The sequence below is a fragment of the Streptomyces sp. NPDC107454 genome, from assembly GCF_055582885.1.
Map to the genome: position 1 here is coordinate 173334 of NZ_JBVJPA010000009.1, position 57133 is coordinate 230466.

The window sequence follows — 57133 nt, forward strand, 5'->3', positions numbered from 1 at the left end:
CGTCATCACACCGCCGCGGGTCTCCACGCCCAGCGACAACGGGGTCACGTCGAGCAGCAGGACGTCCTTGACCTCGCCCTTGAGCACGCCCGCCTGGATCGCGGCGCCCAGCGCCACGACCTCGTCGGGGTTGACGCTCATGTTCGGGTCCTTGCCGCCGGTCAGCCGGCGGACCAGGTTCTGCACGGCGGGGATGCGCGTCGAACCGCCGACGAGGATGACCTCGTCGACGTCGTTCGCGCTGGCCTTGGCGTCGGTCATCGCCTGCTTGACCGGTTCCATGGTCCGCTCGACCAGGTCGGCGGTGATCTTCTCGAACGTGGACCGCATGATCGTCTCGGTCAGGTGCTTGGGGCCGGAGGCGTCCGCGGTGATGAACGGCAGGCTGACCTGCGTCTGGGTGACCGAGCTCAGCTCCGTCTTGGCCTTCTCCGCGGCTTCGAACAGCCGTTGCAGCGCCTGCGGGTCCTTGCGCAGGTCGATCCCGTTCTCCTTCTGGAAGCCGTCCGCGAGCAGGTCCACGAGGCGGCGGTCGAAGTCGTCGCCGCCGAGGTGGCTGTCGCCCGCCGTCGAGCGCACTTCCACGACCCCGTCACCGACGTCCAGGATGCTCACGTCGAAGGTGCCGCCACCGAGGTCGAAGACGAGCACCGTCTCGTGCTGCTTCTTCTCCATGCCGTACGCCAGTGCCGCCGCCGTCGGCTCGTTGATGATCCGCAGTACTTCGAGCCCCGCGATGCGCCCCGCGTCCTTGGTCGCCTGGCGCTGGGCGTCGTTGAAGTAGGCGGGCACGGTGATGACGGCCTCGGTGACCTTCTCGCCCAGCTGCTTGCCGGCGTCGTCGGCGAGCTTGCGCAGCACCAGCGCGCTGATCTCCTCCGGCGCGTACAGCTTGTCGCGCACCTTGAAGCGCGCGACTCCGCCCTCGCCCTCGACGACGTCGTACGCCACCGCCTTGGCCTCGTCGGATATCTCGTCGAAGTGCCGGCCGATGAACCGCTTGGCCGAGTAGATGGTGCCCTTGGGATTGAGGATCGCCTGGCGCCTGGCGAGCTGACCCACCAGCCGTTCGCCGCTGTCGGTGAAGGCGACGATGGAGGGGGTGGTGCGCGAGCCCTCGGCATTGGGTATGACGGTCGCTTCACCGCCCTCCCATACGGCGATCACCGAGTTGGTGGTGCCCAGGTCGATTCCGACTGCCTTGGCCATGAGGAACTCCTTCGCCTGCCACCCCCGGCGTCCGCCCGTCTCCGGTGGCGGCGGTTGTCTTCAGGTGAGGTCGCGTGTCCGCGGGCGTCAGCGGGCGGACACGGGTCGTGGGTTCCGTCCTTGCCAGGGTGTTACGGGACGAAGGGCGACGCCTGCTCCCGACGGGGCGAAGTTCGGCCCTTCCTGTGCCCCTGGGAGTGCAGGAGGCCACGCGGTACGTGCCGCCCCCATGGGTGCCTGGTGCAAGAAGCGGCGAAAACGGGTGAAAGCTAGTATTGCGGCATGTCTGGCACGGCCGACGACGCGACCGGTGCGGCGCACCGGAGCATCGCACCACGCGGCCTCGGCAGCCGGGCGCCGACCACCGCCCTGACCGGCTGGGGACGCAAGCAGTCGGCGAGCCTGTACGACGTGTTCGTACTGGCCGTGACCATGCTCGACGGCCGCCCGGTGGACGAGATCCTCCAGTTGGCCATGGACGAGGTGCCACGCCTCCTCGACTGCCGGCCCGAGGGCTGCTACATGCTCAGGGACGGCCGCTTCGAGCTCGAGGCCACGCCGAGCACACGGGCCCTTGACGGCCGGGCACCGCGCGATCTGACCGACCCGGTCGAACAGCTGACAGCGCTGGAGGGGGAGGACGGCGCCGTCCACTTCCGGGAGGGCGGCTGGGGCTGGGCAGTGGGCCTGCGCAGCTCCGGCGGGCTGCTCGGCTACCTGCTGGTCAGCGCTGGGAAACCGCCGCCCGACGAGGACCGCTTCCTCGTCTACGCCCTTGCTCAGCCGACCGGCGCCGCGCTCTACAACGCCGAGGCCCGCCGCCGCGACCGCGAGTACGCCCGACAGCTGTTCCGGGCGATCGAGGAGCGGGACGCGGTCAACGAACGACTCACCGCGCTGGTGGCGGAGCTGGAGGAGCAGCGCACCGTGCACGACGTCCTCGCCCGGACCTCCCTCACCGACGAGGGGGAGCACGGCATCGCCGCCGCCGTGTACGAGCTGACCGGTCTCGCCACCCGTGTCGAGGACCGCTTCGGAAACCTCCTCGCCCGCGCGGGGCCGGTCCCGCCCGAGACCGACGCCAAGCCCGATCCGCTCCAGCGCGAGCAACTCATGCACGACGCGATGCGCGAGCTCGGTCCGATCCGTCACGAGGGACGCCTCGTCGGACTGGCCCGCCACCACGGGGAACCCCTCGGCAGTATCGAGCTGATCGACCCCGACGGCACGGCGGGCGAGGCTGACATGTTCGCCCTCGAACACGCGTGCACGGCACTGTCCCTGGAACTGGCCCACCGCCGCAGTCTGGCGGAGGCCGAACTGCGCCTGCGCCGGGAACTTGTGGACGACCTGCTCACCGGCGCCGACGCCGGCGGCGCGTACGCCAGAGCCGAGGCCGTCGGCCACGACCTGCACGGACCGCACCATGTCACGGTCGCACAATGGCGGGGAACGGCCGCCGACGACCGGTTCCTGGGAGCGGTGGGACGTGCCGCGCAGGGACGGGGCCTGCGGTCGCTGCTGGCCCGACGAGGCGACATGGCGGTGCTCGTGGTCCGGGGCGAGCCGCGCGACTCGGGCCTGTACAAGGCCCTCGCCGACGAAGTGGGCTCCCCGCACGGCGCGGTGGGCATCGGCAGCCTGTGCGAGGCGGTGGCGGACATCCCGCGCTCCTTCGACCAAGCCGTCCGCGCGCTTGCGGTACGCCGCCAGTCCCACCCCGCGGACGGCACCACGAGCTGCGAGGAACTCGGCCTCTACCGCATCCTGGCCCGGGACAAGGACGCGGGGGACGTCACCGACTTCGTCCGCGAATGGCTCGGCGCGCTCCTCGACTACGACGACGCCCACGGCACCGACCTGGTGCACACCCTCACCCGGTACTTCGACCACGGCGGCAACTACGACGAGACGGCGCAGTCCCTCGCCGTGCACCGCAGCACACTCCGCTACCGTCTGCAGCGCATCAGGGAGGTCAGCGGCCGTCGGCTCGACGAGGTGGACAGCCGCTTCAACCTCCAGGTCGCCACCCGGATCTGGAAGGTCAGCGGCCCCGCCTTCTGACCGCCCGGGCCGCCCCGCTCGCTCGCCTCACTCGAACCGGGAGGGGTCGCCCGCTCCTCGTCGTACGATCTCGGGCTCGCCCTGCGAGAAATCGATGACCGTCGTCGGCTCGACGCCGCAGTCGCCGGAGTCGAGGACCGCGTCCACCACGTGGTCGAGTTCCTCCTTGATCTCCCAGCCCTGGGTCAGCGGCTTCTCCTCATCGGGGAGGAGCAGGGTGCTCGACAGCAGGGGCTCGCCGAGCTCGGCCAGGAGCGCCCGGGCGACGACATGGTCGGGAATCCGGACACCGACCGTCTTCTTCTTCGGGTGCAGCAGCCTGCGCGGTGCCTCCTTCGTCGCTGGGAGGATGAAGGTGTAACTACCCGGAGTCGAGGCCTTGATCGCACGGAACACCGCGTTGTCCAGGCGTACGAAGTGGGCCAGCTGCGCGAAGTCCTGGCACATCAGGGTGAAGTGGTGCCGGTCGTCCAGCCGGCGGATCGAACGGATCCGGTCGAGTCCGTCCCGGTTGCCCAGCTGAGCCCCGAGGGCGAAGCAGGAGTCGGTCGGATAGGCGACGAGCCCTCCGCCGCGGATGATGTCCGCCACCTGGCTGAGAGTGCGCTGCTGGGGGTTCTCGGGGTGCACGTCGAAGTACTTGGCCATGCGCCGAGCTTAGATCGGCGACGTCCAGGACCTGACGCCCCTGGCCGCCTGTTCATCCAGTAGGACACCGGCACCGCTCCCGGCTCGGCGCGGGCGGCCGGTCCTGAGATCTCGCGCCCCAGGTACCAACCAGGTACCATCCTTGTATGCCATCACTGAACGTGACCTTCACGGAAGAGGAGCTCGAGGGAGTGCGCGCCGCCGCCGCGGCCGACGGCAAGAGCCTCAAGCAGTATCTGCACGACCTCGGTGTCCGGGAGATGCAGCGCAGGCAGTTCGTCGCAGGCGCCACCGCCTGGGCCGACCGGCTGCGCGGCGAGTTCGACGACGCGTTCCCCGACGAGGTGCCGCCCGCCGAGCGCCGGGACGGATCCGCGGCCGCCTGATGCACCTGACCATCGATGTCGCCTGGCTGCTCGACGTCCAGGAGGCCGCCCTCGCCCGCGAGGACATGTCCGTGTCGGACTACTCCGCGCTCGTCGCGGCCGTCGCCCGGCACAAGACCAAGCTGCCCACGCTCGCCGCGGCCGACCCGGACGCGGCCTGGCGCGCCGCCGCGCTGATGCACACCATCGTGCGCCTGGAGCCCCTGCCGCACCGCAACAGCCTCTTCGCCGCGTTCGTCGCCGCCCAGTACATGGACCAGTCGGGCGAGGGCATCGACCCGCCCTACGGAGCCCTGTCCGACCTCGTCCGCAAGATCCACGACACCCGCGTCGGCGTCCCCGCCGTCGCCGACCAGCTGCGCTCCTGGAAGGTCTGAAAGACCGCCCCCGAGTCGTCATCGAAGACAGGCGTGAGAGTGCGGGTCCCGATATCGGGACCCATACTTTTTGAACGGCCGGAATGTCCCTTTCGACCGAAGGGGACAGTCGCCTGAATTCCCGGTTGTTCCGAGCCGGACGCGGCGCTGCCGCCGCTCTAGATGCTCTGCGAGCAAGTACAGGACGACTCGATCGGAAAGACTCATGCGAGCAACTCTGATTTACGGTGCCGGTGACGTGCGGGTGGAGGAGGTTCCCGACCCGAAGATCCAGCGGCCCACGGACGCGGTCGTACGCGTGCTGCGGTCGTGCATCTGCGGCAGCGACCTGTGGCCGTACGGGTCGCGTCCGCCCACCGAGCGCGGCGACCGCATCGGCCACGAGTTCCTGGGTGTCGTCGAGGACATCGGCGCGGAGGTGTCCGGACTGAAGTCCGGAGACCTGGTGGTGGCCCCCTTCGTCTATTCGGACAACACCTGCGACTTCTGCCGCGAAGGCCTGCAGACCTCGTGCCGGCACGGGGGCTTCTGGGCCACGGACGGGGTGGACGGCGGTCAGGGAGAGGCGGTGCGGGTACCGCACGCCCAGGGCACGCTGGTGCAGCTGCCCGTCGGCGAGGACTCCGCCCTGCTGCCGTCGCTGCTGACCCTGTCCGACGTGTTCTGCACCGGCCATCACTGCGCGGTGACGGCGGGTGTCACCCCGCGGACGACCGTGACCGTGGTCGGTGACGGAGCGGTCGGGCTGTCAGCGGTGCTGTCCGCCAAGCGGCTCGGCGCCGAGCGGATCATCCTGATGGGACGCCACAAGGACCGCACCGATCTCGGCCGCGACTTCGGTGCCACCGACATCGTCGCCGAACGCGGTGAGGAGGGCGTCGCGCGCGTGCGCGAGCTGACCGGCGGCGACGGTACGCACACGGTGCTGGAGTGCGTCGGTACGCTGCCCGCCCTTGAGACGGCGCTCGGCGTGGTGCGCGCGGGCGGCACGATCAGCCGGGTGGGCGCCCCGCAGTACGACCAGGCGCCACTGGGCTTCGAGGTGTTCATGAACAACATCACCCTCACCGGCGGTGTGGCTCCGGCCCGCGCCTACATCGAGGAACTCCTCCCCGACGTCCTCGAGGGGAAGATCGAACCCGGGCGCGTCTTCGACCGCACGGTGAGCGTCGACGAGGTACCCGACGGCTATCGCGCGATGGCCGCCCGGGAGGCACTGAAGGTGCTCGTCCAGCCCTGACCACGGCGCCGACCGCTGGTGGGCGCGCCCCACTCCGGCGCCCCCTGACCTGCGCGACTGCCCCATGTGGGCCCGCCGCGAGGGCCGTATCGGGGCCGACGGCGTCGAGAAGGACGTCACTCTGACGGACACCGGCCGCGAGATCAACAGCGAGTTGGACGCCGGACTTCGGCAGCCGTCCGGATGCCGACGACCCCATCACCTTCACCCCCACTGGAGAACCGGTGCTCACCGTCCCCGCATACGCCGCCACTTCGGCGACCGAACCGCTCGCGCCGACCACCGTCGAGCGCCGTGACGTCGGCCCGCACGACGTCCTCATCGACATCAAGTACTGCGGCATCTGCCACTCCGACATCCACAACGTCCGCAGCGAGTGGGGCCCGGCGACCTACCCCCTGGTCCCCGGCCACGAGATCGCCGGCATCGTCACCCAGGTCGGTTCCGAGGTCACCCTGCACGCCGTGGGCGACCGGGTCGGCGTCGGCTGCATGGTCAACTCCTGCCGTGAGTGCGTGCCCTGCCTGCGGGGCGAGGAGCAGTACTGCCTCAAGGGCAACACCCTCACCTACGGCTCGATCGACGCCGACGGCACCCTGACCCAGGGCGGCTACTCCACCCACGTCGTGGTCAACGACGACTTCGTCGTCACCATCCCCGAGGGCCTCGGCCTCGACGAGGCCGCCCCGCTGCTGTGCGCGGGCATCACCACGTACTCCCCGCTGCGCCGCTGGGGCGCGGGACCCGGCAAGAAGGTCGCCGTCATCGGCCTCGGCGGACTCGGTCACATGGCCGTCAAGATCGCACACGCGATGGGCGCCGAGGTCACCGTCCTGTCGCAGTCGCTGAAGAAGGTGGACGACGGCCTGCGGCTGGGCGCCGACCACTACTACGCCACCAGCGACCCGGCCACCTTCGAGCAGCTCGCCGGCACCTTCGACGTCATCCTCAACACGGTCAGCGCCAAGCTCGATCTCGACACCTTCCTCGGCCTGCTCGCCGTGGGCGGCACGATGGTCAACGTCGGCGCTCCCGCGGAGCCGCTGTCGCTGAACGTGTTCTCGCTGATCATGCAGGGCCGCGTGTACGCGGGATCGCTGATCGGCGGCATCCGCGAGACACAGGAGATGCTCGACTTCTGCGCCGTGCACGGCATCGGCGCCGAGGTCGAGATCATCCCCGCCGAGAAGATCAACGAGGCGTACGAGCGTGTCCTGGCCTCGGACGTGCGCTACCGCTTCGTGATCGACACCGCGACCCTGGCCTGACCCGCCGCGGCACCGTCCCCCGAGACCACCCCGTACGAGGCGCGCCCCGAGCCCTCGTACGGGGTGCCGCCGTCCGCGCCGAGGTCACCCGAGGGGCACGTGAAGACGATCTGGCTCTCCCAGTCGTCGAACAGTAGGGAACCCTCTGCGCGTCAGCCTTCTGTTCGCCGCGGCCCGAGTTCCTGTCAGGCGGTGGTTTCGGGGCGGTCGGGCTGCGACCAGTGGGTGTGGAAGGAGCCCTCACGGTCGGTGCGCCGGTAGGTGTGGGCGCCGAAGTAGTCGCGCTGCCCCTGGAGGAGGGCGGCGGGCAGGCGGTCGGCGCGCAGGGTGTCGTAGTGCGCGAGCGCGGCGGAGAACGCGGGGACGGGGATGCCACGCCGGGCGGCGGAGGCGACGATCTCCCGCCAGGGCACCTGGGCGTCGCTGATCTCCTGGGCGAAACCGGCCTCGGCGAGCAGGCTGACGAGGTCGGGGTCGGTGGCGTAGGCGGCGCGGATACGGTCGAGGAAGGAGGCGCGGATGATGCAGCCGCCGCGCCAGATGCGCGCGACCGAGCCGAGGTCGATCTTCCAGCCGTACTCGGCGGCGGCGTCCAGGATCATCTTCCAGCCCTGGTCGTAGGCGATGACCTTCGAGGCGTACAGGGCGTGTTCGACCTGGGCGGTGAAGCGTGCGGCCTCGGTGCGGCTGAGCGGGGGAGTCGTGCCGCCGGGCAGCCCTCGGTAGGCGGCGCGCAGGTCGCTCTGGCCGGAGGCGGCGCGGGCGAAGGTGGCCTGGGCGATGGCCGTGACCGGGGAGGCCAGGTCGAGGGCGGTCTGCACGGTCCAGCGGCCGGTGCCCTTCTGTCCGGCGGCGTCGTCGACGATGTCGACGAACGCGCCACCGGTGTGGGGGTCGGTGTGGGCGAGGACCTCGGCGGTGATCTCGACCAGATAGGAGCCGAGGCGGCCCTCGTTCCAGGTGCGGAAGACGTCGGCGATCTCGGCGGGGCTGTACCCGGCGACCTGGCGCAGCAGGTCGTAGGCCTCGGCGATGAGCTGCATGTCGGCGTATTCGATGCCGTTGTGGACCATCTTGACGAAGTGTCCGGCGCCGTCGGTGCCGATGTGGGTGGCGCAGGGTTCGCCGTCGACCTTGGCGCTGATGCTCTCGAACATCGGGCCGAGGACGGCGTACGACTCCGCCGAGCCGCCGGGCATGATGCTCGGCCCGTTGAGGGCGCCCTCCTCACCGCCGGAGATGCCCGCGCCGACGAAGTGCAGGCCGCGTTCGCGCAGCGCGGCCTCGCGGCGACGGGTGTCGGCGAAGTGGGCGTTGCCGCCGTCGATGATCATGTCGCCGTTCTCGAGGAGCGGGGCGAACTCGTCGATGACGGCGTCGGTGGCGGCGCCCGCCTGCACCATGATCATGAGGCGGCGGGGGCGGGCGAGCGCGGCCACGAACTCCTCGGCCGTCTCGGCCGGGACGAAGGTGCCCTCGTGGCCGAACTCGTCCACCAGCGCGCGGGTGCGGCCGGCGGAGCGGTTGTGGACGGCGACGGTGTAACCGTTCCGGGCGAAGTTACGGGCCAGGTTGCGGCCCATCACTCCGAGGCCGGTGACGCCGATGGAAGCGGATGCGTTCATGAGGCTGCCTGTTCTTCGAATGTCGGCCATGTCAGGGGCGGGGCGACCCCATGACCATGGGTACGGGCCGACGGCCCGGTCTTCTCGATATCGCGGCGGCCAATCTTGATCAGGTTCCCGGAGGACGTCGTCGGGGCGCGGTCGCGCGAGGGCCGCACCGCTCATGCGGGGTGCTTCGCCCAGGCGGCGGCTCGCAGCGTGTTCACCAGCAGCCGGGCGATCGTCTTCGGTCCTCAGGCGAAGACGATCGTGTGGTTGCCGTCGCGGATCACGCGGTCCTGGCTGTGCCACTCCACGGCCCGGGACAGGACGGCTCGCTCGAAGTCCGCGCCGCGGCGCTGGAGGTCGGCGGCGTTCTCGGCGTGCGTCACCCGGACGACGTCCTGCTCGATGATCGGGCCCTCGTCCAGGTCCGACGCCGAAGGCCACGGGCGACTGGCCGCACGCACCGCCCTCGGCCTCGGCCTCGACACGGGCGGCATCACCCGGTCCCCGGGACGGGTGCTCGTCCGCGACTCGGCCTGACCCGGCCTGCCCCGGAGGACCGTGACCTCCGTGGCGTGGGGGAACCCGGCGTCGGTGAGGCGGTGCCCCCTCCGTTCGGCGCCGACTCACCACCTGTGACAGCGGTCGGATGTTTCGGATCATGGCTACGGGTAATGCGGAGGATATGGTGCAAATCGCCTACACGATGGTGACTGAGCAGGCCGACCCCCGCGACCTCGTAGAACGCGTGGTCGAGGGGGAGCGGGCCGGCTTCGACTTCTCCGTCACGTCCGATCACTACTCTCCCTGGCTGGAGTCGCAGGGGCACGCCCCCTACGCGTGGGGCGTGCGCGGCGCCGCCGCCCGGGCGACGGCGCGAACACCACTCATGACGTACGTGACCTGCCCGACGACCCGCTGTCATCCCGCCGTCGTCGCGCAGGAGGCGGCACCCTGCACCTGCTCTCGGTGGGCCGGTTCAGACTCGGGCTCGGCTCGGACGAGAACCTCAACGAGCATGTGGTGGGCGGTCGTTGGCCCTCCCCGCAGATCCGTCTGGAGATGCTCGAGGAAGCCGTGGAGATCATCCGCGAGCTCTTCGGGGGCGGCGACGTGCAGCACCGGGGCACGCACTTCGAGGTGGCGAACGCCCGGCTGTGGGACCTGCCGGACGAACCGCCCCCGATCGGGGTGGCCCTATCCGGCAAGCGGTCCCGTTCCCTGGCCGGCCGGCTCGCGGAGCTCGTCATCGTCACCGAGCCCGAGCCGGAACTCATCGAGGCCTTCGACCGAAGTGGTGGCCGGGGCACACCGCGCGTCGGGCAGCTGCCCGTCCGCTACGACCCGGACCGGGAGGCCGCGACGGCCCGCGCGCACGAACAGTTCCGCTGGGCCCTCGGCGGCCGGCCCGTCAACGCCGAACTGCCGGGCCCCTCGGGCTTCGAGGGCGCCACCCGGTACGTCAGAGGACACCGCGGGAGCCATCCCGTGCGGCGACGACGTCGACACCTTCATGGAGGCGGTCCGGCCCTACGAGGAGGCGGGCTCCACCGAGATCGCCCTGGTGCAGGTGGGCGGCGACCAGCAACTCCCGTTCATCGCCTGGGCCGAGAAGGCACTGCTGCCCGCCCTGCGCGAACTCTGACGACAACGCGACCCGCACGCGGTTCGGCTCCGCTCCGCCGGTGCCGGGCCCGACCAGGAGACGTGAGAGGACACCATGAACAGCACGGCGCACCACACCGACACCGCGCACAACACCTCGTCATCCCCCGACCAGGCCGATCGGTCGGGCTCTTCCCCGGAGCTGGTGCAGGTCGTCCTGGACGCCTGCTCCCTCTCGGACGCGGACACCGTGTTGCGCGTCCTGGGCACACGCTTCGCCGAGGAGAGCGGTGACGACATGCCTCGGCACGACAGCACCGCGCGGTCCGACACCTGGACCGGAGCCTTCCTCGTCGGGCGGGACGCGCGCGACGCCGCGCTTCCGACCGACCTCTCCCTGAACGGTTCCGTCGCCGTGGAGCTCCAAGGCGGTCCCGTGGCGGTCGACCGGCTGCGGCAGACCCTCACGTCCGCCTTCGGCGTCCAGGTGTCCGGGTCCGCCTCCGGCGACCAGGAGATCGATCTACGGCTCCGGCTGACGCACGCGTAGGCCGGCCCGGGGAACGAGTCGCCCATGGGACCCTCAGACCGATTCCGGCGATGTGCACGGTGACGGTGAAGGAAACCAGCGCGAGACAGCAGACGAAGAAGGCGCTCCTGCGCGCCCTCCGTTGCGAGGTTCCGGTCCGACCCGGGTGGAGCCTCCGGTGCGTCGCGCACCCTCCCCGGTGGCGTGGTCGCGCACGCCACCAAGAGGAAGGCGCCCTCGCCGGCATCGATCCCGGGCCACTGGCCTCGCGGGGTGCCCACCACAGCGAGGGAGCCGGCAGGCCGGAACACGGTTCGTCACCGTCGGCGGACCGAACGACACCGTCGCATCCGCCGGAAGGACGGCGCCGACGACCGCGCCCCGGGGCGCTGAACACCCTGCCCGGGGCGCCGACGACCGTATCCGGGACGCTCGGGCCGTCGTCCTCAGTGCTTGGTCCGCTGGCGGATCTGGCCCGCGGCCCTTTCGGTCATCTCCTGGGCCTTTCCGCGCAGCTGTTCGCCGCGGCCCGCCCTCTGCATGGACTTGTCGCCCAGGGCTTTGCCGAGGGTCTCCCTCATCTTGCCCCTGAGCTGCTTCGTTCTGGCATTGCCCTTCATCATCACAGTCGCTTTCCTCGAGGCCGCCGACGAGTGGGGTGCGGCGACATGCCTTTCTTCACCGTGTGGCCAGGAGGGGGACACCGCAAACCGGCATACGCGATTTCACCGTTCAGGTCCGGGCGTCCCCCCCCTCGACGCCCCGGATCCCACCGCCCGACGCGTCCGTTCCGCGCACCGCCCCGTGCGACGGGTCCGGCGGGATCCGGCGGACCTCTTGCACGGCCCGGCTGTTGCTGATGTCATATTCAGCCGCAGGTCGGTGACTTTGGCTGATTACGCTTTCGGGTGATCCGAAAGTTTCGGCTACCTTGTGGCTGCACAGATGTTGATGCCTAAACAAGGCCTGCGTCGATGCCCTTCCCCGGTCTCGGTCGTGTCGATTCATCCCGCATGCCCGTTTCCCGACTCGCCCTCGTTTCGAGCGGAGTTCGTGTGACCCGACATCGCGCCATGGCATGGACGAGCAGTCCTCACCCCACCGGTCCAGGTGGAGAGGTCTCCGCCGGTCCCGGTGCCGAGGCGGCCCGCACCACCCCGTAGGTGCCGCCGGTGTCGAACGGACCGCCGCCGGGGTGTCACGCCGTGGACGGCGGGTGGCTCTCCGGCTCGATGAATGTCGTGCACCTGCCCGCCTGAGGGTCCTTCGAGCCCGCCGGGCGTTCCCCATCACAGCTGAGTGAAAGCCCCCCATTACTCCGTGACCATTCAACTGTACGAGGGCCGACCGGCCGGTCGGCATGCCGCCGTACCTCCCGGCAGCCTGCTCCGCCGGGTCTACGCACCGCGGGCCTTCGACGCACTCGCCTTCTCCATGTCGACGTACGCCATGCCGCTCCTGGTGCTGGCCACGACCGAATCCGCCTCGCTGACCGGGCTGGCCTTCGCGCTGGAATGGATACCGCGGGTGGCGGCCTTCGGCCTCGCCGGTGACCTGGTCGACCGGCGCGGAGCCGCCATCGTGTTCTTCCTCGCCTCCCTGGCGCGCGGGGTCCTCGTGGCCGGCGGGAGCGTCGCGCTGACGATGCTGGAACGGGGGACGGCGCAGACACTCGTCGTGATGGCGCTGGCCGCCGCGACGGGCACCCTGACGCAGTTCAGCTTCATCGCCAACGAAGCCGTGGGCGCGATCGTGAGCCGCCGTGCGGACACCCAGGCACACAAGGTTCAGGCCGTCCTGATCGGCATCGACCAGACGGCGACGCTCACCGGACCCGCGCTCGGCGGCGTCCTGCTGCTGGCGGGGCCGACCCACATGCTCGCCGTTCTGAGCGTGCTGTCGTGCCTGGCGGCGGCCCTCGCCCTGCAGACCCCGCCGACCCCCCTGCGCGGCTCCCAGCCCGGCACCACACAGCGGGGAGCGGGCCTCAAGACGGGCTGGCGGACGCTGCGTTCGCTGCCCGCGCTCGGCTGGCTGGTGGGTGGCCTGACCGTCTCCAACCTCGCGCTCGGGCTGCTCCAGTCCGCCAGCCCGATCATCGTCGTCGAGCGTTTCGGACTGTCCCCCGCGGCCGTCGGCACCCTCTGGTCGGCAGCCGCGGCCTCCACGCTCCTGACGGTCACCGTCTGCCGCTTCGCGCTCAACCGGCTGGGCCTGTGGGGAGTCGGCGTGGTGTGCTCCACCGTCGCGTCCGCGGCCTGTCTCGCCCTGGCCCACGCGCCCACGTACACCGCGTATGTCGTCCTCATGGCGCTGTTCATGGCGGGCGACGGCGGCCTGACCGTCGTCCTGCGCACGCTGCGCTCCCTGCTCATCCCGGCCGCGGTCTTCGGCAGCACCCTCTCCCTGACCATCCTGCTTCTGCTGCTGCCCTTCCCGCTCGCCGGCATCGTGGTCGCCCTCACCTCGCCGTGGGCCCTCGACTACGTCATCGCGGTGTGCGCCGCGCTGCAGGCCGTCGCCCTCGGTCTCGCCTTCCTGCGTCTGCGCACCGACCCGGTCCTGCGCACTCCGGGCAAACCAGCGCAGGTCACGGCCTGAACCAACGGGCGCCCCGCGGCGGCCCGTTCGTGCGGCCTGGGGTAGGGTCTGGCACCGGTTCGTAGCCGCTGAAGGGCTACGAGCCGGTGGTGGGGAGCGTCGAAGGGCTGCGAACGGTGGAATCCCACATAGGGGACGGCTGGTCCATGGACGTGGACGACACGCGGTTGGAGGCGATGACCGCGCAGCCGCTGCTGACCCGGGACTACGAGACGCGCCCCGCGCTCGTCTACGAGCGGCTCAGACAGCGGCACGGACCCGTCGCGCCGGTCGATCTGCTGGGCGTACCGGCGTGGTTGGTGCTGGGGTACCGCGAGTCGCTTCAAGTCCTCCAGGACGACGACGCGTGGCCCAAGGGGCTGGAGAACTGGCGGGCCCGGTCGGAGGGCAGGGTTCCCGCCGACTGGCCGCTCGCACCCTCCCTGGAGGTGAACCACGTACTGATCCAGGGCGGTCCCGGCTACCAGCCGCTGCGGACGGCGTGGGACGCGGCGCTCAAGCCCTTCCAGGATCCGCGCCATCCGCAGACCAAGCGGCTGAAAGCGGCCGTCACCGCCCATGCCGACGAGCTGATCACCCTGTTGGGACAGGGTGGCGGCACGGGCGTGGCCGACCTGTCGGCGCAGTTCGCGCGTCCGCTGCCGCTGATGGTGGCAAGCCATCTGCTCGGCTTCCCCGGTTCACAGGGCGACGACGCCCTGATGGACATGTGGCGGGTGCTCGACGCGGGGCCGGACGCGGAACCCGCCCTGGAACGCCTGCTGGAGACCCTGGTGGAGCTGGCTGCGGCCAAGCGGACGCGGCCGGGCGACGACTTCCCCTCCTACCTGCTGGCAGCCCACCCCGACCTGTCCCTCGACGCGCTCGCCCGCGAGCTGTTCATGCTGCTCGGCATGACGTCCGACCACGTCGGCATCCTGATCTCGAACACCGTGGTCGAGGTCATCGCGGGGGAGGGCAGCGCACGGGCGAGTCTGTCCGCCGGGATGGTCAGGGAGACCATGAACCGGGTCGTCATGCGCAAACCGCCCCTGGTGAACTTCGTACCGAGGTTCGCGGCCAAGGACACTCCGCTCGGCAACTACACGATCCGCGCAGGCGATCCGGTCTGGGTGTCCTCCGCCGCCGCGCACGCCGATCCCGTCTTCGCCGACCACGCGGTGGCCAACACGACGATCAGCAGCCGGGCGCACCTCGCGTGGGGCGCGGGCCGACGCCAGTGCCCGGCACGCGAGCTGGCGTCGACGGTCGCGGCGGCAGGGGTGAGCCGCTTGTTCGAGCGCTTCTCCCACCTGGAACTCGCGCTCCCGGTGGACCAACTGCCCTGGCGCTCCTCCCCGTTCATGCGCGGCCTGCGATCGCTGCCCGTACGCTACGAACTCGCCTCGCCGGTCGCCCCGTTGGCGCCGGAAGGGCAGGAGCGCGCGGCGGGCCCGGAGTCCGACACCCCCGATACCCCCGATACCCCCGACGTGTCCGGGACGGTGGCGACGGACCAGGCCGCCCAGCGCCGCTCGTCGCTCTGGCGCTACCTGACGGGCCTGATCCGGACGGGCCGTTGAGCCGCCGCCTTCGCACCGCAATCGACGCATCAGGCGCACCCAGCGCCATGGGGGGATGCGAGCGTGACACAACGGGTCGGCAAGAGCCGATTACTGGGGAAGGTTGCGCCCGGGCGCGGCAGCCCGGGTTCACCGACGTCTGCGCCGACGCCTCTTCGTCGACGCCGCCGCATGACACGCGCCGCCCTCGTCACGGTGGGCTGAACGGGCGGGGTCACAAGGACAGTTCCAGCACGAGCGGGCGATGGTCCGAGATCCCCGTCGCGGGCGTGCGCACTCCGCTCGCCACTGTCACGCCGACGCCGTTCGCGAGCACATGGTCGAACTGCACGACCGGGCGGTGCGCGGGATAGGTCGGGGTGCGGGCCAGATCGAACCAGCCGCGGGGAGACGGTGGGGTGCGGGTCTTCCCCGGAGCGTTCAAAACGACCTTGGGCAGGGCGCCGATCAGGTTGAAGTCGCCCAGCAGCACATGAGGAGCGGGCAGGTCGGCGATCCAGTCGCGGACGGCGAGCAGCTGTGCGACGTTCCAGCCCGGCACGAACGACAGGTGCACCGCCACCGCCGTGAACGGACCGCCCGGTCCCTCCAGTACGGCGGCCAGCGCGGCGCGCGGCTGGTCCCTGACCACGGTGAGTCCGGGCCGCCCGGGCATCTTCAAGGGCATACCGAGGGGCGCCGGGGCCAACCGCCGGGCGCGCCAGTCCCGTACCGGAAACCGGGACAGCAACGCGATCCCGTGCGAGGGGACGTCCGTGGTGGCCGAGTCGGCGTCCTCGGGGCCGTACACCCGCAGCCCCGGCTCGGCCGGGTCGCGGATCCACCCCCGGTCCGCTGTGGAACGGGCGTGGAACGCGCTCGCGTAGCGCCAGTGCTTCAGCCCCGCGGCCTCGGCGGCGACCGACGCCTGGTCGACCCCGCCCGATCGCTCCTGGAGGCGGTCCAGTTCCTGCAACGCCAGGACATCGGCGTCCAGGGACAGGACGGCTCGGGCGAGTGGTCCTTCCGCCGGGTTCGCGGCGGGGGAGAGGGACCCTCCGTCCGGCAGCGGCCGGCCGTGCAGCACATTGAACGTCGCGAGCCGCACCGGCCGACGGCGCGTGGTCTGATCCCGCTGACTCCCCTGGTTCATCGTGAGGCCAGTGTCCCCGTATCGGTCCGGTCCGTGAAAACCGGCGTGAGCAGATTTCCGTACCCGGGAACGAACGCCACCCTCGCCACCCGCGTCACCCGGACCGTCCGGCACCGGCCGAAAAGCGCCCCGAGCCGGGGCGAACATCCAGCAATCAATAGCCAATTTCAGCCGTTGCTTTGTCATCTCCATGACAAAACTGTGTGAGCGATGCCAGTCTGCTCTTGAACGTTCACCGTTCCTTCACACCCCCCACCTGTCGCGCGCCGCCGAGTTCAGGCACACCCCCTCGTGGCTCACCTCGTGCAGCGCCCTTCCCTGCTCAGCGCGTTGCCAGCCGGCCACACCCTGCCGGCCCGCTCTCTCGGCCTCGACCACGGGCCGATCGTCGCCAGAAGGAGAAGCCCTTGCTCCCGCCCCACCGCACCTCGCACCGACGCAGATACACCGCGGCGTTGGCGCTCACCGCCGCCGGCACACTGCTCGCCGCCGGATTCCACACCGGCGTCGCGTCCGCGGCCCCCCGCGACCGCGGCCACGCGAAGATCGTCGCCACCCCCCGGGCCGCCGCGGCCCCGGCGAAGCTGTCTCCCGCCGCGCACGCCGCGCTGCTCAAGAGCGCCACCGCCGCGGTCGGCGACACCGCGAAGATCCTCGACCTCGGCTCCAAGGAGAAGCTGATCGTCAAGGACGTCTCGAAGGACGCCGACGGCACCACACACACCCGCTACGAGCGTACCTACGCCGGACTGCCGGTCCTCGGCGGCGACCTCGTCGTACACGTCAGGAACGGTCTGTCCAGCGTGTCCGAGGCGAGCAAGGCCGACCTGAAGGTGCCGACCACCACGGCCCGCGTCACGTCCGCCACCGCCGCCCACAAGGCGCTTGCGGTCGCGAAGAAGGCCGACGCCACGCGTCCCGCGGTCGATGGCGCTCCCCGGCTCGTCGTCTGGGCCGCCGGAGCAAAGCCGGTGCTGGCCTGGGAGTCGGTGGTCGGCGGCACCCAGGACGACGGCACGCCGAGCGAGCTCCATGTCATCACCGACGCCACCTCGGGCAAGGCCCTGTTCGACTTCCAGGCGGTGCGTACCGGCACGGGCACGGGCCAGTACAGCGGATCGGTTCCGCTCAGCACCACGCCGTCCGGCTCCACGTACCAGCTGGTGGACGGCGACCGCGCGGGTCACCGCACCTACGACCTGAACCAGGGCACCTCGGGCACCGGCACCCTCTTCACCGATGACAACGATGTCTGGGGGGACGGCACCCAGAGCAACCGGCAGACGGCCGGCGTGGACGTCGCCTTCGGCGCCGCGGCCACCTGGGACTACTACAAGGACGTCTTCGGCCGCAACGGCATCCGCAACGACGGCGTGGCCGCCTACAGCCGGGCGCACTACGGCAACGGCTACGTCAACGCCTTCTGGTCCGACAGCTGCTTCTGCATGACGTACGGGGACGGCGCGAGCAACGCGCACCCGCTGACCGCCCTCGACGTCGCCGCGCACGAGATGAGCCACGGCGTGACCGCCGCCACCGCGGGCCTCACCTACTCGGGTGAGTCCGGTGGCCTCAACGAGGCGACCTCGGACATCTTCGCCGCCGCGGTGGAGTTCCACGCCAACCTGTCCGCCGACGTCCCCGACTACCTGGTCGGCGAGAAGATCGACATCAACGGCAACGGCACCCCGCTGCGGTACATGGACAAGCCCTCCAAGGACGGGGCGTCCCGGGACAACTGGGACTCCTCGCTGGGAGGCCTCGACGTCCACTACTCCTCCGGACCGGCCAACCACTTCTTCTACCTGCTCTCCGAGGGCAGCGGTGCCAAGACCGTCAACGGGGTCTCCTACGACAGCCCGACCTACGACGGTGTACCCGTGACCGGCATCGGCATCGAGAACGCCCAGCGGATCTGGTACCGGGCCCTGACCACCTACATGACCTCCAGCACCAACTACGCCGGAGCCCGCACCGCGACCCTCCAGGCCGCCGCCGACCTCTTCGGCGCGTACAGCGACACCTACCTTGCCGTCGCCGCCGCCTGGGCCGGGATCCATGTCGGCGACCGGATCGCGCTGGGTGTCAACGTGGCGCCGATCGACGACCAGACCAGTGGCGTCGGCCAGCAGGTCTCCCTCCAGACCAGCGCCTACACCACCAACTCCGGCGCGGGCCTGACCTATGCGGCCACCGGCCTGCCGGACGGCCTGACGATCAGTGACACCGGCCTGATCTCGGGAGTTCCCACCATCACCGGGACCAGCCCCGTGACCGTCACGGTCACCGACAGCACGGGAGCGTCCGTCTCGGTCAGCTTCACCTGGCGGGTGGCGAACATCTACGCCAACAGCACGCGGGTGGACATCCCCGACGCCGGACCCGCGGTCGAGTCACCCATCACGGTCACCGGCCGGACCGGCAACGCCTCGGCCACCACCCAGGTCTACGTCAAGATCATCCACACCTACCGCGGTGACCTGACGGTCTCCCTGGTGGGCCCCGACGGCACCGTCTACTCGCTCCTGAACCACAGCGGAGGCAGCGCCGACAACGTCGACCAGACCTTCACGGTCGACGCCTCCGCGCAACCCGTCAACGGCACCTGGAAACTGAGGGTCCAGGACACCGCCTCGATCGACGTCGGCTACATCCAGCAGTGGCAGCTCACCCCCTGACCTGTCCGCCCGCCGAGCTCGCCCGTCCGGCCCGCCCCGCGCGGTCCGGGCGGGCGAACCGTCCTCACCCCCGCCAGCCCTGGGCGTCGGGCGTGAGGACCAGCATCGTGACGTCGTCACGCACGGCGGTACAGAACCGTAGGAGGTCCTCCCAGAGGTGGTCGGTGAGGTCGGCGGGCTTCTCCCGGGCCAACGGGGTCAGGCGGTCGGCCAGGGGATAGAAGGCGCCCGTCGCGTCCCGGCTCTCGGACACTCCGTCGGAGCCGAGGAACAGCCGGTCGCCGCGCTCCAGCCGGACGGTGCAGATCTGCGGCGGAGAGATGTCGAAGAACCCGAGCCCGAGGGGGGCTCCTGGTTCGAGAACGAGTTCGACGGCCTTGCCGTCGCGCAGCAGAAACGGATGCGGGTGTCCGCAGGACGTCAGACGCACCGCGTCCGCGTCGGCCGAGAATTCCAGCAACAGGGCGGTCGCGAAGAGTTCGGCGTGTGTGGTCTGGGCCGAGTCCACGACGAGCCGGCGATCGAGGCGGGCCGCGACCGACTTCAGGTCGCCCTGGTCGAGCACGGTCTCCCGGAACGCCCCGAGGAGGGAGGCGACGGTCGAGACGGCCGACAGCCCGTGCCCCTGTACATCGCCCATCACCGCCCGCACGCCGTACGGGCCGGCGCGCACGTCGAAGAAGTCGCCGCCCACCAGTGTCTCGCGCTGGGCCGCCCGGTAGAACGCCGAGCACTGCACCGGGCCCACGCGTTCGGGAAGCGGCGGCAGTACGGCGAGCTGGGCGGCCTCGGCCACGGTGCGCACCGTGACCAGGTGGGCGTCGCGGCGACTGCGCACCAGGGAGATGGCGACGCTCAGGATCGCGACGAACGTGATGGTCAGCAGGTCGGTGTTGCCCGGATGGTTGAGCTGGAGGGGCGGTACGAACAGGAACACGATGACGACGGCGCCGAAGACAGCCGTCGCCACCGGTCCGTAGGAGAGCACAGCCAGCGACGGGATGGCGCCCAGCAGGAAGCCGATGTCCAGGGGGTACCGACTCAGGAGTTCGGCGGTGCAGACCGTCACCAGCAGGGCGGGCGGCAGCACCCGCACCCAGCGCGGTGGTGGGGCTCCGCGCAGCCAGCCCTGGCTCGCCCGGACCTGATTCCGGTGGTCGGCCGTGCCCATAGCACTCCTCCCTACCCCACCACGCTCCTCCTTCCGGCGGTCGTGCGCATCACGGTGGGCCGGGCGGGCCGCCGGACGCCGAGAATTCCGTGTTCCGCGCGGAGTTCCGCGCGGGGAATTCCCGCTGGTGGTTGAAAATCGCAATTCTCTGAGAATTCCCTTCGGAAGGAAGAGCCTCGGCGTCTTCGCACCACCCAGGGGCGGCTAGGCGTGTGAGGGATCGGTCGGGGAGGCGGGGCGCTTGGAGAACCAGGAGCCGATCAGGGCGGGCAGCGAGGGACCGCCGCGCAGGCACCAGAGGGCGATCACCGGGTCGCAGATCGCGCAGCCGAGCGACGAGTGCGTGGCGAACGGGATGATCGGGGCCCCGCGCAGGTAGTGCAGGGCGTCCCATACGGTGTGCAGCAGCCAGGCGATGCCGATCCAGACGTACGAGTCGAGGCCGCGGTAGGCACAGTAGGTGACCGCGGCGGTGAAGACGAACTCCCAGGCACCAAAACTGCCACTGCTGAGATAGGCGGCTCCGGCCCCGGCGACCATGATGGCGTTGAACCGCCGCCTCGTGGGCTCCCGGAGCAGGGACATGAGGAACGCGTAGAGAACACCGATGAGTACGGGTGCGACGAAGAGCATGAGCGAGACGCTACGAGGGTGATCGCGGCCCCGGCAGTGGCCGGAACGACAGACTGCGACGGGTTCTCGCCGGCCGGCACCACCGACTCCTTCCGACCGCCGTGACGATCACGTGTCCCGTGCCGCAACGGGCGCTCATCTCCGCGGCTCTCGGCGTCCGCCGCGACCAACGGTTTCCTTCTCGGGCTCGCACTGGTCGACTACGACAGCGGTATGTCCCTCGGTGTGCCCCGCGGTGGCCCCGGTCTCGATCTGGAAATCGCCGCGGGCGGCAACACCGAAGTCGTCCGGGCCGAGCAGCGCACCCTCGCCGATGGCGCCCGCCCGCGTGGAGCCCGGCGACGAACGACCCGTGGGCGATGGGACACTTCTCCCACAGGCGGAGTCGGAACACGGGAAGAGCTGTGATGCGCGGCCGAACGCGGACAAGGACCCCTGGCGCACCGGCGCGTGGAGCGGTCGGGGCCGACACCGCCCTGGTGCCGGTCCGTCACTCGGACGCGGCGCGTGCGGCCGTGCTCGTCCTGCACGGGGGCCGGGCCGACAGCCTGGCCCCCTCACGATCCTGGAACGTGGCGGCGCTGCGGATGAGGCCCGTGGTCCGGGCCGTCGCCGCGGCCGTGCCGGACGACGAGGTCTTCCTCGGGCAGGTGCGCTACCGCCTCCAGGGCTGGAACGGTTCACGGGCCGACCCCGTCGGTGACGTCCAGCGGGCACTCGGGGAGCTCGCCCGCCTCGTCGGTGAGGTGCCGGTGATTCTCGTGGGTCATTCGATGGGCGGCCGGGCGGCTCTGCGCGTCGCCGCGGCGACACAAGTAGGGGGAGTGGTGGCGCTGGCGCCCTGGTGTCCGGAGGGCGAGCCGGTGGCCCACCTCCAGGACAAGAAGGTGATCGCGCTCCACGGTGACCGCGACCGCGTCACCGATCCCGCGGAGTCGATCGCTTTCGTCCGCCGGGCCAGGGCCGTCGGCTCCCGCGCGGGTGTACTGCTGGTCAAGGGCGGTGACCACGCCATGCTCCGACGGTACGGAACCTGGCACGGCGCCACGGGGGCGGCCGTCGCCGAACTGCTGCAGCCCGCGGAGCCGCCCGGTGGACTGCTCGCCCGGGCGCTTTCGGAGTCCGACTCCGGCCTGCTCTGACCGGACGTGCCAAAAATCCGGTGCGCCGACCGCCGCGCGCTCCCTACACTCACCCCACAACGCGCGCTCACCGCTCCTGCGGAACATCACGGCGCGCGTCCTGACGAGTGAGGGGAGCCGGGCCGTGCGTCACCGTACTGCTGTCGTCGTTCCCCCTTCGCGCTACGAGGTGATCCTCGTGTCTCCGGGTCCCCGGTGCCGGCTGCGCGGCCGACACCGGTGGTCCGTGACGAACATCTGACCTCTCTCCGCCCGTCACCGGGCAGATCGGCTCCGTACGCCCCGATGGGGCTGTGCCGTGGCCGGAGGTCCCCGCACGGCCCGTGGCACGACCGCGGGCCGCTTCGTCCGGGACATCGCGCCGCCCCATCCGGATCATTCCGAAAGGCCATGGGCCGTGCGTACCGACCTGCACCGTCACCTCGACACCCCGCTCGCCGCCGTCCGCAACCTGGGCATCCTCGCCCATGTCGACGCCGGGAAGACCACCCTCACCGAGCGGATCCTGTACCTCACCGGGACCACCCACAAACGGGGTGAGGTCCATGACGGCACCACCGTCACCGACTTCGACCCCCAGGAGCGCGATCGTGGCATCACCATCTTCGCCGCGGCCGTGAGCTGTGCCTGGGACGCGCACCGGATCAACCTGATCGACACCCCGGGCCACGTCGACTTCTCCGACGAGGTGGCGCGCTCCCTGCGGGTGCTCGACGGCGCCGTGGCGGTCTTCGACGCCGTCGCGGGAGTCGAGCCGCAGAGCGAGGCGGTGTGGCGTCAGGCGGACCGGTACGGCGTGCCGAGGATCGCCTTCGTCAACAAGCTCGACCGTGCCGGTGCCGACCTCGACACCGCGGTCGAGTCCATCAGGGAGCGGCTGCATCCGGCCCCACTGGTCGTCCAGTTGCCGATCGGATCGGAGGCCGGGTTCACCGGTGTGGTGGATCTGCCGCGCATGCGGTCACTGGTCTGGCCCGAAGGCCGCGACACGGTCGAGGAAGGCCCGGTGCCCGAGGCACTGAGGGACGCAGCGGAAGGCCGCCGCCGACAGCTGGAGGAAGTGGTGGCGGAACTCCACCCCGGCGCGCTCGAGGAGTTCTGCGCGGAAGGGACCCTCTCCGTGGGGACCCTGACCGCCGCGCTGCGCGACCTGACCCGTTCCGGCGACGGCGTGGTGGTGCTGTGCGGCTCGGCCTACCGCAATCGCGGGATCGAGCCACTGCTCGATGCCGTGGTGGCCTATCTGCCGTCGCCGCGCGACGTGCCCGCGGTACGCGGCACTCGGGACGGCAGGGAACAGGAGCGGTTCGCCGACCCGACGGCACCGTTCGCGGCACTGGTGTTCAAGGTGAACGGGACCGCCACGGGGCGGCTGACGTATCTGCGTGTCTATTCGGGCACGATCGGGAAGGGAGAGACGGTGTGGGACTCGGGCACGGGGCGCGCCGAGCGCATCGGCCGGATCCTGCGGGTCCAGGCCGACCGTCACGCCCCACTGGAGCGGGCGGTGGCGGGCGACATCGTCGCGGTGGTCGGGCTGAAGTCGGCCCGCGCCGGGTCGACCCTGTGCGCCCCCGGGGCTCCGTTGGTTCTCGAACCGCCGACCGTCGCCGATCCGGTCGTCTCGGTGGCCGTCGAGGCCGTCGGCAGCGCTGAGGCGGAGCAGTTGGTGTCCGCGTTGACGCGGCTGGTCGAGGAGGATCCCTCGCTGGTCGTGCGCACCGACCCCGAGACCGGCCAGCTGGTCCTGTCGGGCATGGGCGAACTGCATCTGGAGGTGGCGGTGGAGAAGATCCGGCTCGCCCACGGTCTGGACGTCCGGGTCGGCCGGCCGAGGGTGGCATACCGGGAGACGGTCGTCCGGGGAGTGTCGGGGCTGGTCCATCGGCACGTCAAACAGGACGGTGGCGCCGGTGAGTTCGCCCATGTGGTGCTCGACGTGGAGCCGCTGGAGGTCGTCCCGGGTGACGGCGACGGGGGCGGGGGCGCGACGCGCTTCGAGTTCCGCTCGACCGTCGTCGGCGGACGGGTGCCACAGGAGTACGTCCGGGCGCTGGAGGCCGGGTGCCGTGACGCGCTGGCCGACGGGCCGCTCGGCGGGCACCCGGTCACCGGGGTGCGTGTCGTCCTCACCGATGGAGCGACCCATCCGAAGGACTCTTCGGAGCGGGCGTTCCGGACGGCCGGCCGGTTCGCGCTGAGGGAGGCACTGCGCGCCTGCGCGATGGTTCTCCTGGAACCGGTGGCGGACGTCACGGTCACCGTGCCGGACGACGCGGTGGGCGGGGTCCTCGGTGACCTGGCGGCGCGACGTGGGCAGGTCTCGGGCTCCGTCGCGCGGGCGGGCGTTGTGGTGATCACCGCGTCCGTGCCGCTGGTCGAGCTGTTCGGCTATGCGACCCGGCTGCGCAGCCGGACCCGGGGCCGGGGAGTCTTCACCGCCCGGCCCGCCGGGTACGCCCCGGCACCCAGCACGGCGTCGACCGGTACCGCGGCCCGGTGACGCACAGGACGGTCCCGCCCGAAGTCGGGTGGGACCGTCCCGCGGCGCCCCGGTCGCACGCTGTCCCGGTCGCACGCTGCCCGGGGCGGGCGCGTCGGACGACCGCGGCGCGTCAGGCGACCGCGGGATCGAGCAGCCCGGTGCGAAGACGCTTGATGATGCGGGTGATCAGACGCGAGACGTGCATCTGCGAGATGCCGAGTTCCTCGCCGATCTCGGCCTGGGTGCGCTCCTCGACGAAACGCATGTGGATGATCCGGCGCTGACGCTCGTCCAGTTCGGCGATCAGCGGAGCCAGGGACTGGAAGTCGTCGACGAGTTCGAGCGAGGGATCGTCCTCGCCGATGAAGTCCGCGAGAACGGTGTCCCCGTCCGCGCCGTCGTCGGCCGTGAGCGCGGCGTCGAGGGACGAGGAGTTGTAGCCGTTGGATGCCTTGCGCGCCTCGATGACCTCCTCCTCGGAGAGGGACATCAGCGCGGCCAGCTCACGCGTGGTCGGGGTGCGGCCGAGGCGCGTGCGCAGTTCTTCCGTCGCCTTGGCGAGTTCGATCCGCGCCTCCTGAAGACGGCGGGGTACGTGGACGGCCCAGCTGGTGTCACGGAAGAAACGCTTGATCTCGCCGACGATGTACGGAACGGCGAAGGAGGTGAACTCGACCTCGCGGGTCAGCTCGAAACGGTCGATCGCCTTGATGAGCCCGATCGTGCCGACCTGGACGATGTCTTCCATCTCGTCCTGGTTGCGGCTGCGGAAGCGGGCCGCCGCGTACCGCACGAGGGAGAGGTTCATCTCTATGAGCGTGTTGCGCGCGTACTGGTAGTCGTGCGTGCCTTCCTCCAGCACGGCCAGCCGGTCGAAGAACTGACGCGACAACGCGCGCGCGTCCTTCGGACTGATCTTCAGCGGCTCGTCGATCAGGGGGAGTACCTCCTCCTGTGCCGTCCCTGCCTGCTGTGCCGTGTTGGTTGCCTTCGCTGCCGTCACGGCTGCCATGCGGTCCACCCCTGTTCGTTCGAAGTAATTGAAGACAGGGCCCGTCTGCCCCGTCTCAAGCCAGTCATGCCACCCAAGCTCCGAAACCCGCGGAACGCCTCGTTTCCGCGGCCCGCCGGACGTGGTGTCAGTACTCCTTCTCGCCGAAGCCCTCCGCCGGATGCACGCCGACGGCAACCGCCGCCGCCTACAGTGGGATCCGAGGTGAGCCAGTGGGCATGGAGCAGGGAGAAGACGGAGCGCGGTCGCCCCTCGTCCGAGACCGGGCGGAGCCGTTCGCGCACCCCGCGCTCCTGTACCGCTCCGAACAGGAGTACGCGGAAGGCACGCTGCCTTTCGTGTCCGAGGGCCTCGCCACCGGCCTGCCCGTGGCGGTGGCGGCACCCCCGTCCCGACTGTCGCTGCTCAAGGCGGAACTCGGAGGGGTCGCCCACGAGGTCCGCTGGATCGACATGACACAGGCCGGCCGGAACCCCGGCCGGATCATCCCCGCCGTCCTGCGATCCTTCGTCGACGCCCACCCCGGACGCCCTGTGCGCATCATCGGGGAGCCGGTCTGGTACGGCCGTACGGCGCTCGAGTACCCGGCCTGCGTCCAGCACGAAGCCCTCATCAACACGGCGTTCCACGGCCGCGAAGCGACCATCCTCTGCCCGTACGACGCCCGAACCCTCTCCGACGACGTGATCGCCGACGCCCACGCCACGCACCCCGTGGTGATCAGCGACGGGCGGCCGGGCGTCAGTCACGCCTTCGACCCCGAACGTGTCCTCGCGCGCTGCAACGAGACCTTGCCGTATCCGCCGGGAGCGGCCACGGTCCGCTTCGCCGCCGGACTGCTGCCCGCCGCACGCGACTTCGCGCTGCGCGAGGCACGGGAGCGGGGGATGGCGCCGCCCCGGCTGCAGGATCTGAACCTCGTCGTCGCGGAGCTGACGACCAACAGCGTGGTGCACGGAGGCGGTTCGGGGACGCTGCGGATCTGGGCCGAGAGCGAGCAGATCGTCTGCGAGGTGCGTGACGAGGGGCACCTGACCGACCCCCTGGCCGGCCGACGCCCGGTGCGCCCGGACCAACTCGGCGGACGGGGCCTGCTCCTCGTCCACTTCCTGTCCGACCTGGTACGCGTCCACACTGCCGCGTCCGGAACGACGATACGCAGCTACCTCGCCCGGAGATGACCGCGATCGCTCCGCCCGAGCCAGCGGAGGGAGACCAGGGACAGGACCAGCCTGCTTTCGATTGTGTCGACAGGATTCCTGGGGGCACTCGGACTCCACCATCACTTCGGAAGAGGAGAGTTCATGCTCGGAATCGTTGCGGCGATCGTGCTGTTCATCGCGTTCTTGATCAATGCCGCGGACCTCTCGACGAACGACGTCTTCACGTCGACCAACGTCATGCTCATCGGGCTGGCCCTGCTCGCCCTGCACGTCTCCGGCGTCGGCGGCGGCTGGGCGACCCGCGGGCGTAGGCGCTGACATCTGGGGCGGAAGTCCGGATCGACGGCGCGACCCTGGACCCCGTATACCTGGCCTGGGTCGGCAGCTACCACCGAAGCCTGCCGCCCGGACAACTCGCCTGATGTCGTCGTCCCCGAGCGGACGACATCGCAGCCCAAGGAGCCCGAGTGACCTACGACGTCGGCGCGTTGCGCGCCCAGATCCCCGCCCTTCGGACCGGCATCGCGTATTTCGACGGTCCGGGCGGCACCCAGACGCCGGCGCCGGTCGGCGCGGCGATCGCCGACGCGCTCACCCGCCCGCTGTCGAACCGGGGGAGCGTCACGGCGGGAGAGGCGAACGCGGAGGCTCTCGTCAGGGAGTTCCGGCAGACCATGGCCGACCTGCTGGGCGGGGAACCCTCGGGAGTCGTCTTCGGCCGCAGCGCCACCCAACTCACGTACGACTTCTCCCGGGCGCTGGCCAAGGACTGGGCCCCCGGCGACGAGATCGTGGTGAGCCGTCTCGACCACGACGCCAACATCCGCCCCTGGGTCCAGGCCGCGGAGCGGACCGGCGCCCTGGTGCGATGGGCCGACTTCGATCCGGTCACCGGCGAACTCCCGCCCGCGGCCGTGGGTGAACTGCTCACCGAACGCACCCGGCTGGTCGCCGTCACCGCCGCCTCCAACCTGATCGGCACGCTCCCCGATATCGCGGAGATCGCCCGTCTTGTCCACCGCACGGACGCGCTGCTCTACGTCGACGGCGTGCACTACACGGCGCACGCGTTCGTGGATCTCGCGCGGCTCGGCGCCGACTTCTTCGTCTGCTCGCCGTACAAGTTCCTCGGCCCGCACCACGGCGTGCTCGCCGCCGCTCCGGCCCTGCTGGAGACGCTGCGTCCCGACAAGCTGCTGCCCTCCTCCGACGCGGTCCCGGAGCGTTTCGAGCTCGGGACGCTGCCCTATGAGCTCCTCGCCGGCACCCGTGCCGCCGTCGACCTGCTCGCCGGTCTCGGGACCGGTCCTGCGGACGACCGGCGCACCCGGCTGCGGTCCGCGTTCGCGTCGGTCGAGCGGCACGAGCGAGCGCTGCGGGACCGGATGGAGAACGGCCTGGCCGCACTCGCGGGCGTCACGATCCGCTCCCGGGCGGCCGATCGCACGCCCACCCTGCTCCTGACCTTCGACGAGCGCGACACGGGCGACGCCTACCGCTTCCTGGCGGCGCGGAGCGTGCACGCGCCCGCGGGAACGTTCTACGCGCTGGAGGCATCGCGCCACCTCGGCCTGGGCGACACCGGAGGCCTGCGCCTCGGACTGTCGCCGTACAACGACGAGGACGACGTGGAACGGCTGCTGGAAGGCCTCGCGGCATTCCTCAAGTCGTGACCACCGCGACCCCCGACATCGTGACCACCGGCACTCCCTGGGCCGCGACCACCGGCACTTCCTAGGCGGCGGGCCCCCGGGACGCCATGTTCGCGGGGGTCGCCACGCGTACTCCGAGGGGGCGGGCGAGGCCGATCACGCCTTCGTCCAGGCGCTGCAGATGCCGCAGGACCCGGTCGGTCACGCGGTCGTGCCGGGGAAGGCCCGGCCGGTCCGTCTCCAGCATGGACGCGAGGCTGGGGCCGGTCTCGGCCACGCCTTCGGCGTCGTCGTCCTCGACGCGTGCGACCAGGACGTCGATGTTGTGCGCGATGCGCCGGCCCGCCCCCTTGAGCCGGGGATCGGCCGCGACGGTCCTGCTGTAGGGCAACAGCTCGGCCGTCGCCGCCAGGGAACGTGCGTGGTACGCGCACGTCTCCAGGAGCGCCACGAGATAGCGCGCGGTCTGCCGGCGGGCCCGCAGCGGGGTGATCGGATGGGTCAACGGCTGCGTGGAGGACCGTAGATCGTCCAGAGCCGTGTCGAGATCCCGCGCCTTGTCCAGCAGCTCGATCGCCGGGCCGCCGCTCAGCTGGTCGACCGCCGCACCGGTGACCTCCCCGAGCCGCTTCAGAACCGTGGCCAGCAGCTCGTCGGTACGGCGGTCCGTGTTCACCGGCAGCACCAGGGCGGCCGCGATGACACCACAGGTGGCGCCGAGCGCCGTTTCCTCGATACGAAGGACGAGCACCCCGGTGCTGTAGGTGTTGAGCAGCGTGTACAGCAGGCCCAGCATCGCCGTGACGAAGAAGGACATCAGGGCGTACGACAGCGGCGCGGTGAAGAACATCGCGAAGATGAACAGCAGCACCAGGGCGAACGCGGTCCAGGTGTGGGAGCCGACCAGACTCGCCAGCAGGGCACCGGCGATGACGCCGAGGACGGTGCCGAGCAGCCGCCGGTACCCCTTCACCAGGATCTCTCCGGTGGACGCCGTGTTCAGGAAGACCACCCAGCAGGTCAGCACGGCCCAGTACCAGCGCTGACTGGAGAGGAACTCCCCACCGACGATGGCCAGGGCCGAACCCACCGACACCTGGACCGCGGTACGGGTCGTCGGACGCTTCCATCCCGTGGGGGCGTGCGCGTCCTCCTCGTCCTCCTCTTCCCTGGCGATGGCGACGTCCTCGGCGTCCAACTCCTCGCGGGAACGGGTCGTAGACGGTGTGTCGTCGGACTCGTCCTGGGGTCCGTCGAGGGCGAGTCGCAGTCCCAGGACGGAACGCCCCGTCTCCCCGATCCCGCGGAAGACGTCCTGGACGGCCGCCGAGGCGCGCGGCAGGTTCTCCTCGTCGCGGTAACCGAGCAGCCGGTTGCGCACTTGGGCCACCCCGGTGCCGCGGTCCTCGGCGACCGGGCGCAGGACGAGCAGGCGCAGCGCTTCGAGATCACGGCGCAGGATGGCGGTGGTGGCGTCCTGCGCCCGGAGCCGGTCGCTCGCCGCGGGCACGGGCGCGTTCGGCAGATGCAGGGTGAGCGTGTCGGCGCGTTCCGCGCTGCGGGCGGTCAGGATGAGCACCCCGAGCCGCTCGGCGGCGATCTCGGCGTCGGCGATACGCCGCTGCACGAGCGCGGCGGTGGCGCTGTCGCTGGTTCCCTCCGACAGCCGTTCCTGGATCATCATCGCGCTCTCGTGGAGCCGGGCGGTGTGCCGCCTGACCTCCTCGAGAGCCTTCTCCGCCCGGTCAGGGCCGGCGTCCAGCAACTCGATCTGGGCGGCCACCAGTTGCGCCAGCCGGGCCCGGAAGGCCGCGCGCAACCGACGCAGCACACGCTCGGGCGTCTCCGGTACGAGGACGAAACGCGCCAGCGCGCTGCACACGAACGCGACGATCAGGGTTCCGCACAGTCCCGGCAGACCGGGGACGCCGGCCCTGACGAACAGCGACACGAAGTAGACCTGGAACCCGATGAGGCCCAGCGCCGTTCCGCGATCACCGAAGCGGCGGCTGTACACGGCGGCGAAGATCAGCGCCAGGAAGAAGAGGTCACCCGCGACCACGTGGGTGCTGAGCAGTGCCCCCAGCGACATCGCGGCGAGTGCCACGACCAGCCCGAGCGCGAGCGTGACCGCCTGTTGGCGCTGCTGCTTCTCCTTGATGGCGAAGGTCGCGGCCATGGCCGAGATGGAACCGGCAACCAAGTGGGTCTTACCGGCCCCGAGCAGCGCCAGTACGGCGAGCGTGAGCGCGATGGCCCCCACCGTCCGCAGTCCGGCCATGAGCCGCAGCAGCCCGGGGTCCGATGCCGCGAACCGGTCCCAGATCCTCGTCCGGCCCGGCCGTGTCGCTGTCCTCACGCTGGTGTTCTGCCTCGCTCTCCGCCATGATCAGCGGTTCCAGCATGGCACGTGCCGGCGCCCGCGCGTCCTTCCCGGTGTCCGCGGCGACCCCGGGCTCAGTCGGCCTCGCTCAGCGCGGGCGTCAACTGTGCCCAGGGATTGGGAGGTTCTCCCTTCACGGGACCGTAGACCGCCGCGCCGCGTTCGCGCGCGGTGCCGGCGTACCGCCCGCACCGGCCTTCGGCAGGCGGGCAGTTCGGCCGGGTCCGAGGTCACCCGGTCCAGGAAGCAGCCGTCGGCCCCGTACCACTCCCGGTGCCGTACGACGTCCTGCGCGACACGGCGAGGACAAGGGCGAAGACGGCGGCGAGACCGAGGCGTCTCATCAGAGTGGATCGCATGGCCCGGGAGGCTGGGCAAACCGCGAGCGCACTGCCTGCCTTCCATCACGCTACGGTCCTGCGCGGTGACGGAGCGCTATTGGCCAGTGCCACCCGGGCCGTGAACGGCGGAACCGTGCCAAGGGGCGAACTCCGTGGTGCCGCGGGAGCATGGGGGTGACGCGTGCTCCTCGGCCGGTGCCCGTGGGGGAAGGCGGAGAGGAGCGGGAGAGGGAGAGGAGGAGGGGCAAGCCGGTGGCGTTGGTGTTCTCGGTCGTCTTCGCGGTGCTGGCCGCGGTCAGCAACGCGACCGCCACTGTCCTCCAGCGCCGCGCGGCACAGGACGTGCCGTTGTCCGAGGGCTTCCACGCCAGGCTGTTCGTCGAGCTGCTGCACCGGCCGGTGTGGCTGGGCGGGATGGCCGCGGTCATGGCGGCGGCATGCTTCCAGGCGCTGGCGCTGGTCAACGGAGCGCTGTCCGTCGTACAGCCGATCTTCGTCCTGGAACTGCCGTTCGCGCTGCTCATCGGCGGGCTGGTGCTGCGACGTCGGGTGACCCGGCGCGGGTGGATCGCCGTGGCGTGCATCGCTGTCGGGCTGGGTACCGTGCTGGCCGCGGCCGCTCCCTCGGTCGGGACCGACCGGCCCAGCGCCGGCGGGTGGATCCTGGCGATCGTGTGCTGCGTCGGCGTCATCGTGGCAGCCGTCGGTGTCGCGCTGCGGCGCCCGGCCGGACGCGCACGCGCGGCCTGTTTCGGCGCCGCGGCGGCCATCGGCTACGCACTCACCGCGGCCCTGATCAAGGACGCCACGCATGCCTGGGAGACGGGCGGCGTCACCGGGTTCTTCCTCGCCTGGCAGACCTACGCCTTCGCCGCCACCGGAGTCTGCGCGCTCTTCCTCCTGCAGAACGCCGTCCAGTCCGGCCCCCTCGTAGCCTCCCAGCCCGCCCTCACCCTCGGTGACGCCCTGGTCAGCCTCGTCCTGGGCGTCACCTTGTACGCGGAGCGGGTACGCACCGGCTGGTGGCTGATCCCCGAGACCGTCGGGGCCGCCCTGATCCTGTACGGAGCGATCCTGCTGGCGCGGATCCCGCTCACCCAGGTGCTCGTCGCGCCGCCGGCCGCGCCGGACAGGACCAGGGCGTGAACCGCGGGAATCGACGGCTCGGCGGGGTTCAGGCCTGGAACTCGGTGAGATCGATGGCGTGAACGCGCAGCGGATAGCCGTACACCGGGTGTGTCGTCTCGCGCTCCGGCGTCATGCCGAGCTTGCGGATGACGTTCTCGGAGGCGTCGTCCCCCGCTCGGGTGATGCTGATGACGCGGTCGAGGCCACGGTCCTGGAGCGCGAACTCCAACGTGGCCTGGGCGGCTTCGGAGGCGTACCCCTGGCCCCAGAACGATGAGCCGAGCCGCCAGCTGATGGCGACGGCGGGCAGTACCTCCGGCAGGAACTCGGGCACGGACAGGCCCACGAAGCCCGCCAGTTCGCCGGAGGCCAGCAGTTCGACGGCGAAGAGGCCGAACCCCTCCTCGTCCCACTCCTCTTCCCACTGTTCGATGGCCTCCGCCGTGTGCTCCAGGTCGCGAACGGAGCCGTCGTCGATCCAGCGCATGACGCGGGGGTCGGCATTGATGTCCGCCATCGGCACGAGGTCGTCGTCGGACCAGCGGCGGAGGAGGAGGCGGGGCGTGTGGATCTCGGTCATGGCGCCCATCCTGCCCGACGTGCGACCTCGGGCCGACGGCGGCAGCGCCAAGACCGTGCGGTGGGTGTGGGAGGGGGCCCTCAGCGACCGGTGGGACGGGACAAGAGGCCGGTGACCAGCTCGTGGACCGCTTCCCAGGCTGTGGCGTGCAGTGCGCCGACGCCCGTGCGACGCAGGTCGTCGAGGACCCGTGCGGAGTCGGAGCCGGCATCGTACTCGGTGCTCTCGGTGAGTACGTCGTACCCGTCGCGGACGGCGACGCGCAGGCGCGTCCCTCCGCTGTCGGCGGTGTGCAGAGCGGCGGCGACGACGAGCGGTGGCGGACCGCCCGCTTCACCGGGCAGCTTGCGGTACGCGCTGGTGATCGGATCGCGCCAGCGGAGGCCGAGCAGCAGGTGGCCCTTGGCCAGGACCTCGGTCAGGTCGGTCTCGTAGACGCTGTCCGGATCCAGGACCACCGCGCGCGCTTCCAGCACGAGTGCGGCGGGCAGCAGACAGCGCAGGGTGCTCCCGACGATGTTGCCGCCGACGGTGGCCGTGCGGCGCACGGCTCCGGTCCCCACGGTGGCGGCCGCCCGGCGCAGTGCTTCGGGCACGCGGTCGTCGATCCGGTTCAGTATCACGGCCCCGCCGAGCGTCTCGCGGCCGATCGTGTTGGCCTCCGGAAGATCGCGCAGCGACATGGCCTGCTCGGGGAAGCCGTCCCGTTGCCAGGTGGCCCATATCAGGGTCGCCCCGCCTATGGGCACCGCCCCCTCGGCCATGCACTCCTGTACTTCGGAAACGGACGTGGGCAGACGCAAGAGCACGGCAGCCGACCTGCTTTCTGGGAAATGAGCGGCTGAGTACGCATCACCTCAGCCACATGACCGTCGACATGGCGCATTTTCCCCCGGCACACAGGGGCGCGTACAGGGCTCACCGCATCACCCGGTGCGCCCTCGCCCACGGTTCAGCGGCGCTCGCCGCCGAACACCCCCAGGATGCGCTCGGCGGCCAGCGTCGCCGTCAGCTCCCCGTCCCGCACCTGCTGTTCGAGGCCGGGGGCGAGGGCGCGTACGGCCGCGTCGGCGTGCAGGCGGCCGAGGAGTTCGTCGCGGACCATCGCCCACGTCCAGTCCACCTGCTGGTCGCGGCGCTTGGCCGCGAGGCGGCCGGTGGATTCGAGGAGCGTGCGGTGCTGTTCGAGGCGCTCCCAGACCGTGTCCAGACCGGTCGCCTCACGGGCACTGCAACTCAGCACCGGCGGGGTCCAGGCCGCGTCGGCGGGGTGCATCAGCCGCAGCGCGCCCGCCAGCTCCCGTGCCGCCGCGCGGGCGTCCCGCTCGTGCGGTCCGTCCGCCTTGTTGACCGCGATGACGTCCGCCAGTTCCAGGACGCCCTTCTTGATGCCCTGCAACTGGTCCCCGGTGCGGGCCAGAGTGAGCAGCAGGAAGGAGTCGACCATGTTCGCGACGGCGGTCTCGGACTGGCCGACGCCGACCGTCTCCACCAGGACCACGTCGTAGCCCGCCGCCTCCATCACCACGATCGACTCACGGGTCGCCTTCGCCACCCCGCCGAGCGTGCCGGCGGTGGGGGAGGGGCGCACGAACGCCGCCGGGTCGACGGCCAGACGCTCCATCCGCGTCTTGTCGCCCAGGATCGAACCGCCGGTCCGGCTGGAGGACGGGTCGACGGCGAGCACCGCGACCCGGTACCCGAGCGAGGTGAGCAGCGTGCCGAACGCGTCGATGAACGTCGACTTGCCCACACCGGGTACACCGCTGATGCCGATCCGGCGCGCCTTCCCGCTGTGCGGCAGCAGCTCGGTCAGCAACTCCTGAGCCAGGACGCGGTGTTGGGGCCTCGTCGACTCCACGAGCGTGATGGCGCGTGCCACCAGCGCCCGCTTTCCGTCGAGTACGCCCTTCACATAGGTGCCGAGGTCGATCGCCATGGGGGTCAGAGGTCGTGGCCGAGGTCGGCGGACAGCCGCTGCACCAGGTCGTACGCCGCGTCCGGGATCACCGTCCCGGGCGGGAAGACGGCCGCCGCGCCCATCTCGAGGAGCGTGGGCACGTCCTGCGGCGGGATCACTCCGCCGACCACGACCATGATGTCCTCCCGGCCCTCCTCGGCGAGCGACTCCCTGAGCGCCGGTACGAGCGTGAGGTGCCCGGCGGCCAGCGAGGACACCCCGACGATGTGCACGTCCGCCTCGACGGCCTGGCGCGCCACCTCGCCCGGGGTCTGGAACAGCGGGCCGACGTCCACGTCGAAACCGAGGTCGGCGAAGGCGGTGGCGATCACCTTCTGGCCGCGGTCGTGCCCGTCCTGGCCCATCTTGGCGACCAGGATGCGGGGCCGACGGCCCTCGGCCTCCTCGAAGGAGGACACCAGGGTGCGGGTGCGTTCGACGGACGGCGACTCGCCGGCTTCGGTGCGGTACACACCCGAGATCGTACGGATCTGGCTCGCGTGCCGCCCGTACACCTTCTCCAGGGCGTCGGAGATCTCGCCGACCGTGGCCTTCGCGCGGGCCGCGTTCACCGCCAGCTCCAGGAGATTGCCGGTGCCTTCGGCGGCCCGGGTCAGGGCGTGCAGGGCGTCCTGGCACACCTGTTCGTCGCGCTCCGCGCGCAGCCGCCGCAGCTTCTCGATCTGCTGGGTACGTACGGAGGAGTTGTCGACCTTGAGGACGTCGATCTGCTCGTCGGTCTCCACCCGGTACTTGTTCACGCCGATGACCGGCTGGCGTCCGGAGTCGATCCGGGCCTGGGTGCGGGCCGCGGCCTCCTCGATGCGCAGCTTGGGGATGCCGGCGTCGATGGCCTTGGCCATGCCGCCCGCCGCCTCGACCTCCTCGATGTGCTGCCAGGCCCGGCGCGCGAGGTCGTACGTCAGCTTCTCGACGTACGCGCTGCCGCCCCACGGGTCGATCGCCCGCGTCGTGCCCGACTCCTGCTGGATCAGCAGCTGGGTGTTGCGGGCGATGCGCGCCGAGAAGTCGGTGGGCAGGGCGAGCGCCTCGTCGAGGGCGTTGGTGTGCAGCGACTGGGTGTGCCCCTGCGTCGCCGCCATCGCCTCCACACACGTGCGCGTGACGTTGTTGAACACGTCCTGCGCGGTCAGCGACCAGCCGGAGGTCTGCGAATGGGTGCGCAGGGAAAGGGACTTGGCGTTCTGCGGGTCGAACTGCTTGACCAGCTTGGCCCACAGCAGCCGCGCCGCCCGCATCTTGGCGATCTCCATGAAGAAGTTCATGCCGATCGCCCAGAAGAAGGAGAGCCGGGGCGCGAACGCGTCGACGTCCATGCCCGCCTCCCGCCCCGCCCGGATGTACTCCACTCCGTCGGCCAGCGTGTACGCCAGCTCCAGGTCGGCCGTCGCGCCCGCCTCCTGGATGTGGTAGCCGGAGATGGAGATGGAGTTGTAGCGCGGCATCCGCTGCGAGGTGAAGGCGAAGATGTCGGAGATGATCCGCATCGACGGCTTCGGCGGATAGATGTAGGTGTTGCGGACCATGAACTCCTTGAGGATGTCGTTCTGGATGGTCCCGGCCAGCTTCTCGGGCGGTACGCCCTGTTCCTCGGCGGCCACGATGTAGAGCGCGAGTACGGGCAGCACCGCACCGTTCATGGTCATCGACACGGTCATCTTGTCCAGCGGGATGCCGTCGAAGAGCTGGCGCATGTCGTAGATCGAGTCGATCGCCACGCCCGCCATGCCGACGTCACCGGTCACGCGCGGGTGGTCGCTGTCGTAGCCGCGGTGGGTGGGCAGGTCGAAGGCGACGGACAGACCCTTCTGACCGGCCGCGAGGTTGCGCCGGTAGAAGGCGTTGGACTCCTCGGCCGTGGAGAAGCCCGCGTACTGACGGATCGTCCAGGGCTGGTTGACGTACATCGTCGGGTACGGGCCGCGCAGATACGGGGCGATGCCCGGGTAGGTGCCGAGGAAGTCCAGGCCCTCCAGGTCCTGCCCGGTGTACAGCGGTTCGACCGCGATCCCCTCCGGGGTCTCCCACAGGAGATCGGCCCCGCCCGTGGCCTTCTTGACGGCGCTGCGCCACTCGTCGCTCCCGCCGTCGGCCTTCGGGACCCCCAGCTCGATCCCGGAGAAGTCGGGGATTCCCATCGCTGCCATCAGGACACTCCCATACGGTCGAGGGTGGCGGAGAGCACGGCGACGGCGTCGCACCCCGCGAAGACATAGGCGTCGACATCCGGGTACTGCCCGGGACGGCCCGCGAGGAACACGTGCCCGGCGCCCGTCGCCTTCAGCTCCCCGGCGACCTCCGCGGCCCGCTCCTCGTACAGCGTGTCGCTGGAGCACAGACAGACCTCGGTGGCACCGCTGTCCTCGAAGGCGCCCTCGGTGACGGGCTCGATGCCACCCGCCTGGAACAGGTTCGAGGCGAAGGTGAGGCGGGCGGTGTGCGCGGCGGCCGGGCCGAGGGCGGCCAGGAAGATCCGCGGCCGGGAACCGGTCGCCGCCAGGTGGGCGTCGGAGCGGGCCCGCAGCGCCTCGAACGCCTCGTCGCGCCGCACCCGCGGCAGCCCGCCGGACGGCGGCAGGGGGGCGGGAGCACGTTCTACGAGACGTTCGGCGAGGTTCGGGAACTCGCTGACGCCGGTGACGGGTTCGCGCCGCTTGGCGAGCTTCGCGCTGCGCGCCTCCCAGGTGCGGGCGAGGTCCTGGCCGAGCCGCCCGGAGCGCAGGGCCGCCGCCTGGCCACCCTCCCGCTCGATCCACTGGAAGAACTCCCAGCCCGCGTGGGCGAGTTCGTCCGTGAGCCGCTCCACGTACCAGGAGCCGCCCGCCGGGTCGATCACCCGGGACAGATGCGATTCCTCGACCAGGATCGTCGAGGTGTTGCGGGCGATCCGCCGGGCGAACGCGTCCGGCAGCCCCAGGGCGTGGTCGAAGGGCAGCACGGTGACGGCGTCGGCGCCGCCCACTCCGGCGGCCAGGGTCGCGACCGTCGTGCGCAGCATGTTCACCCACGGATCGCGGCGGGACATCATCACCGGCGAGGTCACCGCGTGCTGCACCTGCCCGCCCGGGGCCCCGCAGACCTCGGTCACCCGCGCCCAGAGCCGGCGCGCCGCCCGCAACTTGGCGATGGTCAGGAACTGGTCGGCGGTGGCCGCGTACCGGAACTCCAGCTGGGCGACGGCCTGTTGGACGGTCAGCCCCGTCTCGGTCAGCTCCCGCAGATAGGCGACGCCGGTCGCCAGCGAGGCGCCCAGCTCCTGCGCCGCCGAGCCGCCGGCCTCGTGGTACGGCAGCGCGTCCACGGTCAGCGCCCGCAGCCCCGGGTACTCCTCGGCGCACAGTCCCGCGAGAGCGGCGACGGGCGCGAAGTCGAACCCGCCGTCTCCCGTACGGGCCTCGTGGCCCAGCGGGTCGGCTCCCAGGTTGCCGCGCGCCGCCTCCTTGGCGACCCCGCGCTCCTGGTAGAGCCGTAGCAACTCGCGTGCGGCGGGCTCGACTTCACGTCCCGCGTCGAGGACGACGGGCGCCAGGTCGAGATAGACGCCGTCGAGGACCCGGCCGAGCGAGGACACCGGAATGCCGCCCGCACCGGCGACCAGCCAGAGCGAGGTGACGCCGTTCTCCAGGTCCGCCAGGACCGCCGCGCCGTCGGCGGCCGTGTGCTGCTGCCGTACGTCCCAGCCGCCGAGGGTGTTGCCCTCGGGGCGTCCGCCCCGTACGAAGGGAGCGAAACCGGGCAGGCCGGGATCGGGCGCGGAGTCGTCCGCGGTGTACAGGGGGCGGGCGCGCAGCCCGTCCTCCAGCGTGGTGGACAGGGCGTCTTCCGCTGCCGCGCCCGAGACTTCCTTGCCCGACTTGCGCAGGACGCCTTCAACGAGGCGTTGCCACTGCTCATGGGTCGCGTCAGGGAACTCGGCGGCCAGCGAGAGCCCGTCGTCAGGCAGGACCGTCATGCTCGGATGCTAGGCCAAATACGCAGGTGAGCAGCAGAGGACGCGGCTGTGACCTTGACCTCCCAGAGGTTGTGACCTTGACCTCCCAGGGGTGGTCTTGATCAACAGGCCCGGTTCGTACTAGGGCAGCACAGGGATTCCGGACAGTGCCGGGTGCCGCGGAGCGAGCAGGACGATCTGGGTGGCGCGCGCCCCGGGCCGCGGGTACACGGTCCGGCGCCAGCCCCGGCGGCGGAAGAAGTCCAGCGCCGCGGTGCTCTGATGGTCGGTCACCGCCCAGGCCCGGTCGTCCATGGCGGGCAGCAGAAGTACGTCGAGGAGCCCGGTGCCGACGCCACGGCCGCGCGCCGCGGGCGCCACCATGAGATCGGTGATCCGTACGGCACCCGCGAGCCACTCCTGCGACCGCCGGGCCCCCAGTGCCGGATGCTCCGGGGCGGGATCCGCGGAGCGTACGGCGGTGCCGAAGCCGCACAGCCGACTGCCGATGCGGGCCGTCACCGCCAGGAACCCCGGCCGGCGCACCTCGTCCGCGATCCGGTGCCGCACCTCGGAGGCGACCTCTTCGTCCCGCTCGGGCGAACGCTCGCGCGACGACACCAGCCGCAGATGCACGAACTCCTCGACGACGCCGAGCGCCGTGTCGCCCTGATAGACGGTGGTACCGATGTCCATGAACTCCTCCGGCCGGATGGTCGCCGCTGACGAGATGACGAGTCGATCCGCGCCGAGTGGGCGCGGCAGGTTCCTCAGCGGTCGGGGAGTGTTCCCAGAAACCGTATGTGGGGAGGGTCGCCGGAGCCTTCGCCCGTTCTGGTGACGGTGGCCCGTACGCCGTAGACGTCGGCGATAAGGGCCTCGGTGAGCGTCTCCGCGGGAGTGCCGCAGGCGACGACCCGGCCCTGCCCGAGGACGACGATCCGGTCGCAGTACATGGCCGCGAGGTTGAGGTCGTGCAGGGCGACGACGCTGGTGACGCGGAGTTCCGCGATCAGGGCCAGCAGGCCGAGCTGGTGCTGGATGTCGAGGTGGTTGGTGGGTTCGTCGAGGAGGAGTTCGCGTGGTTCCTGCGCGAGCGCGCGGGCGATCTGGACGCGTTGGCGCTCGCCGCCCGAGAGCGTGTGCCAGGAGCGGTCGGCCTTGTCGGTCAGGTCCGTACGCTCCAGCGCGGTGCGAACGGCCTTCTCGTCGGCCGGAGTCGGGGGCGACCAGGCGCGTCGGTGGGGGATGCGGCCGAGACGTACGACGTCGAGCACGCTCAGGTCGAGCTGGGTGTCGACCTGCTGTTCGACGACGGCGACGCGCCGGGCGACGGCCCGGCGGCCGAGGTCACCGAGCGGGTGCCCGTCGAGGGTGACGACGCCGGAGGCGGGAGTGAGGACACCCGCGAGCAGACGCAGCAGGGTGGACTTGCCGGAGCCGTTGGGGCCGAGCAGACCGGTGAGGGATCCAGGCAGGGGTGTGAGGTCGACGCCGTCCAGGATCAGCCGGCCGGCGGCGGTGCGGGAGACACGGTCGGCGCCGAGCGTCATCGGTTCACCCTTCGGGTGCGGTACAGGATCAGCACGAAGCCGGGCACGCCGATCAGTGAGGTGACCACACCCACCGGCACCTCCTGCGGGTCGAGTGCGGTACGGGCCACGGTGTCGGCCCAGACCAGGAAGACCGCCCCGGTGAGCGCGGTCACCGGCAACAGCCGGGCGTGTCCGGGGCCGCCGAGGGCGCGTGCGGCGTGCGGCAGGACGAGGCCCACGAAGCCGATCGCGCCGGCCACGCTGACGAGCGCTGCGGTCAGCAGCGCCGTGCCGCACAGGAGCACCAGCCGGGTACGGGCCACGGAGACGCCGAGGGAGGCCGCCGCTTCCGGCCCGAACGCGAAGGCGTCGAGTGTGCGCGCGTGTCCGAGGCAGACCAGCAGGACGATCGCGAGGACGGCCGCGCACAGCCATACGTCGGTCCAGTCCGCACCGCCCAGCGAGCCCAGCAGCCAGAACAGGACACCGCGGGTGGTCTCGGCGTCGGCCGCCGTCATCACGACGAAGGAGGTGAGCGCGGAGAACAGCTGCATGGCGGCGACCCCGGCGAGCACCACCCGATCGGTCGTGCCGCCGAGGGTGTGGCTGAGCAGCAGCACCAGGGCGAAGGAGCACAGCGCGCCCACGAAGGCGCCCCCGGAGACGGACAGCACTCCACCGCCGACGCCCAGTACGACGACCACGACGGCCCCCGTCGAGGCCCCGGAGGAGACGCCGAGGACGAAGGGGTCGGCGAGCGGGTTGCGCAGCAGGGACTGCATGACCGCCCCGCACACCGCGAGCCCGGCGCCGCAGACCGCGGCGAGCAGGGTGCGGGGCAACCGCAGGTTCCACACGATGCCGTCGCGGATGGGTGACAGCTCCGAGGTCCGGCCACCGAGGTGGGAGGCCACCGCGGACCAGACCTCCCCGACGCCTATGTCCGCGGGGCCGATGGTGATGGCCACCGCCACGGACGCGACGAGCACGGCGAGCCCGGCCGCCGCACGCACCACGGCGGAGGTCATGGCGGCGGTGGTCACCCGGCGAGCCCGTACGCGCGCAGTGCCGCGGCCACCTTCTCGACACCTTCGACCGTGCGGATGGTCGGATTCATCGCCTGCCCGCTGAGCAGCACGTACCGCTTGTTCTTCACCGCGTCCATGCTCCTGGTGGCCGGATTGGTCTCCAGGAACTCGATCTTCTTCGCGGCGGTCTCGGCGGTCTGCGACCTGCGGGTGAGGTCACCGATCACCAGGACGTCGGGATCGCGGTCGGCGACGGTCTCCCAGTTGATCTGGGGCCATTCCTGCTGGGTGTCGGCGAAGACGTTCTTCGCGCCGAGGGCGTTGGTGATGATGCCGGGGGCGCCGCAGCAGCCCGCCATGTACGGGGCTTCCTGGTTGGCGAACCAGTACAGGACCGTGGTGTCGGACGCGTCGATCCCGTCGATGGCCCTCGCCACCCGTGCCTTCAGGTCCGCGACGAGTGTGGTGCCGCGCTCCTCGACGCCGAAGATCTTGGCCAGGTCGCGTACTTCGCCGTAGACCGCCTCCATCGTCAGCGGGCCGGTGCGCACTCCGTCGCCGTCACCGCTGTTGTCCTTGCCCTCGCAGTCGGCGGGCGAGAGGTACGTGGGCACACCCAGTTCCGCGAACTTCTCGCGCGGAGCCACACCGCCCTTGGCCAGGGTCGAGGCGAAGGAGGCGGCGACGAAGTCGGGTTCGGCGTCGAGGACCTTCTCGAAGGAGGGAGCGTCGTCCGCGAGCCGCGGCACCTTCCCGTTGGCCTTCTCCAGGCCCTTCATGACCGGGTCGGTCCAGGTGGCGGTGCCCACCATGCGGTCGGCGAGGCCTAGGGACAGCATGATCTCCGTGCTGCCCTGGTTCAGGGACACGGCCCGCTTCGGCGCGGAGGCGATCGTGATCTTCCGGCCGCAGTTGTCGAGCGGCACCGCACCGGTGGATTCCGGGGACTTGCCTCCGTCGGCGGACGAGCCGCCGCCACAAGCGGTCAGCAACAGGGCTCCGGAAAGGAGCAGGGCACAGCGGCGGGCTGGGCGCGCAACGGGCACGGGACATCCTCTGGCGTCGAGGGCCCAGGCGCGGGGCCCGTTCGTACGGTCCGCCAGCAGGTCTTCGGACTCGGGATCGGCCGGACGAGGCGCCTTCCCGGACTCCGGTCACGTATGACCGCCGTCCAGTGGCTTCGTGTTGCCCCGCCCGTCACCCTTACCGCTGCGCGTCAGCTCCGGATTCGCACCGGATTCCCTTGACTGGCCTCGGCAAATTATCACGCCCCTCTCAGCCGCGGCTTCCGCACGATTGTTAGCCTTGGCTGTGATCCAATTCCCCGTGCCCGGCCAGGGCTTGCGATGAGCGCCGCCGGCTCCTTCCCGCTCGGCGCCGCGACCACGCTCGCCGAACTCGCCGCGGATCCGCATCCTCGCCTGGCGCGACTGCGTACCCACGAGCCCGTTTCCTGGCTGCCGGAGCTGGACGGCTGGCTGGTGACCCGCCGCGATCTCGCGCTGAACGTGATGCGGGACCCCGCGACCTTCACCGTCGACGACCCCCGGTTCTCCACCGCACAGGTCGTCGGCCCGAGCATGCTGTCCCTGGACGGTGACGAGCACGCCCGCCACCGGGAGCCCTTCACCGCTCCCTTCCGCCCCAGGGAAGTACGCGACGGCTTCGCCTCGTTCATCGAGCGGGAGACCGACCGGCTCATCACCACGCTGGAACCGGCGGGCGCCGTCGAACTGCGGCGTGCCTTCGCCGGCCCGCTCGCCGTCGCCGTCGTGACCGAGGCGCTCGGCCTTGTCGGCACCAGCGCGGACACGGTGCTCTCCTGGTACGACTCCATCGTGCGGTCGGTCTCGGACATCACCGCGGGACACGCGGCGGCACCCGCGGGCGCCGAGGCGTACGCGCGGCTGAGGGCCGCCGTCGAAGCCACCGTCGCCGACCGGGGCGCGGCGTCGCTCCTCGGCTCCGCCGCCGAGCGGCTGGCGCTGCCCGAAGTGGCGTCCAACGCCGCGGTGCTGATGTTCGGCGGGATAGAGACCACCGAGGCGATGATCACCAACGCGCTGCTGCACCTGCTGCGACACCCCGGCCAACTCGCCCTCGTCCGCGATGACGACGGCCTGCTGGACGGCGCGATCGAGGAATCGTTGCGCCTCGAACCCGGAGCGGCGGTCGTGGACCGGTACGCCACCCGTGACACCGTCCTCGGCCCGGCCACGATCCGGCGGGGTGAACTGGTCACCGTCTCCCTGGCCGGTGCCAACCGTGACCCGGCCGTCTTCCCCGATCCCGATCGGTTCGACGTCCGCCGCGAGAACGCGCGTCTCCAGCTGGCCTTCGCGCACGGCCCGCACTACTGCATCGCCGCGCACCTCGCCCGGCTGGAGACCCGTATCGCCCTTCAGCGCCTGCTCGAACGCCTGCCCGCCCTGCGCCTCGACCCGGCCCGTCCGGCCGCTCCGCAGGGGCTGGTCTTCCGCAAGCCGCCCACCCTGCATGTCCTGTGGGACAGACCCGCCTGATCAGCGTGACACCGGGGTGCGTCGCAGCGATCTCAGGAAGGGCCGCAGAAGCCATCGCCGGGCGGGAACCTCCACGTACTCGTACAGGAGCCAGGCGAATGCCAGGGACACCGCGAAGGCGCTGATCGCGCCGATCGGCGACGGTTTGAACAGGTGCTGTCCCGCGCGCAGCACGAGCAGATGGACCATGTAGAAGGCGAAGGAGAGTTCACCCAGCCGGACGAGGGCCGGATGCCGCCACAAACTGGGCAGGCCGCGTACGTCGGCGAGGGCGGCCGCGGGGATCAGACAGGTGAAACCGACCAGGGTGCAGGCGACGCAGGCGTACGATCCGCCGACCTGGGAGACCAGGAAGTAGCCGATGATCGTCAGGGCCACCGAGGCCTCCAGGCCGGGGCCGCGCCAGCGGCCGAGGAGCACGAGGCGGGCGACGGCGACTCCGAGGACGAACTCGGGCAGCCGGGCGGCGGGGAAGGAGTACAGGGTGCGGCCGACACCCAGCTGCAGGTCCGCCCGAGTCAGGATGAGCACGGTCAGGACGCTCGCGCCGGCGAGCGCGGTCGCGGTGAGGGCACCGGCGTGCCGCAGCAGCAGGGCGAACACGGGGAACGTCGCGTAGAAGAACGCCTCGCACGCGAGGGACCAGCTGACGGGGTCGAGTGTCTGCCACCACGGGTACCACCAGGAGTGGACGAGGAGCAGATTCGCCGCGCTGCCGGCCGGCTTGCCCATGCCCATGACGAACATCGCGATACAGGCCGTGACCAGGTGGACGGGGTAGAGGCGGGCGAAGCGGCGGCGCCAGAAGGCCGTGGGGCGGTCGTCGGACCGGGCGGACCAGCCGAGGACGAAGCCGGAGAGCAGAAAGAAGAAGGAGACCCCGGTGGAGCCCGCCCCGAAGCCCCAGTCGGCGAAGTGACGGGCCTGCCCGTTGAAATAGCCCAGGTTGCGGGTGTGCAGGCAGAAGACGAGCAGGGCCGCCACCCAGCGCAGACCGGTGAGGGAGGGCAGTGGACCGGGATGGGTCACCTCGCGGTGTTCAGTCTTCGATCGGACCGGCGATTCGGATTGCTCCGGCTCGGCGAAGGAAGACTTGCTCACGATGGGACCGCCTGTGTTGGTCAAGGAGAGGTGCTCGCTGGGGGACTGGGGTGTTGAACTGGGCATGTTTGGGGTGGTTGTCGTCGACGCGTTTTCCCCGAGGAGCCGGTAAGTATGCGTGTCGAATTGCCGTTCGATCCGATGGTGGGCGTCGGCCGCTGCGATGCCATGTCAAGGTGTGAACGCCTGGTCGGACGCTCGGTCACCCTCCATCTGACAGCGGACGGGATACCTTCGGGCAACGGGATGGCCGATGGACTGTGACACACACGGGGACCCGCGTCGCGTACCGAGCCCCGCGAGGGCGCCGACCGCACGGGCCCGGGCGGTCGCCGCTCCCGGGAACGGGGCGGCGACCGCCTTGGACCAGCGAGGGCAGGGCGGTGGTGCCGAAGCCGGTGGTCGTGGCAGGCGTGGAAGCGTTCGGTCGGGTGCTCAGCGCGAGGTGAGCCTCCACAGATGGTTGGCGGTGCCGTTGTCGTCCCACTGGAGGACCTGGGCGCCGGACGAGGTGCTCATGCCGTTGACGCCTAGCAGGAGGCCGCTGTTGTAGTTGGCGATCTTGTAGTAGCCGTTGTCGGCGGGGATCAGCTGCCAGAGGTGGTCGGCTGTGCCGTTGTCGCCCCAGACCAGGGCCGTACCTCCGGCGGCGGTGCTCATGCCGTTGACGCCGAGCAGCAGGCCACTGGCCTGGTTCACGATCTTGTAGAGGCCCGAACCCGCCGACACCAGCGTCCAGTTCTGGTCGGTGCCGGTGGTCGAGGTGGCCTGGACGACGGCGGTGCCCTGTGCGGTGCCCGCGCTCTGTGTGTCCAGCGCGAGCCCGCTGTTCTTGTTGGTGATCTGATAGCGCCCGGCGAGCGAGGCGGACGTCCCGCTGGGCGTGACGACCAGGTGGTAGCCGTCGGACGCGTTCATCGCGACAGGCACGGTGATGGAGCCGTTGCTGACCGGATAGTCGCTCTCGGAGATGGTGTACGGGGCGGAGACGGCCGTGGTGCGGCCCTTGGACGGGGTGTACTCCAGCTTGACGTGGACCGTGCCGCCGAAGGCGGACAGGGAGCCGAGTCCGTTGACGGTGACGGCCGTCGAACCGGTGCCTCCGCCGAAGATCACGCTGATTTGCCGGCCGTCACCGGTGAGCGAGGCGGCGCCGTCGATGCCGGTCTGCGCCGGGGGAGTGGTGGTGAGCATGTTCCCCGACAGGTCGCCGTACCACTTGTAGAGCCAGTAGGAGCCGTTGGGCGATCCGCCGGTGTCGGTGAGGGTGTCGCCCAGGGTTCCGTAGTGGTTCCAGAAGGCGAGTTCCGCGTCGTGGACGCCCGCCCGCTCGAACTTGGCGACGTAGCCGACGAGGGCGCCGGGTATCCCCATCTCGCTCGGTGTCGCGTACTCCTCGATGGAGATCGGCCGCGGGCTGATGCCGAGGCTGCTCTCCAGGGAGCGGTAGGCGGAGACGTGCGCGGCGATGTCCTTGCTGCCCTGGAGTTCGTGCCAGGCGATGACGTCGGGGACGGTGCCACTGGCCTTGGCGTCGGTGAGGAACTGGCTCATCCAGCTCTGGTTCCACGCCGAGTGGCTGGGGCCCTGGATGGGAGTGGCGGCGTCCTTGGCACGGACCTCCTTGTACGTGCGTGCCCAACCCGCGTCGAAGGCACCGGCGTTGGCGGTGTCCCAGGTCCAGTCGGGCTCGTTCCACAGCTCGTACGCGCTGATGTTTCCGGCGCCGGAGGACTTGACCGAGGCGACCTGGGTGTCGACGGCGGACAGCCAGTCGTTCCAGCTCACCCACTTGTAGGGGAAGTCGGGGTACCAGTCGGGCATCCGGACGACGACCTTCGCACCGGCCCTGGCGGCCTTGGGGGCGACGACCAGGGAGTCTCCGGCGGGGCTCGGCTCACCGTTGGGCAACTGGTGGCCGCCGGGCGCCATCTGGACGAAGGTGTTCGGCTTCAGCGGCTGGACGAGGCTGTCGGCCGGGGTGCTCGCGTCGGCGAGACCGTAGAGGCTGCCCGTGGCGACATGGGTGACGGACCGCAGGGTCTGGGCGGCGTTGACGACCAGGGTCGTGGACGCGGTGGGGGCCGCCTGGGCGGGCGTGCCGGTGAGGGCGGTCGCGGCGGTGGCCAGGGCCGTCGCCAGGACGGTGGCGGCCGTGCGGCCGAACGGCCTTCTGGACGTGCGTGGTTGAGATCTCGCAACAGGCATGGGTGGCGGCTCTCCTGACGGATGAGGAGGTGGATGGGTGGCTGACGTCCCGGTCAGTCCTTGACCGCGCCCGCGGTGACCCCGGCGGCCACGTACCGCTGCGCGAGGACGAGCAGGACGGCGGCGGGTACGGACGCGACGACGGCGGTGGCCATGATCGCGTTCCATTCCTGGTTGTTGTTGCCGATGTAGCGGTAGATGCCGAGGGTGATCGGGCGAAGATCGCCGCCGCCGTCGAGGGTGTTGGCGAAGACGAAGTCGGACCAGGCCCACAGGAAGCTGAACAGCGAGACGGTGACCACGGCGTTGCGGCTCACCGGCAGGACGACGGACCAGAAGGTGCGCCAGGTGCCCGCCCCGTCGATGCGCGCGGCGGCGGTGAGCTCGTCGGGGATGCCCGACATGAACGCCGTGAAGATCATGACGCCGAAGGGCACGGCGATGGTGGAGTCCGCGATGATCAGGCCCCACCAGGAGTTCAGCAGGCCGAGGTTGAGGAAGATCCCGTAGAACCCCATCGCCATGACGATGCCGGGGATCATCTGGGCGACGAGGAGGGCGAGGCCCATGATGCCGCCGCCGCGGGGGCGGAGTTTCGCCAGTGAGTAGCCGGCCGGTGCGGCGAGGACGAGGGTGGCGGCGACCGTGCCGAGGCCGATCAGCAGGCTGGTGCCGAGGTAGGGCATCTGGTCGTGCAGCACGGCACGGTAGCCCTCGAACGTGGGGTGCAGCGGGAACAGGTCGGGTGGGGACTTGCGCATGTCCTGCTGCGGGGTGAGGGACACGTTCAGCATCCAGTACACCGGGAACAGCATGAGCGCGGTCAGCAGGAGTCCGACGGCGGTGTGACGGCGGGAACTCGCGGGGGACTTCACGCTTCCTGCCTCCTCTGGACGCGGATGTACAGCAGGCCGAAGACGAGGGCGATGAGGATGAGGATGTTGCCGACGGCGGCACCGGGGCCGAAGTGCGGGAGCAGGGTGCCGAACGCGAGCTGGTACGACCAGGTCGCCAGCGTCGACGAGGAGTCGCCGGGACCTCCCTTCGTCATGATCCAGATCAGGTCGAACACCTTGAGCGTGTAGACCAGTCCGAGCAGCAGCGTGATCGCGGAGACCGGCCGCAGGAGAGGGAAGGTGATGCGGCGGAACTGCTGCAGGCCGCTCGCCCCGTCGAGCGAGGCGGCCTCGTACAGCTCCCCGGGGATGTTCTGCAGACCGCTGTAGAGGATGACGAGGTTGAAGGGGATCCCGATCCAGACGTTGGCGATGACGACCGAGGCGAGCGCCCAGTGCGGCGAGGTCAGCCAGTCGACGGGCGGGACGCCGACGAGATGGAGGGCGTAGTTGACCACGCCCGACTCGCTGTTCAGCATCCAGGACCAGGTCGACGCCGACACGATCAGCGGCAGCAGCCAGGGGATGAGGAACAGCGCCCGCAGCGTGGTGGAGAGGCGGAAGTGCCGGTTGAAGAAGACCGCGAGCGCCAGCCCGGCCGCGTACTGGAGCGCGATCGACACGAACGTGAACACCATCGTGTTGCGCAGCGCGGGCCCGAAGGTCGGGTCGTTCAGCACCTGGGAGAAGTTGTCCCAGCCGGAGAACGGCGCGTCGCCCGCCACGAACGAGCGGACCGTGTAGTCACGCAGGCTCAGATCGAGGTTGCGGTAGAGCGGATAGAGATAGAAGGCGGCGAGGTAGGCCACGAGCGGGGCGAGGAAGCCCAGCGCGGTCAGCCGGTCCCTGCCGCGCCGACGGCGCGGCGGCACGTCACGCCGGTCGGCGCCGCCCGCCGCTCCGGACACGGCCGGGGACCGCTTGGGACGGCGGTCGACTCGGGCGATGGTCATGCGAACTCCTGGATGCGGGTGGCGGTGTCCGGGGCGCGGCCTGCGGTGCCGCGCGCTGTCAGCCCTTGCGCCGGCCGACCGCGTCAGCCCTTGCTCTTGCCGGCCGCCGTCTGGGCGGCGCCGAGAGCTGCCTCGGGGCTCTTGCCACCGGACAGGGCCGCCTGTACGGCGGTCCACATCGGCTGCGAGATGGTGGGGTACTTCGTGCCGAGACCACCGCTGGTACGGCCACGCGCGGCGGCCACGGCCGCCACCCACGGCTTGAGCTTCGGGTTCGCCTCGACCTGCTGGGCCTGGACCGCCGCGGTCGGCGCGACATACGTCAGGGCGGTGTCGCTCGCCAGCAGACTCTCCGAGCTGGTCAGACAGGTGACGATCTTCTTGCTGATGTCGTAGCGCGCGGTGTCCTGCTGCACGGGCACGGTGACGAACTCGCCGCCGGTCGGCACCGGCGCCGAACCGCCGTTCTGCCCCGGGATGCTGACGACCCCGTACGGGAATCCGGCCTTCTCCGCGTTGGCGAGCTGCCAGGTGCCGTTCTCTCCGAAGGCGTAGTCGCCGGTGGCGAACTCCTGCCAGCTGGTGGTCTGGGTGTTGTTCAGGACGTCCTTGGGTGCGAGACCCTCGTCGACCCACTGCTTCCACAGCGACAGCGCGGCCGCGCTCTTCGGCGAGTCGAGGTGGGTGAGGTCGCCGCCCGCGCCCCAGAACCACGGCAGGAACTGGAAGCTGCCCTCCTCCGTGCCGATCGCCGAGAAGGTGATGCCCTTCTTCCCGGCCGACTTGACCTTCTTCAACGCGGCCGTGAGCGACGCCCAGTCCTTGATGGAGGCGGGGTCGACGTGGGCGGCGGTCAGGATCTTCTTGTTGTAGTAGAGGGCCAGCGTGTTGGCGCCGATCGGCACACCGTAAGAAGCGCCGTCGATGGTGCCCGCGCCGATGATGTTCTTCTGGATCGCGGACGTGTCCAGACCGAGGTCCTTCGTCTTGTTGAGGATCCCCGCCTCGACCAGCGTGGAGACGACCGGGTTGTCCACGAGCATCACATCGGGCGCGTTGCCCTGCTGGGCGGCCAGCAGCGCCTTGTTGCCCAGGTCGGTGGTGTCGTAGCCGGTGCGCTTGATCTTGACGCCCGCCGAGGTGCCGCACTGGGCCACGCGCTTGCCCCAGTCCGAGGAGGCGTCGAACTGCGGGTACGGGTCCCAGAAGGTGTACGTCGCCGACTTGCCGGTGGAGCCGGAGGAACCCGAACCCCCGCCCCCGCAGGCCGTGACGGAGGCGAGGGTGCCGACGGCGACACAGGCGGCGAGGAGAGTTCTGCGGGTGTTTCGCATTGCGGTGACCTCGTTGTCATGAGTGGTCGTGCGGGGTGACGGGGTGACGGGGTGTGCGCGGGTGTCGGGAGGGGGCCGTGGAGGTCGGCCGGTGTCAGGAGGTGGGCAGCCAGACGCGCATGCTGCCGTCCTGCCGGTTGGCCCAGGCGTAGTAGGGGATCGCGGTGAGCTCGACGGACTCGCCCGAGGGCGCGACGGCCGGGTCGGCGTCGGCGGACCGGTAGGGCCACCAGCCGGTGTCCGGGACCGCGCGGCGACGGCCCGTGGCGAGGACGGTGGTGACACCGCCGAGCAGATCAGGCCGCTGCTTCACGGCGAGCGGCCGCGCGGTGTCGATGACGACGTCGTCCAGACCGCCCCCGGGATGGTCCACCTGCTCCAGGCAGTACACGAGCGGGCCGCGCTCGATGGCGACACAGCCGCGGACCGCGTCCACCCGCGGGTCGGCCGCGGTGAGGCGGGGCTCCAGGCCGAGTTCCACGACGACCCGGTCGCCCGGCGCCCAGGTGCGCTCCAGGCGCAGCCAGCCGTCGGTGACGGGGGCGTCGGCCTGGTCGTACGTCCGGTCGCCACATCGCACGCGGTACTCGTGGCACCACTGCGGGATGCGCAGGGACAGCGTCCAGGGCCGCTCCCGCGGGGTCTCCTCGACGGTCAGGGACACCGCGCCGTGCCAGGGGTAGTCGGTCTCGGCGGACACGGTGACGGGCGTGCCGGCGAGGTCACCGCGGTAGCGGCCGGTGACGTACTGGTGGATCTGCAGGCCCTGCCCCTCGGCGTCGGTCGAGGAGAGGTAGTGCTCGAGTCCGGCCAGCAGCCGCATCACGTTCGGGGGGCAGCAGGCGCAGCGGAACCAGCGGGTACGGCGGGCCGACTGGTCGCCACCGGGGTCCGTGTGGCCGTCACGGACCTGGAGCGGATTGACGTACAGCCAGCCTTCGCCGTCCAGCGAGACACCGGCGAGGAATCCGTTGTAGAGGGTGCGCTCGATCAGGTCGCTGTAGCGGGCCTCGCCGGTGAGCAGAGCCATGCGCCAGCTCCACTGGATCGAGGCGATGGCGGCGCAGGTCTCGCAGTAGGCGCGTTCGTTGGGCAGCTCGAACGGGTCGCCGAAGTCCTCCTCGTCGTGGTGCGCCCCGAGACCACCGGTCAGATGGGTCTTGGTCGTGGTCATCGCCCGCCACAACCGCTCGGCGGCGGAGCGCAGTTCGGCGTCGCCCGTCTCGGTGGCCACGTCCGTCGCACCGGCCAGCAGATACAACTGGCGCACGGCGTGCCCTTCGACGGTGACCGCCTCGCGCAACGGCACGCGGTCCTGGCAGTACGCCTCGCCGCCGAGCAGGCCGTGGCCGTAGCGGTCGACGAAATAGCCGGCGAGATCCAGATAGCGTCGCTCGCCGGTCTCCCGGTACAGCTCGACGAGGGCGGTCTCCACCTCCGGATGGCCGTCGACGCCGTCGATCGGCCTGCCGCTGCCGGGAAGGCCGAAGACGGAGTCGAGGTGGTCGGCGAACCGTCGTGCCACGACGAGGAGTTCGTCGCGACCGGTCGCACGGTGATGGGCCACCGCCGCCTGGATCAGATGGCCCGCGCAGTACAGCTCGTGCCCCCAGCGCAGGTCCTGGTAGCGCTCACCGTTCTTGCGGACCTGGAACCAGGTGTTGAGGTAGCCGTCGGACTGCTGGGCCTCGGCGACCAGGGCGACGATCCGCTCGACTTCGGCGGCGAGTTGGCGCAGGCCGCGGCTGTTCTCCTCGCCGTCGGCCGGCGGCCCGCTGCGGGCGAGCTGCCAGGATGCGGCCTCCAGCCACTTGTAGACGTCGGTGTCGACGAAGGGGTAACCGCCCTGGAACTCGCCCTGGGCCGTGCCGGCCGCCAGGCGCAGGTTGTGCAGGTTTCCCGCGGACTCCAGCAGAGCGGGGCCCTGCGGGATCGAGATGTGCGCGTTGACCTCGCGCCGGGCGTGCCAGAAGCCGGTGCGCACCTCCGCGGTGGCGGGGCGCAGCGCGGCGGGGGCGTCCGGGCCGAGCCGGACCGGGCCCACGCGGGCAGCGCCCTGTTCGGTGGAAGCCGAGACGGCGGTGGGGGAGGGCAGGGCGGAGTCTGTGCGGGGCATGGTTCTCCGAGAGGGGTGGTGGCGGGAGGGAGCCGGGCTGCGGGGCAGGGCGCGACGGCCCCCGTGCTCAAGAGGCGGAAGGTTCTCGGAACTCGTTTGAGCAACCGTTTTTCCTTCCGAGAAGTAGAGGGCAGCGGGGTAGTGGGGTCAAGAGTCGCGGCAAGAGATTTTTCTGTTGCCCGGTGGCTGGCACTCACCCCCGGGAGGCTGCGACGATGGATGGGTCGTTGCCGTCCAGGAAAAGGTTTGCTCGTGACCGTTGCTCCAGGTTCCCGCTCCGCCGGCCCGGCGAAGCTCGCCGACGTCGCCGCCCTGGCGGGCGTCAGTGTGGGTACGGCGTCGAAGGCGCTGAACGGCGGCGGGCGCATGCGTCCCGAGACCCGCCAGCGGGTCCTTGACGCCGTCGACGCACTCGGGTTCCGGCCCAACCAGCACGCGCAGAGCCTGCACACGGGGCGGAGCTGGACGGTCGGGCTGATGACGACCGACGGCATCGGCCGCTTCAGCACCCCCGTACTGCTCGGCGCCGAGGACGCGCTCGGAGCCGGCAAGATCTCCGTCCTGCTGTGCGACACCCGCGGCGACGCGATCCGGGAACAGCACCACCTGCGCAACCTGATGGACCGCCGGGTGGACGGCATCATCGTCACCGGCCGCCGTACGGACCCCCGTCCGCCCCTGGACGGCATCGAGGACGTCCCCATCGTCTACGCGCTCTCGCCGTCCACCGACCCGGCCGACACCTCGGTGGTCTCCGACGACCGGGGCGGGGCCGTACTGGCCGTCGAGCATCTGCTGGCCGCGGGCCGCACGCGCATCGCTCACATCACCGGCCCGGAACACCACGCGGCCGCCCGCGACCGGGCCCGGCACGCGGTCGGGCATCTGGAGCGGGCCTCCCTCGGACTCTCGACGGGACGGGTGCACCACGGGGAGTGGAGCGAGGCGTGGGGGCGCCGCGCCGCCGACGCGGTCCTGCGCACGGCACCGGACACGGACGCCTTCTTCTGCGGCAACGACCAGATCGCCCGGGGCGTGGCGGACGCGCTGCGCGAGCGGGGCGTCAACGTGCCCGATGACATCGCGGTCGTCGGCTACGACAACTGGGACACCATGGCCCTGGCCAGCAGGCCGCCCCTCACGACGATCGACATGGACCTCACCGAGATCGGCCGGATCGCCGCGCTGCGACTCCTGGAAGCCATCGACGCCGACCCGGCACCGGGGGTGCACACCGTTCCGTGCCGACTGATCGTCCGCGAGTCCAGCTGAAGCGATCCGGGTTCCGGTGGGTTGGGGGTGGGGGAACGGTGGAGCAGCCGGAGTTCAGCGTTGTGCTGACCGGGACCGGCGGCCGGAGGATGGACGTCGTCCAGGCGGCTTGGTCGATCAGCGGTCTGAGCGCGTGGCGGAGTGCGCGGCTGCTGGAATCCGTCCCGGTCGTGGTCGTCGAGGACGCATGGGTCCGGGGCGGCCGTGGACGCTGTGGCACGTCTGAATGCCGTCGGCACCGACGCGAGCCTGCTGTGCGGGTGGTGCGAGCGCGCGATGGTCCCCGGAACGGGGCCGGTGGACTCGGGACCGTGCGCGTCCCCCGCTTGGCCTTCGGCGCAGTGCCCGGCCGGCCGTCCCAGGCGCTGACCGGGGCCGAGAGGGGGCAGTCGTTCGCTCGCTCGCAAGGCCCGCCGTACTCAGGTCCGGCGCGTGTCATGAGCCGACCGATCGTCCTGACCATGGCGGCACGGGCCCGGGCGAGCACCGGCGATCCGAACCGACGAGCAGTACGACCGCTTGGGACAGGCGGGCCGGGTCGCCCTCGGCACCCCGCACGGGACGGCCGCCGCCGGCATCCTGTACCCGTGCTCTGATCCCACGGTCGGCGCCGGGCGCAGCCGTCAGCCGCTTGCGTCAGCTCAGTGCGTGCTGCCCTGATCGCCACGCTCGGCGTGAGCGAGCGGTCTCCCGAACGTCGCGTTCCAGCGTCCGGCACGACCGCTGAACTCGGTGGCGGTCAGCGGCGGTACGTCGATCCGCCAGAACGACGACTCCGGCGCCCCGAGGGCCCGAACGGCCGCGGCTCGTACGATTTCCGGCTCCACCACGGCGACGGTCCGGCCGGAGAACCGCGCGGCCTCGTCCAGCCAGGCCGCGACCCGCTCGCACAACTGGTGCACCGACTCGCCGCCGTGCGGTGCGGCGGTGGGGTCAGCCAGCCAGAGGGCGACGGCGTCCGGAGCGTCGGCGCTGACGTCGGCCAGCGTACGGCCCCGCCAACCGCCCACGTCGAGCCCGGCCGGAGCGGTGTCGACAGCGCCGTCGAACCCCAACGCCGAGGCGGTCTCCCGGCATCGCGGGGTGGGGGATACGAGTACCCGCTGTGCCGCAGGAAGGGAGCCCGCGGCCGATCGCGCTCGCGCGGCGCCGGTGGCGTCGAGCGGGCATCCGTCGTCGAAGCGTGCCTCCCGCAGCGCCGCACTGATCGCGGGAGAGATCATCATCACTCGGCTCGTCATTCGCCCACCCTCATGTCCGACTTCCCTGTCCGCCCGGGCCGGTGGGACTCCGGATCACCGGGTGTGTCGTGGAGGGCGGCGAGGTGCTCGAGCAGCAGGCCTTCGCGGGTGGACCAGGGGCAGACCTCGACCGCCTTCGCCTCGCAGGCCTCCATGAGGGCCTCGGCGACCAGGGCTCCGGCCAGCGACTGCTCGGCGCGGTGCCGGGAGATGCCGGGGAGCTTGGCGCGGCGCGCCGGATTCGCGGCGGCCAGTACCGGGACGGAGGCACTCAACTGGGACAGGGCCAGCTTCCGTTGCGAGCGGTGTGCCTTGCCCCGGGCGGCGGCGAGCCGGGCGAGCTGCTCGAAGGTCTTGGAGCAGGCCAGTACACGGGTGCCCGGTTCCGCCCGCGGCAGATCGGGGACGGCTTCCAGCTTTCGACGCAGATACCGACGGATCTCGGTGAGACCCTGCTTGGACGGGGCGATGCCGCCGGGCAGCCAGTCCCGGGTGATTCTGCGGGCGCCCAGGGGCAGGGAGTGGACGGTGTGCGGCTGGTCTCCGGTACCCGAGGCGATCTCCACGGTGCCGCCGCCGACGTCCAGGACCAGCAGCCGGCCGGCCGGCGGGCCGACCCACTGGCGGGCGGCCACGTAGGCAAGCCGCGCTTCCTCTTCGCCGTCCAGCACGCTCAGTTGGGTGCCGGTTCGGCGCGCCACGCGCCTGATGACCTCGTCACGGTTGGGCGCGTCCCGGATGACGGAGGTGGCGAACGCGAACATGTCGGTGCCGCGCAGTCGGGGGTCGGAGGCGATCGCCTGGGCGACGGCGCGCTCGACGCTCTCCACCCCGGCGTCGTCGAGCCGCCCCTTGCGGTCGAGCGTCTCGTGCAGTCGCAGCCGCACCTTGTGGGAGAACACCGGCTCCATCACATGGCCCGGCCGCGATCGCACCACCGTGAGCAGAGCGCTGTGGCACCCGACGTCGAGTACACCGGCCTGCCGCATCCCATCGCCTCCCCTGGTCTCGTTTCCTCCATGTCGGAACGGATCGACTGCGTCTCCCCGTCGTCCGACGGCCCCGTCACCGACGTGCCGGGACTTCACCGGTCCACTGCGTGCACGTTCCCTCACCAACCGTGTACCCTACGTGCCGCTCGAACGAGACGGAGCCACGGTCTGCGCGAACCTGGCGGGAGGGCCGACGGCCTCACGCCTCCTGCCGGGCGGTATCGATCTCGCTGATCAGGTTCTCGACACGGGCCTTGATCTCGTCCCGGATGGGGCGCACGGACTCCACACCCTTGCCCGCCGGGTCCTCCAGGGCCCAGTCGAGGTACTTCTTGCCGGGGAAGACCGGGCAGGCGTCGCCGCAGCCCATGGTGATCACGTGGTCGGACGCCTGGACCGCCTCGGTGGTGAGGAGCTTCGGCTGCCGGCCGGTGATGTCGACGCCGACCTCCCGCATGGCCTCGACCGCGGCCGGGTTGACCTGCTCGCCCGGGATCGAACCGGCCGAGCGGACCTCGATCCGGTCGCCCGCGAGCTGCGAAAGGAAGCCGGCCGCCATCTGTGAACGCCCGGCGTTGTGCACACAGACGAACAGCACGGAGGCGAGCGGAGTGGCAGACATCGGTACTTCTTTCGCGGTCAACGGGTCGTGCGGGGGGTGAGTGTCGGCCCGGAGGGCGTGAACCCTGATCGGCGTCGGCCGGAAACTCGTATCAGCCTCGAGTGATGTGACAGTATCAGTCCATGCTGACGTCAGCCGATGCTGATCTGATGCGGGTCCTGGCCGACCCGCTCAGGCTCCGGATCGTGACCCTCCTCGCCCGGGAGACGCTCTGCACCACGCACCTGATCGAGGAGACGGGCGCCAAGCAGACCAACCTCTCCAACCACCTGAAGGTGCTGCGCGAGTCCGGGTTGGTGGAGACGGAGCCCTGCGGCCGGTTCGTCTACTACCGGCTCAGGCCCGAGGCCCTCGCCACCCTCGCCGGTCGATTCGCCGACTTCGCCGAAACCGCGCGCACCACCGCCGAGAACAACACCAAGCGGTCCTGCCCCTGATCTGCCGTCAGCTTCTTTCCCCCGCTCGCTTCCCCGGTTGCGGGGCGCTGAACGGACACGCGGTCAGGCAGCCTGGGACGCGCCGGCCAGTGCTTGGGAGTCGACGGCGTCCTCGCCGTACAGGTCCTGCACCCAGTTGGTCTGGTAGATGGTCTCCAGGTACCGCTCACCCAGATCCGGGGCGATGGCCACCGCGGTCAGCTCCCGCCCCTCGTGCCGGGCCAGCCAGTCCATCGCGCCGCTGACCACCGTGCCGGTGGACCCTCCGAACAGAAACCCGCGCCCGGCCAGCCCGTGACAGGCCCGGATGGTGTCGGTCTCCGCCACGCGCACCACGTCGTCCACATAGGACTCGTCCAGCATCG

General features: G+C 70.9%; 47 protein-coding genes, 3 pseudogenes and 1 riboswitch (2 of these 51 only partly in view). Of the genes and pseudogenes, 20 read left to right on the forward strand and 30 right to left on the reverse strand.

Annotated elements, in window-relative coordinates; translation table 11 throughout:
- Window positions 1-1209: the 5' portion of a molecular chaperone DnaK gene (gene dnaK / locus ACZ69M_RS24180; RefSeq protein WP_470052742.1), read on the reverse strand. The gene continues 702 nt to the left of window position 1, outside the view; only the first 1209 of its 1911 coding nucleotides appear in the window; its start codon is at window positions 1207-1209; its stop codon lies beyond the left edge, outside the window.
- Between the two features lie 282 nt (window positions 1210-1491).
- On the opposite strand from dnaK, the gene ACZ69M_RS24185 reads away from it, so the two are divergent.
- A complete protein-coding gene (locus tag ACZ69M_RS24185; RefSeq protein WP_470052744.1) occupies window positions 1492-3273 on the forward strand; it encodes a PucR family transcriptional regulator in 1782 nt (593 codons plus the stop codon).
- Between the two features lie 27 nt (window positions 3274-3300).
- On the opposite strand, the gene ACZ69M_RS24190 is transcribed toward ACZ69M_RS24185, so the two are convergent.
- Window positions 3301-3921 (reverse strand): L-threonylcarbamoyladenylate synthase, encoded by a 621-nt coding sequence (locus tag ACZ69M_RS24190; RefSeq protein ID WP_067374821.1) that lies wholly within the window; start codon window positions 3919-3921, stop codon window positions 3301-3303.
- Window positions 3922-4067: 146 nt separating this feature from the next.
- On the opposite strand from ACZ69M_RS24190, the gene ACZ69M_RS24195 reads away from it, so the two are divergent.
- The 4 genes from ACZ69M_RS24195 to ACZ69M_RS24210 all read left to right on the forward strand — a co-directional run bounded on the left by ACZ69M_RS24195 (window position 4068) and on the right by ACZ69M_RS24210 (window position 7192).
- Entirely contained in the window at window positions 4068-4307 is a 240-nt protein-coding gene (locus ACZ69M_RS24195) for a hypothetical protein (RefSeq protein ID WP_067374823.1), read from the forward strand.
- A complete protein-coding gene (locus ACZ69M_RS24200; protein ID WP_352047106.1) occupies window positions 4307-4684 on the forward strand; it encodes a toxin Doc in 378 nt (125 codons plus the stop codon). Before ACZ69M_RS24195 ends, ACZ69M_RS24200 begins: the two co-directional genes overlap by 1 nt.
- Window positions 4685-4889: 205 nt before the next feature.
- The gene (locus ACZ69M_RS24205) at window positions 4890-5924 is read left to right on the forward strand and encodes a zinc-dependent alcohol dehydrogenase family protein (RefSeq protein ID WP_470052746.1); all 1035 of its coding nucleotides are present in this window, start codon (window positions 4890-4892) and stop codon (window positions 5922-5924) included.
- A 224-nt stretch (window positions 5925-6148) separates the two neighbouring features.
- Window positions 6149-7192 carry an NAD(P)-dependent alcohol dehydrogenase gene (locus ACZ69M_RS24210; RefSeq protein WP_470052748.1) on the forward strand — a complete coding sequence of 348 codons (1044 nt, stop codon included), beginning with the start codon at window positions 6149-6151 and terminating at the stop codon, window positions 7190-7192.
- A 185-nt stretch (window positions 7193-7377) separates the two neighbouring features.
- On the opposite strand, the gene gndA is transcribed toward ACZ69M_RS24210, so the two are convergent.
- Complete coding sequence (gene gndA, locus ACZ69M_RS24215) at window positions 7378-8817, reverse strand: NADP-dependent phosphogluconate dehydrogenase (RefSeq protein ID WP_352047103.1); 1440 nt, start codon at window positions 8815-8817, stop codon at window positions 7378-7380.
- Between the two features lie 233 nt (window positions 8818-9050).
- Window positions 9051-9230: pseudogene (locus tag ACZ69M_RS24220) on the reverse strand (formyltetrahydrofolate deformylase); the annotation flags it as partial.
- A gap of 257 nt (window positions 9231-9487) precedes the next feature.
- Here ACZ69M_RS24220 and ACZ69M_RS24225 point away from each other — a divergent pair.
- Together ACZ69M_RS24225 and ACZ69M_RS24230 are read left to right on the forward strand one after the other, a co-directional pair.
- Window positions 9488-10447: pseudogene (locus tag ACZ69M_RS24225) on the forward strand (TIGR03557 family F420-dependent LLM class oxidoreductase).
- A 75-nt stretch (window positions 10448-10522) separates the two neighbouring features.
- Entirely contained in the window at window positions 10523-10957 is a 435-nt protein-coding gene (locus tag ACZ69M_RS24230; RefSeq protein ID WP_470052750.1) for a hypothetical protein, read from the forward strand.
- A gap of 425 nt (window positions 10958-11382) precedes the next feature.
- Here the strand turns inward: ACZ69M_RS24230 and ACZ69M_RS24235 are convergent, their stop codons facing one another.
- Entirely contained in the window at window positions 11383-11559 is a 177-nt protein-coding gene (locus ACZ69M_RS24235) for a CsbD family protein (RefSeq protein WP_079065332.1), read from the reverse strand.
- Between the two features lie 697 nt (window positions 11560-12256).
- Between ACZ69M_RS24235 and ACZ69M_RS24240 the strand changes: the two genes are divergently transcribed.
- Together ACZ69M_RS24240 and ACZ69M_RS24245 are read left to right on the forward strand one after the other, a co-directional pair.
- Window positions 12257-13537: an MFS transporter gene (locus ACZ69M_RS24240; RefSeq protein ID WP_470052752.1), complete on the forward strand. Its 1281-nt coding sequence runs from the start codon at window positions 12257-12259 to the stop codon at window positions 13535-13537.
- Between the two features lie 146 nt (window positions 13538-13683).
- Entirely contained in the window at window positions 13684-15099 is a 1416-nt protein-coding gene (locus ACZ69M_RS24245) for a cytochrome P450 (RefSeq protein WP_470053182.1), read from the forward strand.
- Window positions 15100-15313: 214 nt separating this feature from the next.
- On the opposite strand, the gene ACZ69M_RS24250 is transcribed toward ACZ69M_RS24245, so the two are convergent.
- A complete protein-coding gene (locus ACZ69M_RS24250) occupies window positions 15314-16231 on the reverse strand; it encodes an endonuclease/exonuclease/phosphatase family protein (RefSeq protein ID WP_470052753.1) in 918 nt (305 codons plus the stop codon).
- Between the two features lie 407 nt (window positions 16232-16638).
- On the opposite strand from ACZ69M_RS24250, the gene ACZ69M_RS24255 reads away from it, so the two are divergent.
- The gene (locus ACZ69M_RS24255; RefSeq protein WP_470052755.1) at window positions 16639-18909 is read left to right on the forward strand and encodes a M4 family metallopeptidase; all 2271 of its coding nucleotides are present in this window, start codon (window positions 16639-16641) and stop codon (window positions 18907-18909) included.
- Between the two features lie 64 nt (window positions 18910-18973).
- Here ACZ69M_RS24255 and ACZ69M_RS24260 read toward each other — a convergent pair whose 3' ends face one another.
- On the reverse strand, window positions 18974-20080 hold the full coding sequence (locus ACZ69M_RS24260) for a PP2C family protein-serine/threonine phosphatase (RefSeq protein WP_470052757.1): 1107 nt from the start codon (window positions 20078-20080) through the stop codon (window positions 18974-18976).
- A gap of 204 nt (window positions 20081-20284) precedes the next feature.
- Window positions 20285-20713, reverse strand: coding sequence for a DUF6010 family protein (locus tag ACZ69M_RS24265; protein ID WP_470052759.1), 429 nt, complete (start codon window positions 20711-20713; stop codon window positions 20285-20287).
- Window positions 20714-21192: 479 nt separating this feature from the next.
- On the opposite strand from ACZ69M_RS24265, the gene ACZ69M_RS24270 reads away from it, so the two are divergent.
- Both ACZ69M_RS24270 and fusA read left to right on the forward strand, forming a co-directional pair.
- Window positions 21193-21855 (forward strand): alpha/beta hydrolase, encoded by a 663-nt coding sequence (locus ACZ69M_RS24270; protein ID WP_470052761.1) that lies wholly within the window; start codon window positions 21193-21195, stop codon window positions 21853-21855.
- Between the two features lie 397 nt (window positions 21856-22252).
- Window positions 22253-24358: an elongation factor G gene (fusA, locus tag ACZ69M_RS24275; RefSeq protein ID WP_470052763.1), complete on the forward strand. Its 2106-nt coding sequence runs from the start codon at window positions 22253-22255 to the stop codon at window positions 24356-24358.
- Between the two features lie 112 nt (window positions 24359-24470).
- On the opposite strand, the gene ACZ69M_RS24280 is transcribed toward fusA, so the two are convergent.
- Window positions 24471-25352, reverse strand: coding sequence for an RNA polymerase sigma factor SigF (locus ACZ69M_RS24280; protein ID WP_352047092.1), 882 nt, complete (start codon window positions 25350-25352; stop codon window positions 24471-24473).
- A 218-nt stretch (window positions 25353-25570) separates the two neighbouring features.
- Here ACZ69M_RS24280 and ACZ69M_RS24285 point away from each other — a divergent pair, with 218 nt between their 5' ends.
- From ACZ69M_RS24285 to ACZ69M_RS24295, 3 genes are all read left to right on the forward strand, one after another.
- Entirely contained in the window at window positions 25571-26533 is a 963-nt protein-coding gene (locus ACZ69M_RS24285; protein ID WP_470052765.1) for an anti-sigma factor RsbA family regulatory protein, read from the forward strand.
- Window positions 26534-26656: 123 nt separating this feature from the next.
- Window positions 26657-26833, forward strand: coding sequence for a hypothetical protein (locus ACZ69M_RS24290; protein WP_095856747.1), 177 nt, complete (start codon window positions 26657-26659; stop codon window positions 26831-26833).
- Window positions 26834-26982: 149 nt separating this feature from the next.
- Window positions 26983-28188, forward strand: a complete 1206-nt coding sequence (locus tag ACZ69M_RS24295) for a cysteine desulfurase-like protein (protein ID WP_470052767.1) — start codon at window positions 26983-26985, stop codon at window positions 28186-28188.
- A gap of 61 nt (window positions 28189-28249) precedes the next feature.
- Here the strand turns inward: ACZ69M_RS24295 and ACZ69M_RS24300 are convergent, their stop codons facing one another.
- Together ACZ69M_RS24300 and ACZ69M_RS24305 are read right to left on the reverse strand one after the other, a co-directional pair.
- Window positions 28250-30526, reverse strand: a complete 2277-nt coding sequence (locus tag ACZ69M_RS24300) for an FUSC family protein (protein ID WP_470052769.1) — start codon at window positions 30524-30526, stop codon at window positions 28250-28252.
- 98 nt (window positions 30527-30624) lie between these two features.
- Window positions 30625-30856 (reverse strand): annotated as a pseudogene (locus tag ACZ69M_RS24305) (hypothetical protein); the annotation flags it as partial.
- Window positions 30857-31143: 287 nt separating this feature from the next.
- Between ACZ69M_RS24305 and ACZ69M_RS24310 the strand changes: the two are divergent.
- Complete coding sequence (locus tag ACZ69M_RS24310; RefSeq protein WP_470052771.1) at window positions 31144-32037, forward strand: DMT family transporter; 894 nt, start codon at window positions 31144-31146, stop codon at window positions 32035-32037.
- Between the two features lie 28 nt (window positions 32038-32065).
- Here the strand turns inward: ACZ69M_RS24310 and ACZ69M_RS24315 are convergent, their stop codons facing one another.
- From ACZ69M_RS24315 to ACZ69M_RS24355, 9 genes are all read right to left on the reverse strand, one after another.
- The gene (locus ACZ69M_RS24315; protein WP_470052773.1) at window positions 32066-32599 is read right to left on the reverse strand and encodes a GNAT family N-acetyltransferase; all 534 of its coding nucleotides are present in this window, start codon (window positions 32597-32599) and stop codon (window positions 32066-32068) included.
- A gap of 80 nt (window positions 32600-32679) precedes the next feature.
- Entirely contained in the window at window positions 32680-33408 is a 729-nt protein-coding gene (locus tag ACZ69M_RS24320) for an FAD binding domain-containing protein (protein ID WP_470052775.1), read from the reverse strand.
- A 143-nt stretch (window positions 33409-33551) separates the two neighbouring features.
- On the reverse strand, window positions 33552-34538 hold the full coding sequence (gene meaB / locus ACZ69M_RS24325; protein ID WP_470052776.1) for a methylmalonyl Co-A mutase-associated GTPase MeaB: 987 nt from the start codon (window positions 34536-34538) through the stop codon (window positions 33552-33554).
- Window positions 34539-34543: 5 nt separating this feature from the next.
- Complete coding sequence (scpA, locus tag ACZ69M_RS24330) at window positions 34544-36718, reverse strand: methylmalonyl-CoA mutase (RefSeq protein WP_470053184.1); 2175 nt, start codon at window positions 36716-36718, stop codon at window positions 34544-34546.
- 8 nt (window positions 36719-36726) lie between these two features.
- Window positions 36727-38532 carry a methylmalonyl-CoA mutase family protein gene (locus tag ACZ69M_RS24335; protein ID WP_470052778.1) on the reverse strand — a complete coding sequence of 602 codons (1806 nt, stop codon included), beginning with the start codon at window positions 38530-38532 and terminating at the stop codon, window positions 36727-36729.
- A gap of 120 nt (window positions 38533-38652) precedes the next feature.
- A complete protein-coding gene (locus tag ACZ69M_RS24340; protein WP_470052780.1) occupies window positions 38653-39207 on the reverse strand; it encodes a GNAT family N-acetyltransferase in 555 nt (184 codons plus the stop codon).
- Window positions 39208-39281: 74 nt separating this feature from the next.
- Window positions 39282-40064 carry an ABC transporter ATP-binding protein gene (locus tag ACZ69M_RS24345; protein ID WP_470052782.1) on the reverse strand — a complete coding sequence of 261 codons (783 nt, stop codon included), beginning with the start codon at window positions 40062-40064 and terminating at the stop codon, window positions 39282-39284.
- Complete coding sequence (locus ACZ69M_RS24350) at window positions 40061-41074, reverse strand: FecCD family ABC transporter permease (protein WP_470052784.1); 1014 nt, start codon at window positions 41072-41074, stop codon at window positions 40061-40063. The genes ACZ69M_RS24345 and ACZ69M_RS24350 overlap by 4 nt, the downstream gene beginning before the upstream one ends.
- A gap of 11 nt (window positions 41075-41085) precedes the next feature.
- Window positions 41086-42120, reverse strand: a complete 1035-nt coding sequence (locus ACZ69M_RS24355; RefSeq protein ID WP_470052785.1) for an ABC transporter substrate-binding protein — start codon at window positions 42118-42120, stop codon at window positions 41086-41088.
- Window positions 42121-42160: 40 nt separating this feature from the next.
- Window positions 42161-42341: riboswitch (cobalamin riboswitch) on the reverse strand.
- Between the two features lie 79 nt (window positions 42342-42420).
- On the opposite strand from ACZ69M_RS24355, the gene ACZ69M_RS24360 reads away from it, so the two are divergent.
- Complete coding sequence (locus tag ACZ69M_RS24360; RefSeq protein WP_470052787.1) at window positions 42421-43596, forward strand: cytochrome P450; 1176 nt, start codon at window positions 42421-42423, stop codon at window positions 43594-43596.
- Here the strand turns inward: ACZ69M_RS24360 and ACZ69M_RS24365 are convergent, their stop codons facing one another.
- The gene (locus tag ACZ69M_RS24365; RefSeq protein WP_470052789.1) at window positions 43597-44625 is read right to left on the reverse strand and encodes an acyltransferase family protein; all 1029 of its coding nucleotides are present in this window, start codon (window positions 44623-44625) and stop codon (window positions 43597-43599) included. It abuts the gene before it with no gap.
- A 186-nt stretch (window positions 44626-44811) separates the two neighbouring features.
- On the opposite strand from ACZ69M_RS24365, the gene ACZ69M_RS24370 reads away from it, so the two are divergent.
- The gene (locus tag ACZ69M_RS24370; protein ID WP_470052791.1) at window positions 44812-44961 is read left to right on the forward strand and encodes a hypothetical protein; all 150 of its coding nucleotides are present in this window, start codon (window positions 44812-44814) and stop codon (window positions 44959-44961) included.
- A gap of 171 nt (window positions 44962-45132) precedes the next feature.
- Here the strand turns inward: ACZ69M_RS24370 and ACZ69M_RS24375 are convergent, their stop codons facing one another.
- The 5 genes from ACZ69M_RS24375 to ACZ69M_RS24395 form a co-directional block, all read right to left on the reverse strand.
- Window positions 45133-46905: an RICIN domain-containing protein gene (locus tag ACZ69M_RS24375; RefSeq protein ID WP_470052793.1), complete on the reverse strand. Its 1773-nt coding sequence runs from the start codon at window positions 46903-46905 to the stop codon at window positions 45133-45135.
- 53 nt (window positions 46906-46958) lie between these two features.
- Window positions 46959-47720, reverse strand: a complete 762-nt coding sequence (locus ACZ69M_RS24380; protein WP_097288672.1) for a carbohydrate ABC transporter permease — start codon at window positions 47718-47720, stop codon at window positions 46959-46961.
- A 56-nt stretch (window positions 47721-47776) separates the two neighbouring features.
- Entirely contained in the window at window positions 47777-48754 is a 978-nt protein-coding gene (locus ACZ69M_RS24385) for a carbohydrate ABC transporter permease (RefSeq protein WP_470052795.1), read from the reverse strand.
- A gap of 83 nt (window positions 48755-48837) precedes the next feature.
- Window positions 48838-50088 (reverse strand): sugar ABC transporter substrate-binding protein, encoded by a 1251-nt coding sequence (locus ACZ69M_RS24390; protein WP_470052797.1) that lies wholly within the window; start codon window positions 50086-50088, stop codon window positions 48838-48840.
- Window positions 50089-50182: 94 nt separating this feature from the next.
- On the reverse strand, window positions 50183-52204 hold the full coding sequence (locus tag ACZ69M_RS24395) for a glycoside hydrolase family 127 protein (protein ID WP_470052799.1): 2022 nt from the start codon (window positions 52202-52204) through the stop codon (window positions 50183-50185).
- 252 nt (window positions 52205-52456) lie between these two features.
- Between ACZ69M_RS24395 and ACZ69M_RS24400 the strand changes: the two genes are divergently transcribed.
- Window positions 52457-53476: a LacI family DNA-binding transcriptional regulator gene (locus ACZ69M_RS24400; protein ID WP_470052801.1), complete on the forward strand. Its 1020-nt coding sequence runs from the start codon at window positions 52457-52459 to the stop codon at window positions 53474-53476.
- A gap of 641 nt (window positions 53477-54117) precedes the next feature.
- On the opposite strand, the gene ACZ69M_RS24405 is transcribed toward ACZ69M_RS24400, so the two are convergent.
- The 3 genes from ACZ69M_RS24405 to ACZ69M_RS24415 all read right to left on the reverse strand — a co-directional run bounded on the left by ACZ69M_RS24405 (window position 54118) and on the right by ACZ69M_RS24415 (window position 56331).
- Complete coding sequence (locus ACZ69M_RS24405; protein WP_470052802.1) at window positions 54118-54717, reverse strand: histidine phosphatase family protein; 600 nt, start codon at window positions 54715-54717, stop codon at window positions 54118-54120.
- Complete coding sequence (locus ACZ69M_RS24410) at window positions 54714-55706, reverse strand: Ppx/GppA phosphatase family protein (RefSeq protein WP_470052804.1); 993 nt, start codon at window positions 55704-55706, stop codon at window positions 54714-54716. The genes ACZ69M_RS24405 and ACZ69M_RS24410 overlap by 4 nt, the downstream gene beginning before the upstream one ends.
- A gap of 202 nt (window positions 55707-55908) precedes the next feature.
- Window positions 55909-56331: an arsenate reductase ArsC gene (locus ACZ69M_RS24415; RefSeq protein WP_470052806.1), complete on the reverse strand. Its 423-nt coding sequence runs from the start codon at window positions 56329-56331 to the stop codon at window positions 55909-55911.
- 122 nt (window positions 56332-56453) lie between these two features.
- Between ACZ69M_RS24415 and ACZ69M_RS24420 the strand changes: the two genes are divergently transcribed.
- On the forward strand, window positions 56454-56768 hold the full coding sequence (locus ACZ69M_RS24420) for an ArsR/SmtB family transcription factor (RefSeq protein WP_470052808.1): 315 nt from the start codon (window positions 56454-56456) through the stop codon (window positions 56766-56768).
- Window positions 56769-56831: 63 nt separating this feature from the next.
- Here ACZ69M_RS24420 and sbnA read toward each other — a convergent pair whose 3' ends face one another.
- Window positions 56832-57133 carry the end of a 2,3-diaminopropionate biosynthesis protein SbnA gene (sbnA, locus tag ACZ69M_RS24425; RefSeq protein ID WP_470052810.1) on the reverse strand. The gene runs 685 nt beyond the window's last position, so only the last 302 of its 987 coding nucleotides appear in the window; its start codon lies beyond the right edge, outside the window — the gene reads right to left on this strand; its stop codon occupies window positions 56832-56834.

What these genes read in the sequence shown, in the direction of transcription:
- ACZ69M_RS24185 (WP_470052744.1), top strand. Translation starts at nt 1,492, where the DNA reads ATGTCTGGCACGGCCGACGACGCGACCGGTGCGGCGCACCGGAGCATC.
- ACZ69M_RS24190 (WP_067374821.1), bottom strand. Translation starts at nt 3,921, where the DNA reads ATGGCCAAGTACTTCGACGTGCACCCCGAGAACCCCCAGCAGCGCACT.
- ACZ69M_RS24195 (WP_067374823.1), top strand. Translation starts at nt 4,068, where the DNA reads ATGCCATCACTGAACGTGACCTTCACGGAAGAGGAGCTCGAGGGAGTG.
- ACZ69M_RS24200 (WP_352047106.1), top strand. Translation starts at nt 4,307, where the DNA reads ATGCACCTGACCATCGATGTCGCCTGGCTGCTCGACGTCCAGGAGGCC.
- ACZ69M_RS24205 (WP_470052746.1), top strand. Translation starts at nt 4,890, where the DNA reads ATGCGAGCAACTCTGATTTACGGTGCCGGTGACGTGCGGGTGGAGGAG.
- gndA (WP_352047103.1), bottom strand. Translation starts at nt 8,817, where the DNA reads ATGAACGCATCCGCTTCCATCGGCGTCACCGGCCTCGGAGTGATGGGC.
- ACZ69M_RS24230 (WP_470052750.1), top strand. Translation starts at nt 10,523, where the DNA reads ATGAACAGCACGGCGCACCACACCGACACCGCGCACAACACCTCGTCA.
- ACZ69M_RS24235 (WP_079065332.1), bottom strand. Translation starts at nt 11,559, where the DNA reads ATGATGAAGGGCAATGCCAGAACGAAGCAGCTCAGGGGCAAGATGAGG.
- ACZ69M_RS24245 (WP_470053182.1), top strand. Translation starts at nt 13,684, where the DNA reads ATGGACGTGGACGACACGCGGTTGGAGGCGATGACCGCGCAGCCGCTG.
- ACZ69M_RS24250 (WP_470052753.1), bottom strand. Translation starts at nt 16,231, where the DNA reads ATGAACCAGGGGAGTCAGCGGGATCAGACCACGCGCCGTCGGCCGGTG.
- ACZ69M_RS24260 (WP_470052757.1), bottom strand. Translation starts at nt 20,080, where the DNA reads ATGGGCACGGCCGACCACCGGAATCAGGTCCGGGCGAGCCAGGGCTGG.
- ACZ69M_RS24265 (WP_470052759.1), bottom strand. Translation starts at nt 20,713, where the DNA reads ATGCTCTTCGTCGCACCCGTACTCATCGGTGTTCTCTACGCGTTCCTC.
- ACZ69M_RS24280 (WP_352047092.1), bottom strand. Translation starts at nt 25,352, where the DNA reads ATGGCAGCCGTGACGGCAGCGAAGGCAACCAACACGGCACAGCAGGCA.
- ACZ69M_RS24285 (WP_470052765.1), top strand. Translation starts at nt 25,571, where the DNA reads ATGGAGCAGGGAGAAGACGGAGCGCGGTCGCCCCTCGTCCGAGACCGG.
- ACZ69M_RS24290 (WP_095856747.1), top strand. Translation starts at nt 26,657, where the DNA reads ATGCTCGGAATCGTTGCGGCGATCGTGCTGTTCATCGCGTTCTTGATC.
- ACZ69M_RS24315 (WP_470052773.1), bottom strand. Translation starts at nt 32,599, where the DNA reads ATGACCGAGATCCACACGCCCCGCCTCCTCCTCCGCCGCTGGTCCGAC.
- meaB (WP_470052776.1), bottom strand. Translation starts at nt 34,538, where the DNA reads ATGGCGATCGACCTCGGCACCTATGTGAAGGGCGTACTCGACGGAAAG.
- scpA (WP_470053184.1), bottom strand. Translation starts at nt 36,718, where the DNA reads ATGGGAATCCCCGACTTCTCCGGGATCGAGCTGGGGGTCCCGAAGGCC.
- ACZ69M_RS24335 (WP_470052778.1), bottom strand. Translation starts at nt 38,532, where the DNA reads ATGACGGTCCTGCCTGACGACGGGCTCTCGCTGGCCGCCGAGTTCCCT.
- ACZ69M_RS24340 (WP_470052780.1), bottom strand. Translation starts at nt 39,207, where the DNA reads ATGGACATCGGTACCACCGTCTATCAGGGCGACACGGCGCTCGGCGTC.
- ACZ69M_RS24345 (WP_470052782.1), bottom strand. Translation starts at nt 40,064, where the DNA reads ATGACGCTCGGCGCCGACCGTGTCTCCCGCACCGCCGCCGGCCGGCTG.
- ACZ69M_RS24350 (WP_470052784.1), bottom strand. Translation starts at nt 41,074, where the DNA reads ATGACCTCCGCCGTGGTGCGTGCGGCGGCCGGGCTCGCCGTGCTCGTC.
- ACZ69M_RS24360 (WP_470052787.1), top strand. Translation starts at nt 42,421, where the DNA reads ATGAGCGCCGCCGGCTCCTTCCCGCTCGGCGCCGCGACCACGCTCGCC.
- ACZ69M_RS24370 (WP_470052791.1), top strand. Translation starts at nt 44,812, where the DNA reads ATGCGTGTCGAATTGCCGTTCGATCCGATGGTGGGCGTCGGCCGCTGC.
- ACZ69M_RS24375 (WP_470052793.1), bottom strand. Translation starts at nt 46,905, where the DNA reads ATGCCTGTTGCGAGATCTCAACCACGCACGTCCAGAAGGCCGTTCGGC.
- ACZ69M_RS24380 (WP_097288672.1), bottom strand. Translation starts at nt 47,720, where the DNA reads ATGCTGTTCCCGGTGTACTGGATGCTGAACGTGTCCCTCACCCCGCAG.
- ACZ69M_RS24385 (WP_470052795.1), bottom strand. Translation starts at nt 48,754, where the DNA reads ATGACCATCGCCCGAGTCGACCGCCGTCCCAAGCGGTCCCCGGCCGTG.
- ACZ69M_RS24390 (WP_470052797.1), bottom strand. Translation starts at nt 50,088, where the DNA reads ATGCGAAACACCCGCAGAACTCTCCTCGCCGCCTGTGTCGCCGTCGGC.
- ACZ69M_RS24395 (WP_470052799.1), bottom strand. Translation starts at nt 52,204, where the DNA reads ATGCCCCGCACAGACTCCGCCCTGCCCTCCCCCACCGCCGTCTCGGCT.
- ACZ69M_RS24405 (WP_470052802.1), bottom strand. Translation starts at nt 54,717, where the DNA reads ATGACGAGCCGAGTGATGATGATCTCTCCCGCGATCAGTGCGGCGCTG.
- ACZ69M_RS24410 (WP_470052804.1), bottom strand. Translation starts at nt 55,706, where the DNA reads ATGCGGCAGGCCGGTGTACTCGACGTCGGGTGCCACAGCGCTCTGCTC.
- ACZ69M_RS24415 (WP_470052806.1), bottom strand. Translation starts at nt 56,331, where the DNA reads ATGTCTGCCACTCCGCTCGCCTCCGTGCTGTTCGTCTGTGTGCACAAC.
- ACZ69M_RS24420 (WP_470052808.1), top strand. Translation starts at nt 56,454, where the DNA reads ATGCTGACGTCAGCCGATGCTGATCTGATGCGGGTCCTGGCCGACCCG.